Annotated in this window: 49 protein-coding genes (1 of these 49 running past the window's edge); 29 read left to right on the forward strand and 20 right to left on the reverse strand. The window is 70.5% G+C overall.

Annotation, left to right across the window (positions count from 1 at the left end; all coding sequences use genetic code 11):
* Window positions 1–253: 253 nt before the first annotated feature.
* The gene (locus tag ACWIF2_RS18025; RefSeq protein ID WP_454361532.1) at window positions 254–3,568 is read left to right on the forward strand and encodes a S8 family peptidase; all 3,315 of its coding nucleotides are present in this window, start codon (window positions 254–256) and stop codon (window positions 3,566–3,568) included.
* Window positions 3,569–3,660: 92 nt separating this feature from the next.
* On the opposite strand, the gene ACWIF2_RS18030 is transcribed toward ACWIF2_RS18025, so the two are convergent.
* Window positions 3,661–4,587 (reverse strand): helix-turn-helix domain-containing protein, encoded by a 927-nt coding sequence (locus ACWIF2_RS18030; RefSeq protein WP_454361469.1) that lies wholly within the window; start codon window positions 4,585–4,587, stop codon window positions 3,661–3,663.
* A 180-nt stretch (window positions 4,588–4,767) separates the two neighbouring features.
* Between ACWIF2_RS18030 and ACWIF2_RS18035 the strand changes: the two genes are divergently transcribed.
* The 3 genes from ACWIF2_RS18035 (at window position 4,768) to ACWIF2_RS18045 (ending at window position 7,131) form a co-directional block, all read left to right on the forward strand.
* A complete protein-coding gene (locus tag ACWIF2_RS18035) occupies window positions 4,768–5,808 on the forward strand; it encodes an NAD(P)-dependent alcohol dehydrogenase (RefSeq protein ID WP_454361471.1) in 1,041 nt (346 codons plus the stop codon).
* Window positions 5,809–5,892: 84 nt separating this feature from the next.
* The gene (locus tag ACWIF2_RS18040) at window positions 5,893–6,276 is read left to right on the forward strand and encodes a VOC family protein (RefSeq protein WP_454361473.1); all 384 of its coding nucleotides are present in this window, start codon (window positions 5,893–5,895) and stop codon (window positions 6,274–6,276) included.
* Between the two features lie 93 nt (window positions 6,277–6,369).
* Window positions 6,370–7,131 carry an SDR family oxidoreductase gene (locus tag ACWIF2_RS18045; protein ID WP_454361474.1) on the forward strand — a complete coding sequence of 254 codons (762 nt, stop codon included), beginning with the start codon at window positions 6,370–6,372 and terminating at the stop codon, window positions 7,129–7,131.
* 29 nt (window positions 7,132–7,160) lie between these two features.
* Here the strand turns inward: ACWIF2_RS18045 and ACWIF2_RS18050 are convergent, their stop codons facing one another.
* From ACWIF2_RS18050 to ACWIF2_RS18070, 5 genes are all read right to left on the reverse strand, one after another.
* Window positions 7,161–8,102 (reverse strand): DUF5829 family protein, encoded by a 942-nt coding sequence (locus ACWIF2_RS18050; protein WP_454361476.1) that lies wholly within the window; start codon window positions 8,100–8,102, stop codon window positions 7,161–7,163.
* Window positions 8,103–8,182: 80 nt separating this feature from the next.
* Window positions 8,183–8,869, reverse strand: coding sequence for a DUF4389 domain-containing protein (locus ACWIF2_RS18055; RefSeq protein ID WP_454361478.1), 687 nt, complete (start codon window positions 8,867–8,869; stop codon window positions 8,183–8,185).
* 138 nt (window positions 8,870–9,007) lie between these two features.
* The gene (locus ACWIF2_RS18060) at window positions 9,008–10,114 is read right to left on the reverse strand and encodes an AI-2E family transporter (protein WP_454361533.1); all 1,107 of its coding nucleotides are present in this window, start codon (window positions 10,112–10,114) and stop codon (window positions 9,008–9,010) included.
* Between the two features lie 74 nt (window positions 10,115–10,188).
* Window positions 10,189–10,857, reverse strand: a complete 669-nt coding sequence (gene msrA / locus ACWIF2_RS18065) for a peptide-methionine (S)-S-oxide reductase MsrA (protein WP_454361480.1) — start codon at window positions 10,855–10,857, stop codon at window positions 10,189–10,191.
* An 88-nt stretch (window positions 10,858–10,945) separates the two neighbouring features.
* Window positions 10,946–12,064: a hypothetical protein gene (locus ACWIF2_RS18070; RefSeq protein WP_454361482.1), complete on the reverse strand. Its 1,119-nt coding sequence runs from the start codon at window positions 12,062–12,064 to the stop codon at window positions 10,946–10,948.
* Between the two features lie 165 nt (window positions 12,065–12,229).
* Between ACWIF2_RS18070 and ACWIF2_RS18075 the strand changes: the two genes are divergently transcribed.
* The gene (locus tag ACWIF2_RS18075; RefSeq protein WP_454361483.1) at window positions 12,230–13,387 is read left to right on the forward strand and encodes a cystathionine gamma-synthase; all 1,158 of its coding nucleotides are present in this window, start codon (window positions 12,230–12,232) and stop codon (window positions 13,385–13,387) included.
* Window positions 13,388–13,403: 16 nt separating this feature from the next.
* Here ACWIF2_RS18075 and ACWIF2_RS18080 read toward each other — a convergent pair whose 3' ends face one another.
* The 3 genes from ACWIF2_RS18080 to ACWIF2_RS18090 form a co-directional block, all read right to left on the reverse strand.
* Window positions 13,404–13,652 carry a hypothetical protein gene (locus ACWIF2_RS18080; protein ID WP_454361485.1) on the reverse strand — a complete coding sequence of 83 codons (249 nt, stop codon included), beginning with the start codon at window positions 13,650–13,652 and terminating at the stop codon, window positions 13,404–13,406.
* Between the two features lie 60 nt (window positions 13,653–13,712).
* On the reverse strand, window positions 13,713–14,219 hold the full coding sequence (locus ACWIF2_RS18085; protein WP_454361487.1) for a sigma factor-like helix-turn-helix DNA-binding protein: 507 nt from the start codon (window positions 14,217–14,219) through the stop codon (window positions 13,713–13,715).
* A 124-nt stretch (window positions 14,220–14,343) separates the two neighbouring features.
* Window positions 14,344–14,850 (reverse strand): MarR family transcriptional regulator, encoded by a 507-nt coding sequence (locus tag ACWIF2_RS18090; protein WP_382490749.1) that lies wholly within the window; start codon window positions 14,848–14,850, stop codon window positions 14,344–14,346.
* Window positions 14,851–15,014: 164 nt separating this feature from the next.
* Here ACWIF2_RS18090 and ilvA point away from each other — a divergent pair, with 164 nt between their 5' ends.
* From ilvA to ACWIF2_RS18105, 3 genes are all read left to right on the forward strand, one after another.
* Window positions 15,015–16,244, forward strand: a complete 1,230-nt coding sequence (gene ilvA / locus ACWIF2_RS18095; RefSeq protein ID WP_454361488.1) for a threonine ammonia-lyase — start codon at window positions 15,015–15,017, stop codon at window positions 16,242–16,244.
* Window positions 16,245–16,392: 148 nt separating this feature from the next.
* Window positions 16,393–17,394 (forward strand): ATP-binding cassette domain-containing protein, encoded by a 1,002-nt coding sequence (locus ACWIF2_RS18100; RefSeq protein WP_454361490.1) that lies wholly within the window; start codon window positions 16,393–16,395, stop codon window positions 17,392–17,394.
* Window positions 17,391–18,248, forward strand: a complete 858-nt coding sequence (locus tag ACWIF2_RS18105) for an ABC transporter permease (RefSeq protein ID WP_382490088.1) — start codon at window positions 17,391–17,393, stop codon at window positions 18,246–18,248. Before ACWIF2_RS18100 ends, ACWIF2_RS18105 begins: the two co-directional genes overlap by 4 nt.
* A 55-nt stretch (window positions 18,249–18,303) precedes the next feature.
* On the opposite strand, the gene greA is transcribed toward ACWIF2_RS18105, so the two are convergent.
* Window positions 18,304–18,801 (reverse strand): transcription elongation factor GreA, encoded by a 498-nt coding sequence (gene greA / locus ACWIF2_RS18110; RefSeq protein ID WP_382490090.1) that lies wholly within the window; start codon window positions 18,799–18,801, stop codon window positions 18,304–18,306.
* Between the two features lie 179 nt (window positions 18,802–18,980).
* Window positions 18,981–19,379, reverse strand: a complete 399-nt coding sequence (locus ACWIF2_RS18115; protein ID WP_454361493.1) for a DUF4307 domain-containing protein — start codon at window positions 19,377–19,379, stop codon at window positions 18,981–18,983.
* A gap of 147 nt (window positions 19,380–19,526) precedes the next feature.
* Between ACWIF2_RS18115 and mca the strand changes: the two genes are divergently transcribed.
* Together mca and ACWIF2_RS18125 are read left to right on the forward strand one after the other, a co-directional pair.
* The gene (gene mca, locus ACWIF2_RS18120; RefSeq protein ID WP_399026341.1) at window positions 19,527–20,408 is read left to right on the forward strand and encodes a mycothiol conjugate amidase Mca; all 882 of its coding nucleotides are present in this window, start codon (window positions 19,527–19,529) and stop codon (window positions 20,406–20,408) included.
* Window positions 20,401–20,706: a hypothetical protein gene (locus ACWIF2_RS18125; RefSeq protein WP_454361495.1), complete on the forward strand. Its 306-nt coding sequence runs from the start codon at window positions 20,401–20,403 to the stop codon at window positions 20,704–20,706. Before mca ends, ACWIF2_RS18125 begins: the two co-directional genes overlap by 8 nt.
* A gap of 274 nt (window positions 20,707–20,980) precedes the next feature.
* On the opposite strand, the gene ACWIF2_RS18130 is transcribed toward ACWIF2_RS18125, so the two are convergent.
* A complete protein-coding gene (locus ACWIF2_RS18130; RefSeq protein ID WP_454361496.1) occupies window positions 20,981–21,115 on the reverse strand; it encodes a hypothetical protein in 135 nt (44 codons plus the stop codon).
* A 68-nt stretch (window positions 21,116–21,183) separates the two neighbouring features.
* Window positions 21,184–24,384 carry a tetratricopeptide repeat protein gene (locus ACWIF2_RS18135; RefSeq protein ID WP_454361498.1) on the reverse strand — a complete coding sequence of 1,067 codons (3,201 nt, stop codon included), beginning with the start codon at window positions 24,382–24,384 and terminating at the stop codon, window positions 21,184–21,186.
* Between the two features lie 237 nt (window positions 24,385–24,621).
* Here ACWIF2_RS18135 and ACWIF2_RS18140 point away from each other — a divergent pair, with 237 nt between their 5' ends.
* The 5 genes from ACWIF2_RS18140 (at window position 24,622) to ACWIF2_RS18160 (ending at window position 33,368) form a co-directional block, all read left to right on the forward strand.
* Window positions 24,622–26,658, forward strand: coding sequence for a thioredoxin domain-containing protein (locus ACWIF2_RS18140; protein ID WP_454361500.1), 2,037 nt, complete (start codon window positions 24,622–24,624; stop codon window positions 26,656–26,658).
* Between the two features lie 147 nt (window positions 26,659–26,805).
* Window positions 26,806–28,125: a glycosyltransferase gene (locus ACWIF2_RS18145; RefSeq protein ID WP_454361501.1), complete on the forward strand. Its 1,320-nt coding sequence runs from the start codon at window positions 26,806–26,808 to the stop codon at window positions 28,123–28,125.
* Entirely contained in the window at window positions 28,122–29,774 is a 1,653-nt protein-coding gene (locus ACWIF2_RS18150; protein WP_454361503.1) for an ArnT family glycosyltransferase, read from the forward strand. The genes ACWIF2_RS18145 and ACWIF2_RS18150 overlap by 4 nt, the downstream gene beginning before the upstream one ends.
* Window positions 29,771–30,979: a glycosyltransferase gene (locus tag ACWIF2_RS18155; protein ID WP_454361505.1), complete on the forward strand. Its 1,209-nt coding sequence runs from the start codon at window positions 29,771–29,773 to the stop codon at window positions 30,977–30,979. Before ACWIF2_RS18150 ends, ACWIF2_RS18155 begins: the two co-directional genes overlap by 4 nt.
* A complete protein-coding gene (locus tag ACWIF2_RS18160) occupies window positions 30,963–33,368 on the forward strand; it encodes a galactose oxidase-like domain-containing protein (RefSeq protein ID WP_454361507.1) in 2,406 nt (801 codons plus the stop codon). Before ACWIF2_RS18155 ends, ACWIF2_RS18160 begins: the two co-directional genes overlap by 17 nt.
* 75 nt (window positions 33,369–33,443) lie before the next feature.
* On the opposite strand, the gene ACWIF2_RS18165 is transcribed toward ACWIF2_RS18160, so the two are convergent.
* From ACWIF2_RS18165 to trhA, 3 genes are read right to left on the reverse strand one after another with little or no spacing between them, the layout of a single operon-like run.
* Window positions 33,444–34,175 (reverse strand): Mut7-C RNAse domain-containing protein, encoded by a 732-nt coding sequence (locus ACWIF2_RS18165; protein ID WP_454361509.1) that lies wholly within the window; start codon window positions 34,173–34,175, stop codon window positions 33,444–33,446.
* Window positions 34,176–34,208: 33 nt separating this feature from the next.
* Window positions 34,209–34,835, reverse strand: a complete 627-nt coding sequence (locus ACWIF2_RS18170) for a TetR/AcrR family transcriptional regulator (protein ID WP_454361510.1) — start codon at window positions 34,833–34,835, stop codon at window positions 34,209–34,211.
* A 34-nt stretch (window positions 34,836–34,869) separates the two neighbouring features.
* Window positions 34,870–35,583, reverse strand: coding sequence for a PAQR family membrane homeostasis protein TrhA (gene trhA / locus ACWIF2_RS18175; protein ID WP_382490126.1), 714 nt, complete (start codon window positions 35,581–35,583; stop codon window positions 34,870–34,872).
* Window positions 35,584–35,910: 327 nt separating this feature from the next.
* Between trhA and ACWIF2_RS18180 the strand changes: the two genes are divergently transcribed.
* From ACWIF2_RS18180 to ACWIF2_RS18225, 10 genes are all read left to right on the forward strand, one after another.
* Window positions 35,911–37,740, forward strand: coding sequence for a phosphoenolpyruvate carboxykinase (GTP) (locus ACWIF2_RS18180; RefSeq protein WP_454361511.1), 1,830 nt, complete (start codon window positions 35,911–35,913; stop codon window positions 37,738–37,740).
* A gap of 287 nt (window positions 37,741–38,027) precedes the next feature.
* The gene (locus tag ACWIF2_RS18185; RefSeq protein WP_454361512.1) at window positions 38,028–39,713 is read left to right on the forward strand and encodes an Ig-like domain repeat protein; all 1,686 of its coding nucleotides are present in this window, start codon (window positions 38,028–38,030) and stop codon (window positions 39,711–39,713) included.
* Window positions 39,714–40,121: 408 nt separating this feature from the next.
* On the forward strand, window positions 40,122–42,359 hold the full coding sequence (locus ACWIF2_RS18190; protein WP_454361513.1) for a glycoside hydrolase domain-containing protein: 2,238 nt from the start codon (window positions 40,122–40,124) through the stop codon (window positions 42,357–42,359).
* A 10-nt stretch (window positions 42,360–42,369) separates the two neighbouring features.
* The gene (locus tag ACWIF2_RS18195; RefSeq protein WP_454361514.1) at window positions 42,370–42,828 is read left to right on the forward strand and encodes a hypothetical protein; all 459 of its coding nucleotides are present in this window, start codon (window positions 42,370–42,372) and stop codon (window positions 42,826–42,828) included.
* Window positions 42,825–43,592, forward strand: coding sequence for a hypothetical protein (locus tag ACWIF2_RS18200; RefSeq protein ID WP_454361515.1), 768 nt, complete (start codon window positions 42,825–42,827; stop codon window positions 43,590–43,592). The genes ACWIF2_RS18195 and ACWIF2_RS18200 overlap by 4 nt, the downstream gene beginning before the upstream one ends.
* Before the next feature lie 59 nt (window positions 43,593–43,651).
* On the forward strand, window positions 43,652–44,116 hold the full coding sequence (locus ACWIF2_RS18205) for a hypothetical protein (RefSeq protein ID WP_454361516.1): 465 nt from the start codon (window positions 43,652–43,654) through the stop codon (window positions 44,114–44,116).
* Window positions 44,117–44,140: 24 nt separating this feature from the next.
* Window positions 44,141–45,055, forward strand: a complete 915-nt coding sequence (locus ACWIF2_RS18210) for a hypothetical protein (protein WP_454361517.1) — start codon at window positions 44,141–44,143, stop codon at window positions 45,053–45,055.
* A 62-nt stretch (window positions 45,056–45,117) separates the two neighbouring features.
* Window positions 45,118–46,302: an HlyD family efflux transporter periplasmic adaptor subunit gene (locus ACWIF2_RS18215; protein WP_454361518.1), complete on the forward strand. Its 1,185-nt coding sequence runs from the start codon at window positions 45,118–45,120 to the stop codon at window positions 46,300–46,302.
* Window positions 46,299–47,009 (forward strand): ABC transporter ATP-binding protein, encoded by a 711-nt coding sequence (locus ACWIF2_RS18220; RefSeq protein WP_454361519.1) that lies wholly within the window; start codon window positions 46,299–46,301, stop codon window positions 47,007–47,009. The genes ACWIF2_RS18215 and ACWIF2_RS18220 overlap by 4 nt, the downstream gene beginning before the upstream one ends.
* Complete coding sequence (locus tag ACWIF2_RS18225) at window positions 47,006–48,244, forward strand: ABC transporter permease (protein ID WP_454361520.1); 1,239 nt, start codon at window positions 47,006–47,008, stop codon at window positions 48,242–48,244. The genes ACWIF2_RS18220 and ACWIF2_RS18225 overlap by 4 nt, the downstream gene beginning before the upstream one ends.
* A 212-nt stretch (window positions 48,245–48,456) precedes the next feature.
* Here the strand turns inward: ACWIF2_RS18225 and ACWIF2_RS18230 are convergent, their stop codons facing one another.
* On the reverse strand, window positions 48,457–48,873 hold the full coding sequence (locus ACWIF2_RS18230; protein WP_454361521.1) for an SCO4983 family protein: 417 nt from the start codon (window positions 48,871–48,873) through the stop codon (window positions 48,457–48,459).
* 111 nt (window positions 48,874–48,984) lie between these two features.
* Window positions 48,985–50,196 (reverse strand): pyridoxal phosphate-dependent aminotransferase, encoded by a 1,212-nt coding sequence (locus ACWIF2_RS18235; RefSeq protein ID WP_382490149.1) that lies wholly within the window; start codon window positions 50,194–50,196, stop codon window positions 48,985–48,987.
* Between the two features lie 127 nt (window positions 50,197–50,323).
* On the opposite strand from ACWIF2_RS18235, the gene ACWIF2_RS18240 reads away from it, so the two are divergent.
* Window positions 50,324–50,998: a hypothetical protein gene (locus ACWIF2_RS18240; protein ID WP_454361522.1), complete on the forward strand. Its 675-nt coding sequence runs from the start codon at window positions 50,324–50,326 to the stop codon at window positions 50,996–50,998.
* Between the two features lie 162 nt (window positions 50,999–51,160).
* On the forward strand, window positions 51,161–52,087 hold the full coding sequence (locus ACWIF2_RS18245) for a S1 family peptidase (protein ID WP_454361523.1): 927 nt from the start codon (window positions 51,161–51,163) through the stop codon (window positions 52,085–52,087).
* A gap of 22 nt (window positions 52,088–52,109) precedes the next feature.
* Here the strand turns inward: ACWIF2_RS18245 and ACWIF2_RS18250 are convergent, their stop codons facing one another.
* A complete protein-coding gene (locus ACWIF2_RS18250) occupies window positions 52,110–53,723 on the reverse strand; it encodes an N-acyl-D-amino-acid deacylase family protein (RefSeq protein ID WP_454361524.1) in 1,614 nt (537 codons plus the stop codon).
* 11 nt (window positions 53,724–53,734) lie between these two features.
* A complete protein-coding gene (locus tag ACWIF2_RS18255) occupies window positions 53,735–55,012 on the reverse strand; it encodes an amino acid deaminase (protein ID WP_454361525.1) in 1,278 nt (425 codons plus the stop codon).
* Window positions 55,013–55,154: 142 nt separating this feature from the next.
* On the opposite strand from ACWIF2_RS18255, the gene ACWIF2_RS18260 reads away from it, so the two are divergent.
* Both ACWIF2_RS18260 and ACWIF2_RS18265 read left to right on the forward strand, forming a co-directional pair.
* Window positions 55,155–56,189: a sugar kinase gene (locus ACWIF2_RS18260; protein ID WP_454361526.1), complete on the forward strand. Its 1,035-nt coding sequence runs from the start codon at window positions 55,155–55,157 to the stop codon at window positions 56,187–56,189.
* Window positions 56,186–56,765: the 5' portion of an IclR family transcriptional regulator gene (locus ACWIF2_RS18265; protein WP_454361527.1), read on the forward strand. Its footprint extends 182 nt past the window's final position; only the first 580 of its 762 coding nucleotides appear in the window; the start codon lies at window positions 56,186–56,188; its stop codon lies beyond the right edge, outside the window. Before ACWIF2_RS18260 ends, ACWIF2_RS18265 begins: the two co-directional genes overlap by 4 nt.

The following is a 56,765-nucleotide window of genomic DNA, read 5'->3' on the forward strand; positions in this document are numbered from 1 at the left end:
CCCCGCAACAGGGGTCGGGCGGCGGCTTCCGTCGTCCCCGGCCAAACCCCACGGCCCTGTAACGGAGTTCCGGCGACCGTGTAACAGTCAGCCGACGGAATTCTTACCCGCTTCTCACCTATTGAGCACCTGATCACCCCTCGGCATACTTCCTTTTCCGGGGGGTGTACGGCCATGCGTACGAGACCACCCCCGGCCGGGTGAACGGGGAATTCACCTGGTTCTTCTGCAAGGGGGAATCTTGCGCAGACAAGTGAAAAAGGCGTGCGCGGCCACGGTCGCCACAGCGGCGGCCGTGGCCCTGGCGGCGGGAATGACCAGCCCGGCGTCGGCGAACGGCGAGCAGACGGCCGCGGCCTCCAAGCCCACCTCGCTCACGGCCAAGCACCGCATCACGCTGATCACCGGCGACCGGGTCGTCCTGGACGCCAAGGGGCGCGTCGTCGGCCTGGAACGGGCCAAGGGACGCGAGGACATTCCCGTCCAGGTCCGCAAGCTCGACGGCCACACCCTGGTGATCCCCGCCGACGCGGCCCGCCTGGTCGCCACCGGCAAGCTCGACCAGCGGCTCTTCGACATCACCGAGCTCAACAAGTCCACGACCCGCAAGGCCCAGAAGAAGGGCCTGAAGGTCATCGTCGGCTACCAGGGCAGCGCCACGGCCGCCAAGGCCGACGTCCGCGACGCGGGCACGCTGAGCCACTCGCTGAAGTCCGTGAACGCGGACGCGGTGCAGACGCCCAAGGAGGACACGCCCGAACTGTGGGACGCGGTCACCAACGGCGACAAGACCGCCTCCGGTATCGCGCACGTCTGGCTCGACGGTGTCCGCAAGGCCAGCCTCGACAAGTCCGTCGCGCAGATCGGCACCCCCAAGGCGTGGTCGGCGGGGTATGACGGCAAGGGCGTGAAGATCGCCGTCCTGGACACCGGTGTCGACGCCACCCACGCCGACCTCAAGGGCCAGGTGATCGACGCCAAGAACTTCACCACCTCGCCCGACACGACCGACAAGGTCGGCCACGGCACGCACGTCGCCTCGATCGCCGCGGGCACCGGCGCGAAGTCCGGCGGCAAGTACAAGGGCGTCGCGCCCGGTGCGAAGATCCTCAACGGCAAGGTGCTCGACGACGGCGGCTTCGGCAGCGACTCCGAGGTCCTCGCCGGCATCGAGTGGGCCGCCGCCGAGGGCGCCGACGTCGTCAACATGAGCCTGGGCGGCGGCGACACGCCCGCGATCGACCCGCTGGAAGCGGCGGTGAACAAGCTGTCCGAGGAGAAGGGCATCTTGTTCGCCATCGCCGCCGGCAACGAGGGCGACTTCGGCGAGCAGACCATCGGCTCCCCGGGCAGCGCCGCCGCGGCCCTGACCGTCGGCGCGGTCGACGACAAGGACGTGCTGGCCCCCTTCTCCAGCCGCGGCCCCGGCATGGACGGCGCCCTCAAGCCCGATGTGACCGCGCCCGGCGTGGACATCACGGCGGCAGCCGCCCCGGGCAGCCAGATAGCCCAGGAGGTCGGCGAGAACCCGGCCGGGTACATGTCGATCTCCGGTACGTCGATGGCCACCCCGCATGTCGCGGGCGCGGCGGCGATCCTCAAGCAGCAGCACCCGACGTGGAAGTACGCCGAGCTGAAGGGCGCCCTCACCGGCTCCACCAAGGGCGGCAAGTACACCCCGTTCCAGCAGGGTTCGGGCCGTATCCAGGTCGACCAGGCCATCAAGCAGTCCGTGGTGGCCGAGCCGGGCTCGGTGAGCTTCGGCGTCCAGCAGTGGCCGCACACCGACGACAAGCCGGTCACCAAGGAGCTGACGTACCGCAACCTCGGTACGAAGGACGTCACGCTGAAGCTGGCGTCGACCGCCACCAACCCCAAGGGCCAGGCCGTCCCGGCCGGCTTCTTCAAGCTCGGCGCCACCTCGGTGACCGTCCCGGCCGGCGGCAAGGCCTCGGTCCCGTTCACCGTCGACACCAAGCTGGGCGGCACGGTCGACGGCGCGTACTCGGCGTACGTGACGGCGACGGGCGGCGGCCAGACCGTGCGGACGGCGGCGGCGGTGCAGCGCGAGGTGGAGTCGTACGACGTCACGCTGAAGGTCCTCGACCGTGACGGCAAGCCCGCCAAGAACTACTCCGCCGACCTGGCCGGCATGTCCGGCCTGGGCAACGGCAAGTTCTTCACGCCGTACGACGCGGACGGCACCGTCACCGCCCGTCTGCCCAAGGGCGGCTACGTCCTGAACTCGAACGTCTACGTGAGCGACGACCCGGAGAAGTTCGAGGGCGCCGACTGGCTGGCCCAGCCGCAGCTGAACGTCACCAAGAACACGACGATCACGCTGGACGCCCGCAAGGCCAAGCCGGTGAACATCACCGTGCCGGACGCCGCCGCCAAGCCGGAGTTCGCCTCGGCCGACTACATGGTCGAGGCGGGGGACTCCAGCATCGGCTTCGGCTGGTGGCTGGACTCGTACGCCGACCTCCGTACCGCGCACGTCGGCCCGCAGGTCACCGGCGCCACGGTGACCCAGCAGTGGGACGGTCACTGGAGCAAGGGCGACAAGGAGCAGTACGACGTCACCGGCGGCGGTCCCGTCAAGCAGCTCGCCACCGGCTACACCAAGCACTACAAGGCGAGCGAGCTCGCCACGGTGAAGACGGGCCTCGGCGCCGCGGCGAGCGGCAAGAAGGGCTCGATCAACGCCGTGGGCTGGCTGCCGTGGAGCAGCGGCGCCTCCTCGATCGGCTTCGAGCAGGCCCTGCCGGGCACGCGGACACTGCACCTGTCCACCCTGGGCGGCGTGAAGTGGGACTTCGAGTTCGCCCAGAACGGCGGTGTCGACGCCGACGGCTTCCCGATCTTCGAGGCCGGCTACTCGCTGGACGGCCAGAAGTTCACCGGCGGCAAGAGCTACTCGAAGACGTTCAACACCGCCGTCTTCGGGCCGCGCATCAACGCAGACTTCGGTCTGTTCCGTGAGGGCAACCAGATCCACGGCTCCGTGCCGCTGTTCGCCGACGGCAAGGGCGCCCCGGGCTCCTCGGTGTTCACCTCGGCGAACACGACCCTCTACCGCAACGGCACCAAGGTCGGCAGCAACGACGACCCGCTGTCCGGCGGCGAGGCGTTCAAGGTCCCGGCCGGGGACGCCGAGTACAAGCTGACGACGTCGGTCAAGCGCAGTGTCAAGGTCGCTGCGGCCTCCACCCGCATCGACGCGAGCTGGACGTTCCGCTCGAAGAAGACCACGGACCTCAAGCAGCTGCCCGCCTCCACGGCCCGCTTCAACGCGGTCACGGGCCTGGACAGCAAGGTCCCGGCCGGCAAGACGGTCAGCGTCCCGGTCACCGTCGAGGGCGCGGCCAAGGGCAGCAACCTGAAGTCGCTTTCGGTGTACGTGTCGTACGACTACGGCAAGACCTGGAAGAAGCTCACCGTCAAGGACGGCAAGGTCAGCGTCAAGAACCCGGAGAAGGGGAAGGCCATCTCCTTCCACGCCAAGATCGCCGACAAGAAGGGCAACAAGTCGACGATCTCGATCTACAACGCGTACTACGGCAAGTGAGTACCCGTTAGCGGGCGGCCCGTCGGAAGCCTCGGTTTCCGGCGGGCCGTTCGTGTGGGTCAGGCCGGTGTCAGGCCCGTGCCAGGCCCGTGTCAGGCCGGTGGTGCCGAGCTTCCGGCCCCCGCACGGGTCGCGTCCGCCCCCCAGCTCGCCAGCAGGCGCAGGGCCTGGGCCGACGGGGTGTCCGGTTCCGCGTGGAACGTGATCAGGGACTGCTCGGCGTCGTCGACCAGGCGGAACGTCTCGAAGGACAGGGTCAGGTCGCCGACCAGCGGGTGCCGCAGGCGCTTGACGCCGTAGCTCTTCTCCTTGACGTCGTGGGCGGCCCAGAGGCGGCGGAACTCCTCGCTCTTCACCGACAGTTCGCCGATCAGCGCCGACAGCTGCGGGTCGTCCGGGTGGCAGCCCGCGTCCATGCGCAGGTAGCCGACCATGTCCTTGGCCTTCTGGTCCCACTCGACGAACAGGTCGCGGTACCCGGGCCGCAGGAACACCAGCCGCGCCCAGTTCCGCTCCGGCGCCGGCAGCTCCGCCCAGTCGCCGAAGAGAGCCGCGGCCATCCGGTTCCACGCCAGGACGTCCGAGCGGCGCCCCACGATGTACGCCGGGACGGTGTCGATCGAGTCCAGCAGATGCCGCAGCGCCGGCCGCACCTGCTGGGTGCGCGCCACCGGCTTCTTCTTGTGCTGCTTCGGCTTCGCCAGGTGCGTCAGGTGGGCGTGCTCGGCGTCGCTCAGCCGCAGGGCGCGCGCGATCGCGTCCAGCACCTCCGCCGAGACGTTGCGCCCGTTGCCCTGTTCCAGCCGTGTGTAGTACGCCACGGACACCCCGGCCAGCTGTGCCAGCTCCTCGCGGCGCAGCCCCGGCACGCGCCGCCGCCCGAAGTCGGGCAGCCCCACGTCCTCCGGCTTCAGCCGGGCACGCCGGGTGCGCAGGAACTCACTGAGCTCGGCACGCCGGTCCAGGCCCCCGCCGGGCTGCGATGCGGGCTCCTGTACGGGTTCGGGCTGTTCGTCCATGCCCTCCAGTATTCACGGTCGTACGCACACGAGCCTGACCCTGCCAGTGGTACGCACCGTGTGCGTACGCAAAACCGTGGTCTGGGTAGACGCTCGCGTTTTCGGCACGCTGGTGGTCGTGCCCGGTCAGAAGATCCAGAAGGCAGCCGGGCACGCAACCCCCGCTAGGAGAACCCCGGCATGACCACTGTCGCTGCGTACGCCGCACCCGCACCCAAGGCTCCGCTGGAGCGCACCACCATCGACCGCCGCGAGGTCCGCGAGTTCGATGTCCTGATCGACATCAAGTTCGCCGGCATCTGCCACTCCGACATCCACCAGGCCCGCGAGGGCTGGGGCGAGGCGATCTTCCCGATGGTCCCCGGCCACGAGATCGCCGGTGTCGTCACCGAGGTCGGCCCGGGCGTGACGAAGTTCGCCGTCGGCGACCGCGTGGGCGTCGGCTGCATGGTCGACTCCTGCCGCGAGTGCGAGAACTGCAAGGCCGGCCGCGAGCAGTACTGCGCCGAAGGCAACATCCAGACGTACAACGCCGTCGGCCGCGACGGCGAGCCCACCTACGGCGGCTACTCGCAGAAGGTCGTCGTCGACGAGAACTTCGTCGTCCGCATCCCCGACGGCCTCTCCCTCGACGTCGCCGCGCCGCTGCTGTGCGCCGGCATCACCCTCTACTCCCCGCTCAAGCGCTTCGGCGCCGGCCCCGGCAAGAAGGTCGCGATCCTCGGCCTGGGCGGCCTCGGCCACATGGGCGTGAAGATCGCCCACGCTCTCGGTGCCGAGGTGACCGTGCTGTCGCAGTCCCTGCGCAAGCAGGAGGACGGCCTGCGGCTGGGCGCCGACCACTACTACGCCACCAGCGACCCGAAGACCTTCGAGGAGCTGGCCGGCACGTTCGACCTGATCGTGTCCACGGTGTCGGCCCCGCTGGACTTCAACGCCTACCTGGCGCTGCTGAAGCCCGAGGGCACGCTGGCCAACGTCGGCGCGCCCGAGGAGCCGATCTCCCTCAACCTGTTCTCGGTGATCGGCGGCGGCAAGTCGCTCGCCGGTTCCATGATCGGCGGCATCCCGGAGACCCAGGAGATGCTGGACTTCTGCGCCGAGCACGGCCTCGGTGCCGAGATCGAGCTGATCCGCGGTGACCAGATCAACGAGGCGTACGAGCGGGTGCTGGGCAGCGATGTGCGGTACCGGTTCGTGATTGACACGGCGACGATCTGAGCCTGCCATGAGGGCCCCGGCGCACGTTGATCTGCGCCGGGGCCCTCGGCGTTGCGTATCGTGGGCAGGGAGGGGAGGCCCACCATGACCGTGCAGCTGAACCACACCATCGTCGTCGCGCACGACAAGCGCGCCTCGGCCCGGTTCCTCGCCGACATCCTGGGACTCGACGTGAGCCCGCCCTACGGCCCGTTCCTCCCGGTCGAGATCCCCAACGGTGTGACGCTCGACTACATGGACAGCCCCGGCGCCATCACACCGCAGCACTACGCCTTCCTCGTCTCGGAGGACGAGTTCGACGTGATCTTCGGCCGTATCCAGGAGGCCGGCCTGACGTACTGGGCGGACCCGTTCCACAGCCGTCCCGGCGAGATCAACCACAACGACGGCGGCCGGGGCGCGTACTTCGACGACCCCGACGGCCACCGACTGGAGATCATCACGCGGCCGTACGGCAGCGGCGGCTGATCTCCCTCTCGGCCCCCACGTCTGTCACATCTCCCCGCCGCCCTCCGTCATACCGGCGAAGGCGAATCGGAAGCCGACAGTCGGGGAGTAGTCATGACGTCATCCATCCTGGTCACCGGCGGTACGGGCACCCTCGGCGGCCATGTCGTCCCGCTGCTGCGCTCGGCCGGCCACGAGGTGCGGATCCTCAGCCGGAACCCCCGCCCCGCCGCGGACGGCATCGAGTACGTGACCGGCGATCTGCTGAAGGGCGAGGGAGTCGAGGCCGCTCTCGACGGCGCGGAGACCGTGCTGCATCTGGCGGGCGGTCCCAAGGGCGACGACGAGGCCACCCGCACTCTGGTGCGTGCCGCGTCCGGCGCCGGCGTACGGCACCTGGTCTACATCTCGGTCATCGGCGCGGACCGGGTGCCGCTGGCCTGGATGCGGACGAAGCTGGAGTCGGAGCGGGCCGTCGCCGACTCGGGCATCCCGTGGACGACCCTGCGCGCCGCCCAGTTCCACGACCTCGCGCTGACCATGGTCGAGAAGATGGCGAAGCTGCCGGTGTTCCCGGTCCCCGGCGGCCTGCGGCTCCAGCCGGTCGACTCCCGCGAAGTCGCCGCCCGCCTCGCGGAGCTGGCCCTCGGTGCCCCGGCCGGCCTCGTCCCCGACCTGACCGGGCCGCACGTCCACGGCCTCGCCGACCTGGCCCGCCCCTACCTCCGCCTTCGGGGGCGGAGGCGCCCGATGCTGCCGGTGCGCATCCCCGGGAAGGCCGGGCGGGCGTACCGGGCGGGGGCGAATCTCACCCTGCGGGGGGCGGAGGAGGGGAAGAGGACCTGGGAGGAGTTCCTTGCGGAGCGGCTGGGCTAGGGGGTTTCCGTGATTACCGGATTACCGGATTACCGGGACGCCGGCCGGTCCTGGTCGTCGAAGGTCCACACGGCACGTGGCCCCGGGCCGACGGCGAGGGTCGAGTGACCGATGCGCTCCTCGTGCCGGTACGACACCGGCCCGTTCAGAGACATCTCGACCTGCCGCAGGCCCACCTGGTCGAGGGGCACCGCGTCGAAGCGGAGTGTGGTGCCGCCGCCCTTCGCGACGACGCCCCCGTCCGCAACGGAACGCACGGCGAACCCGCCGGCCTTCAGCAGTGGCACGGTGTTGGCGAGGTCGCGTGCGGTCACCGCGAGCCGGATGCCGGTCACGTCCCGCATCAGGTGGTCGCGGTAGGCGTCGGGCAGATAGCGCTCCCGGCCCACGTCACCGGGGTGTGCGGCGGGCTCGGTCTTGCCGCGCGGGTCGGCGAAGTACTCCGGCCGGTACTCCATGCCCCAAGTGCCGAAGAGGTCGTACTGGTCGGTGGTGAAGACCGCGTCGAACCACGGCACGGGGACGCCGTCGCCGAAGTCGCGCGTCTGCCGGAACTCGACGGGGTCGCTGATCCCCTGCTCGCGCAGCCGCGCGAGCACCGTCAGCAGGTCGCCCTTCAGCTCGGTCGAGACGCCCATGCCGGCGGAGCCGAGGGTGCCGTCCTTGCCGGGCAGGTCGCCGACGCCGAACAGTTCGAGGTAGGTCTCGCGCCCCATCAGATAGCGGCCGGTCCAGGTCTGCCCGCCGGAACCGGTCGTGGTGCGCACCTGGAAGTCGGCGAACTCACGCAGATAGGCGGAGTGTTCGATGGCGTCGGCGGTCTCCCGGTCCAGGATGCCGTAGGCGTGGTTGTAGAACAGCAATTGCCGTCCGGCGTCTCCGGTCCGCGCCGAACTCACCCCGCCCTGGACCGCCCCCGCGAGGGCCAGAGTGACGACCATGATCACCTGTAACGCTCGTCTGAGAACCATGCGAAGGAGCGTAGAGCGGGAGGAATCGGTTCCGCTGGGGATTCCGGCGCTGTCCGGGGCGCCTTGTCAGGGACCCTTGGTCAAGGGCTCTTGGTCAAGGGCCCTTGGCCGGGGGACTCCTGCCCGCCCTGGTCGAGCCGGAACGGCGGGTACTGGTCGGTCAGCAGGGCGGCGTAGGCGGTCACCCGCGCGCACCAGCGGGCGAGGCCCAGCAGGAAGTCGAAGAGGTGCCGTGGATAGCGGGCGGTGAACAGCAGGATGACCACCGCGACCAGGGAGAGCCAGGTCATCAGCCCACCGCCCCGCCAGCCGCCCCCGTCGTGCCAGCCCGAGCCCCAGCCACCGCCCACGAACATCGCTACGACGATGTACTGCGGGATCGCCAGCAGCCACCACTTCACCAGGACCAGTCCGCGCGACAGCCGCTCGGGATAGACGACGTCGAAGCGCGCCGGATAGTCGGGCACGTCGGCGAGGGTGAACGGCGGGTAGCGGTCGGTGCCGAGCGCGGTGTGGGCGTAGTAGGTGACCCGCCAGTTCCAGCGCAGCACGCCGACGCTGAAGTCGAAGAGGGACCGGGGGTACCGGGCGGTGAACAGGATGGCGAAGAACGCGATGACCGTCACGACCGCGAACGCGATCCACAGGAAGAACAGCACGATGTAGTGCGGAATGGCGAGCAGCCACTTCACCAGCCACAGCCATCGGGACAGCCGGGGGTCGACAGACGCCTCGATGCGCACGGGCGACGCGGTGACAGGGTGCATGTGGCGGAACTCCTCTCGCCTGCAGATTCGCAAGCGAGGAGGAGCCCCGCGACCTGGGCGGGGCCGTTCGCGCGTCCGGGGCCGTTCGCGCGTCCGGGACCAGTCGCGCGTCCAGGACCGGTCGCGCGCCCGGGGCGGTTACGTCGGCACGGGGGCGGTGGTGTCCGGCTCGTCGGTGCCGTCCGGCTCCCGTGGCGGGTCGCTGAGCTGCTCGCGCACGTAGTTCCACACCACGGCGATCAGCGCGGCGATGGGGACGGCGAGCAGACTGCCCACAATGCCGGCCAGACTGCCGCCCAACGTCACGGCCAGCAGCACCACGGCCGCGTGGAGGCCGAGCCCACGACTCTGGATCATGGGCTGGAAGACGTTCCCCTCGAGCTGCTGCACCACCACGATGATGGCCAGCACGATCAGCGCGTCCGTCAGGCCGTTGGAGACCAGCGCGATGAGGACCGCGACGAAACCGGCGAACAGGGCGCCGATGATCGGCACGAACGCGGAGACGAAGGTCAGCACCGCCAGCGGGAGCACCAGCGGCACGCCCAGGATCCACAGGCCCAGCCCGATCAGGACCGCGTCGAGCATGCCGACGGCCGCCTGGGACCGTACGAAGGAACCCAGGGTGGCCCAGCCGCGCGCGAACACGACCGGGACGTCGGTGGCGAACCGGCCCGGGAGCTGCCGGGACAGCCACGGGAGGAACTTCGGCCCGTCCTTGAGGAAGAAGAACATCAGGAACAGCGCGAGGACGGCGGTGACCACTCCGCTCACCACGGTGCTGACACCGGTGACGACCGTGCCGACCATGCTGCCCACGCCCTCCTGGGCACGGGCGACCGCGGTGTCGAACGCCTTGTTGATCTGGGCGTCACCGATGTTCAACGGCGGCCCGGCGGCCCACTCGCGCAGCCTCTGTATGCCCTCGACCACGCCGTCCGTCAGCTCACCGGACTGCGAGGCCACCGGCACCGCGATCAGCGCCACGACGCCCCCGGCGACCAGCAGGAACAGCACGGTCACCAGCGACGCGGCGAGCGCGGGCGGCCATCCACGACGACGCAGGGCACGGGCCGCGGGCCAGGTCAGCGTGGTCAGCAGCAGTCCGACGACGAGCGGCCACACCACCGACCACATCCGGCCGAGCAGCCACAGAGACACGGCCAGCATCACGAAGACCAGCAGCAACTCCGCGGACACCCGCGCGGACAGCCGCAGCGCGTGACGGGCTTTCGCCGAACTCAGGGTCGAACTCAAGGGGGCAGTCACGGAGGCACCCTATTGCCAGGGAGCCTCCGTGTATTCAGTGGTACCGGGGTTCAGCCCTCGGCCTTGGCCACACCGATCGGGCAGGACACGCCCGTGCCGCCGATGCCGCAGTATCCCGCCGGGTTCTTGTCCAGGTACTGCTGGTGGTAGCCCTCGGCCGGGTAGAAGGGGCGGTCCTGGGCGGGGGCGATCTCCGTGGTGATCTCGCCGTGGCCGGAGGACGTGAGGACCTTCTGGTACGACTCCCGGGAGGACTTGGCGGTCGCCGCCTGCTCGGGGGTGTGGGTGTAGACCGCCGAGCGGTACTGCGTGCCCACGTCGTTGCCCTGGCGGAAGCCCTGCGTCGGGTCGTGGGCCTCCCAGAACGTCTTCAGCAGGCGCTCGTACGAGATCAGCTTCGGGTCGAAGACCACGCGCACGACCTCCGTGTGGCCGGTCAGGCCCGAGCAGACCTCCTCGTACGTGGGGTTCTCCGTGTGGCCGCCCTGGTAGCCGGCCAGGGTCGTCCACACGCCCGCCGGGAGCTGCCAGAACTTGCGCTCGGCGCCCCAGAAGCAGCCCAGGCCGAAGTCGGCGACCTCCAGGCCCTCCGGGTAGGGGTCGAGCAGGGGGTTGCCGAGGACGGTGTGGCGGTCGGGGACCGTGAACGCCGGGACCGGGCGGCCGGGCAGTGCCTGCTCGGCGGACGGCAGCTGGGGCGTACGGCTGTGCAGGAACATGCGGTCTCCAATCGGGGCGACGCCGCGCCGGGGCGACGCTCCCTACAACGTGCGGCGGCCGGGGGGAATTCCGGCCGGTGCCCGGGCCTCAGTGCGGCAGGGTCGCCGGGCTGCCGCCGTTCGCCTCGTAGCCCGCCACCGCCAGCGCCCGGTACACCGCGAACTCCGCCGCCGGGTCCTCGGACAGGGTCCAGGGCAGGGCGCCGACGTGGCCGTCGATGTGTATCAGCTGGCTCATGGCCTCCGCCCAGCGCTCGCTGCGGACCAGGAAGAAGACCAGCAGGTGCCGGGCGTGCGCCAGCATCGGGTCGTCGGGGCGGGCCGAGTGCACCGCGTGCAGGGCGCCGTGCACCGCCTTCGTGACGACCTCGGACTGCCAGAAGCTGCTGACCAGGGTCACCTCGGGGAGGTGCTCGAACACCGCGAAGAGGGGCATCGCCGCCAGCAGGGAGCCCTGGGGCGCGCGGGCCGCGGCGGCCTCGGCGAACGAGTACGCCAGCTCACGCGAGCCGTGCCACTTCTCGCACCAGTAGTGCAGCGCGGCCAGATGCGCTCCCATGTGCGCCGGGTCGCGGTCCAGGATCTTCAGCCAGAGCTGCTCGAAGTCCTTCCGGGAGTAGCCGAGCCCGCGGGCCACCGACAGCTCGACGATGTACGGAATCGGATCGCCGGGGGAGAGCAGCGCCGCGTCGCCGCACGCCGACCTGGCCTCCTCCATGATGATCCGGAACTCGTCCGTCCCCGGCGTCGCCGTCCGCCACGCCTGCTGCACCAGGAACTCGGCCTGCACCGCCGCGCCGCCCGCGTCCTTGGGCGCCTCGGCCCGCCATACCCGCAGCCACTGCCCGCCCGGCGCCTCGCCGACCCCGCCGGGCCGCCGCGCGAGCTCCAGCGAGGCGGCACCCGCGAAGGCCTGGACGCGCTGCCAGCGCCGCTCGCCCTCCGTCTCCGTGCCCGCGAGGAGCTGCTGCGCCGCGCGGTAGTCCTGCGAGCGCTGCACCACGTCCAGGACGTCCAGCAGGTCCTGGTCGGGGCCGGGCATGCGGATGTCGAGCTCCTCCTCGCGGACGAAGCCGTAGTTCGCCGGGTCCGCGGCGTCCGGGTGGTCCGGCGAGACGAGTCCGACCGCGCCGCGCCTGCGCCGCAGGAAGGGGAGCAGCACGAAGCCCAGCATGACCAGCGCGATCAGGACCCAGAGAATCTCCATGCGACAAGCGAACCAGACCGCGCCGACAATTGGCCAACCTGCTCCCGGAACCTGTGGAAAACCCGGCCGAGCAGCCCTCCGCGGCCGTGTGGAAAAGGGCGGCGCCGGGCGCGCTTCGACTCGTACTCCGGCACTCTGCGCCTCGGCGCACTACCCTCGGTCCTCATGAGCGACAGGCACATCAGTCAGCACTTCGAGACGCTCGCGATCCACGCGGGCAATACCGCCGACCCCCTGACGGGCGCGGTCGTCCCGCCGATCTACCAGGTCTCGACCTACAAGCAGGACGGCGTCGGCGGCCTGCGCGGCGGCTACGAGTACAGCCGCAGCGCCAACCCCACCAGGACCGCGCTGGAGGAGAACCTCGCCGCCCTGGAGGGCGGCCGCCGCGGACTCGCGTTCGCGTCCGGGCTGGCGGCCGAGGACTGCCTGCTGCGTACGCTGCTCAGCCCCGGCGACCACGTGGTCATCCCCAACGACGCCTACGGCGGCACGTTCCGGCTGTTCGCCAAGGTCGTCGCCCGCTGGGGAGTGGAGTGGTCGGTCGCCGACACCAGCGACCCGGCGGCCGTACGGGCGGCCCTCACCCCGAAGACCAAGGTCGTGTGGGTGGAGACCCCCTCCAACCCGCTGCTCGGCATCACCGACATCGCCGCCGTCGCTCAGATCGCCCGGGACGCCGGCGCCCGCCTCGTCGTCGACAACACCTTCGCCACGCCCTACCTCCAGCAGCCGCTGGCGCTCGGCGCGGACGTCGTCGTGCACTCGCTGACCAAGTACATGGGCGGCCACTCGGACGTCGTCGGCGGCGCGCTGATCACCAGCGACGCGGACCTGGGCGAGGAGCTGACCTTCCACCAGAACGCGATGGGCGCTGTCGCCGGGCCCTTCGACTCCTGGCTGGTGCTGCGCGGCACCAAGACGCTCTCGGTCCGCATGGACCGGCACAGCGAGAACGCCGTCAAGGTCGCCGACATGCTCACCCGGCACGCGCGCGTGACGAGCGTGCTGTACCCGGGCCTGCCGGAGCACCCCGGCCACGAGATCGCCGCCAAGCAGATGAAGTCGTTCGGCGGCATGGTCTCGTTCCGTGTGGAGGGCGGCGAGGAGGCGGCCGTCGAGGTCTGCAACCGTGCCAAGGTGTTCACGCTGGGCGAGTCCCTGGGCGGCGTCGAGTCGCTCATCGAGCACCCCGGCCGTATGACGCACGCGTCCGCCGCCGGCTCGGCCCTCGAGGTCCCGGCCGACCTGGTCCGCCTGTCCGTCGGCATCGAGAACGCCGACGACCTGCTGGAGGACCTTCAGCAGGCGCTCGGCCGGTAATCCCCGGCCCTCAGGGTCACCAGCCGGTGAGGGGTGGAGTCGTGTCCGACGGCGGCTCCACCCACGGCTGGGCCGTCAGCGCCCAGACCGTGAACGCCACGGCCGCCGTGAGCAGCAGCAGCCACAGCAGCCTGCGGGCCAGCGTCCTGCGCCGCAGCATCCGGCCGCCCCGGCGCACCGCCTCCGAGTGGATCTCGGGCGGCACGGGCCGCGGCGCCTGCTCCATCAGCCGCCGCGCGGTCGCCTCGCGGTCGTTCCCGCTCATGACGGTCTCCGCTCGCCGGAACGGCTCATGACCATGACGGTCTCCGCTCGCCGGAAGGGCTCATGACGGCACCGCCTTCGCGGTCGTCACCGCCGGTGCGGGCCCCCGCGGCCGGTGCAGCAGGGTCGACGTCGCCCTGTGGCAGATGGCCCGTACGCGTTCCACGGACAGGCCGAGCAGGGCCGCCGTCTGCTCCTCGGCGACGCCCTCGTAGAGCCTGAGGACCAGGATCAGGCGTTCCTGCGGGGTGAGCGGAGCCAAAGGGCCGGCGGGGTGCGGCCGGGCGCGGCCGAGGCCGCCGTACCGGTGGTGCCAGGTGCCGCGCGCGAAGCGGGTGGCGAGGTACTGACGGGTGCGGTCGTACGGATCCTCGCCGCGCAGCCGGTCCCAGCACGCGTACGTGTGCGCCAGGGACAGGGTCAGCAGACGCCGCGCGCGCGGGTTGTCGTCCGGGGCCTCGGCGGTGAGCAGGGTGGCGGCCTGCAGCAGCCGCCCCGCCGCGCCCGCGACGAACGCCTCGAACTCCCGGGCTCGACGGGTCGCCTGGGACGCATGCCGTTGTCGCATCGCGCCTCCCGCCCGCCGGCGATCCTGAGGATGCGGGCCCGGCCGCGTACGCCTGTACGACAGGACCCGGTCTCATATCAGGCCAGGGCCGGCCCCGCGGTCAAGAGCCGCGCACGGTCCGCGCTCAGGACTGCGGCTGGGTCTCCGGCCCCGGCACCCCCGGCACCGCCATCCGGGCGGACAGCGCGCTGTTGAAGCGCGTGAGCAGCGAGCAGAACGCCTCGCGCTCCTCCGGCTCCCACTCCTCGGTCAGCTCGGCCATCAACTGCCGCCGCGACGAGCGCACTTCCTCCAGCCGGGCCTGCCCGCGCGGGGACAGCTGGAGCACCACCGCACGTCCGTCCTCGGGGTGCGAGGTGCGCTTGACCAGGCCGGTGTCGACCAGCGGAGCCACCTGCCGGGTGACCGTCGACGAGTCGATCCCCATGCTCGCGGCGAGCGCCTTGACGCCCATCGGGCCTTCCTTGTCGAGACGGTTGAGCAGCAGGTACGCGGCGCGGTCCATGGAGTTGCGCACCTGCCCGACTCCGCCGAGCCGGGTCTGTTCGGCACGGCGGGCGAACAGCGCCACCTCGTGCTGCAGCGTGTCGAGAAGACCGGTGTCACCGACGGTCGTCATGTCCATCGACATTTCAGGTGTTGTGGGCATGGCCGGGGGCTCACTTCGTGGAGGGCTGGCTGATTGGGGGACAGGGTACGCGGCTGGGGGGCGGGTCGTACCGGCGCTTCACAAAGCGGGTCTCGGAGGTTGGTCACAACCGTCGTTCCCGCCTGTGAACTGCGATGCTGGGTGTCATGAGCTACAGCACGGCTGACTCCTTGCGCCCCGTCACCCTCGACGATGTGCGCGGCGCCCAGAAGATGCTCTCGGGTGTGGCGCGGGTGACCGCGATGGAAGGCAGCAGGCATCTGTCCCAGATGGTCGGCGCGCCGGTGCACCTCAAGTGCGAGAACCTCCAGCGGACCGGTTCCTTCAAGCTGCGCGGCGCATACGTCCGGATCGCCGGTCTGCTGCCCGAGGAGCGCGCCGCCGGTGTCGTCGCCGCGAGCGCCGGCAACCACGCGCAGGGCGTCGCCCTGGCGTCCTCGCTGCTCGGTGTGCGCTCCACGGTGTTCATGCCGAAGGGCGCCCCGCTGCCCAAGGTCAGCGCCACCCGGGACTACGGGGCCGAGGTGCGGCTGCACGGTCAGGTGGTCGACGAGACGCTGGCCGCCGCGCAGGAGTACGCGGCCGAGACGGGCGCGGTGTTCATCCACCCCTTCGACCACCCCGACATCATCGCGGGCCAGGGCACGGTGGGCCTGGAGATCCTCGAGCAGTGCCCCGAGGCGGGCACGATCGTCGTCGGCATCGGCGGGGGCGGTCTCGCCGCCGGGATCGCGGTGGCGGTGAAGGCCCTGCGGCCCGACCTCAGGATCGTGGGCGTCCAGGCGGAGGGCGCGGCGGCCTACCCGCCCTCACTGGCGGCGGGGCGGCCCGTGTCGGTCGAGAACCCGGCGACGATGGCCGACGGCATCAAGGTCGGACGGCCCGGCGACGTGCCGTTCGGGCTGGTGGGCGAGCTGGTCGACGAGGTGCGCACGGTCAGCGAGGACGAGCTGTCCGCCGCGCTGCTGCTGTGCCTGGAGCGGGCCAAGCTGGTCGTGGAGCCCGCCGGGGCGAGCCCGGTCGCGGCGCTGCTGAGCGAGCCCGGAGCCTTCGAGGGGCCGGTCGTCGCGGTGCTCTCGGGCGGCAACGTCGACCCGGTGCTGATGGAGCGGGTGCTGCGGCACGGCATGGCCGCGCAGGGCCGCTACCTGGCCGTCCGGCTGCGGCTGACCGACCGTCCCGGCGCTCTCGCCACACTTCTGGGCGCGTTGTCAGTGGTGGACGCTAACGTCCTCGATGTGAGCCATGTACGGACCGACCCACGGCTCGGGCTCACGGAGGCGGAGGTCGAGCTGCACCTGGAGACGAAGGGCCCGGCGCACTGCGTCGAGGTCGGCCAGGCGCTCCGCGAGGCGGGCTACACGGTCATGAACTGATCCGCCGCCGGAGCCGGCCAAGATCCCTTTTTCTCACGGAACGCGACACCGACGAAACCTATTGTGAGACGCGATACATCGCGTTATGGTGTGTTCGTGCGAAGCATCAGCCATCTGTCCGGCGATCCCCGAAGACGTGGAGACTCATATGCCAGGCGCCATCTATGCCGAAGGTCTGGTCAAGACCTTCGGTGACGTCAAAGCCTTGGACGGTGTCGACCTCGATGTGCCCGAGGGCACGGTCCTGGGTCTGCTCGGGCCGAACGGCGCGGGCAAGACGACCACCGTCCGCTGCCTGACCACCCTGCTGCGCCCCGACAGCGGACGGGCGGTCGTCGCGGGCATCGACGTGCTCAAGCAGCCCGACGCCGTCCGCCGCTCGATCGGCCTGTCCGGCCAGTTCGCGGCTGTCGACGAGTACCTGACCGGCCGCGAGAACCTCCAGATGGTCGGCCAGCTCTACCAGATGAGGGCGAAGGCGGCGAAGGAGCGCGCGGTCGAGCTGCTGGAGCAGTTCCACCTCACGGACGCCGCCGACCGGCCCACCAAGACCTACTCCGGAGGCATGCGCCGCCGGCTCGACCTCGCGGCGGCCCTGGTCGTCTCGCCGCCCGTGATGTTCATGGACGAGCCGACGACCGGCCTCGACCCCCGCAACCGCCAGCAGCTGTGGGAGGTCATCAAGCAACTGGTCTCCGGCGGTACGACGCTGCTGCTGACCACCCAGTACCTGGAAGAGGCCGACCACCTGGCGCACGACATCGCGGTCGTCGACCAGGGCCGGGTCATCGCCCAGGGCACCTCCGACCAGCTCAAGGCCCGCACCGGCGGCGAGCGCGTCGAGGTCGTGGTGCACGAGCACGAACACATCCAGGCAGCCGTCGAGGTCCTCGCCGGCTTCGGCAAGGGCGAGACCACGGTCGAGGAGCACATGCGCAAGCTGACCGCGCCCGTGACCGGCGGCGCCAAGCTCCTCGCCGAGGTCATCCGCGAACTGGACACCCGCGGCATCGAGATCGACGACATCGGCCTGCGCCGGCCGACCCTCGACGACGTCTTCCTGTCCCTGACGGGACACGTGGCCGAGGCCAAGGACGAGGAGAGCGACGAAGCGATCGACAACAAGACCGACAAGGAGGCCGCCAAGTGAGCGCCGTCACCGACACCGTGCGGGTCGCGCCGGCCGCGAACCCGGTCAGCCAGTCGATCCGGGACTCGATGGTCGTTGCGAAACGCAATTTGATCAGAATGTCCCGCATTCCCGAGATGATTATCTACGGGCTGATCCAGCCCATCATGTTTGTGGTGCTGTTCACCTATGTCTTCGGCGGCTCCATGCAGATCGGCAGCAGCACCAGCGCTGTCGACTACAAGAACTTCCTGATGGCCGGTATCTTCGCGCAGACCGTCACGTTCGCCACGGCCAGCTCGGGCGCGGGCATCGCCGACGACATGCACAAGGGCCTCATCGACCGCTTCCGCTCCCTGCCCATGGCGCGCGGCGCGGTGCTCACCGGGCGCACCCTCGCCGACTCGGTGCAGACGGCCCTGACCCTGGTGGTGCTCGCGGTGGTGGCCCTCCTGGTGGGCTGGCGCGTCGGGTCGGACGGCAGCACTAACGCGGGCAAGGTGCTCGGCGCCTTCGGCCTGCTGCTCCTGCTGGGCTACGCGTTCACCTGGATCGGCGCCTTGATCGGCATGTCCGTCAGAACCCCCGAGGCGGCCACGTCCAGCGGGCTCATCTGGCTCTTCCCGGTCACGTTCATCTCGAACGCGTTCGTGGACACCAGCCACATGACCCCATGGCTGCGCCACATCGCCGAGTGGAACCCCTTCAGTGCCACGGTCCAGGCCTGCCGTGTGCTGTTCGCCAACCCGGGCCAGTCGCCGTCGGACGCCTGGCCCATGCAGCACCCCGTCTGGGCCTCGCTGATCTACTCGATCCTCATCCTGGTCGTCTTCCGGACGCTGGCGGTGCGCAAGTACCGCTCCGCGACGGCATGACAATGCCCCCGGCGCCGCAGCGACGCCGGGGGCAGGACAAGGCTCGACGGTTGGTTCAGCCGTCGTACGGCTCGGCCTTGATGATCTTCACCGAGGCCTTCTTGCCGTTCGGCAGCTCGTACTCGGCGTCCTCACCGACCTTGTGGCCGAGCACGCCGGTGCCCAGCGGGGACTGCGGCGAGTACGTCTCGATGTCGGAGCTCGCGTATTCGCGCGAGGCGAGCAGGAACGTCAGCGTGTCGTCCTCGTCGCCGTCGAACGCGATCGTCACGACCATGCCGGGCGCCACCGCACCGTCCGCCGCGGGCGCCTCACCGACCTTCGCGCTCTCGAGGAGCTGGGTGAGCTGGCGCACACGGAGTTCCTGCTTGCCCTGTTCCTCCTTGGCCGCGTGGTACCCGCCGTTCTCACGCAGGTCGCCCTCCTCGCGCGCAGCGGCGATCTTCGCGGAGATCTCCGTTCGCGCGGGACCAGTAAGGTGCGCAAGCTCAGCCTTGAGCTTGTTGTACGCCTCCTGGGTCAGCCAGGTGACGTTCTCGCTGGTCTGGGTCACAGGTGCTCCTCGTAGGTACTGGGAATACAAAGCATCGCCCTACCCAGAAGAATGTTCCTTCACGGATGGGCGAAACCACGAGCCTAACAATTCAGGAGCAGAAGGGGGAGGACATAAGCCACCAGATTCACGTCAACGCAGGTCAGGCGCTACGTATTGCAGGTGACGTCCGTGCGGCCTCAGTCGGCCTGGCAGCCCTGGAGCTCGGCGGTCGTCCCGGGCGCGGTCGTGCGCAGCGTGAAGACCTTGTCGATGACGGTGGCGTCACTGTCGAAGCGCACCTCGGCCCGGCCCACCACGGAACCGTCCTCGGCCTGGGAGCGCACGGTGCAGTAGCCGGTGGCACCGGCGTCCTTGCGGACCTCCAGATGCACCTTCACGGATTCCTTGCCGGGCTCGAAGGTGATCACTTCGGCGCTGATCTCGTTCTGGACGACGTAGTGGTAGCCGAACCAGCCGACCAGGCCCAGCAGAGCCACCGAGAGGACAGCGCCGATGATCTTGAGCTTGCGGTCCGCGCGCTCGTCCGAGGTACGGCCGTAACGGCCCTCGGGCGGTCGCGTGCTCGCCGTACTCATGATCGTCCTCCAGACAAGGCCCGGGCGAGGGTCCCGGCGGGGGCCCTGTGGCCCGGTCCCGGAATTATTCGCCCCCCGGTTCGGTCACTATAGAAGCCGCTGATTGCGCCGACGCACACAGGGCGCCGACTTACTGAGGATTGAGTCTTGACTGACCAGTTGCGACTGATGGCCGTGCACGCCCACCCCGACGACGAGTCGAGCAAGGGCGCGGCGACCATGGCGAAGTACGTGTCCGAGGGGGTGGACGTGCTGGTCGTGACCTGCACGGGCGGGGAGCGCGGCTCCATCCTCAATCCCAAGCTTCAGGGCGACAAGTACATCGAGGAGCACATCCACGAGGTACGCAAGAAGGAGATGGACGAGGCCCGGGAGATCCTCGGGGTCAAGCAGGAGTGGCTCGGCTTCGTCGACTCGGGGCTGCCCGAGGGGGACCCGCTGCCGCCGCTGCCGGAGGGCTGCTTCGCACTGGAGGACGTCGATGTGGCGGCCGGTGAGCTGGTGCGGAAGATCCGCGCCTTCCGCCCCCAGGTGATCACCACCTACGACGAGAACGGCGGCTACCCGCACCCCGACCACATCATGACCCACAAGATCTCGATGGTCGCGTTCGAGGGGGCGGCGGACACCGAGAAGTACCCGGAGGACGAGTACGGCCCGGCGTACCAGCCGCTGAAGATGTACTACAACCAGGGCTTCAACCGCCCCCGCACCGAGGCGCTGCACCAGGCGATGCTGGACCGGGGCCTGGAGTCGCCGTACGGGGACTGGCTCAAGCGCTGGGACGAGTTCGGTATGAAGCAGCGCACACTCACCACGCATGTGCCCTGCGCCGACTTCTATGAGATCCGCGACAAGGCGCTGATCGCGCACGCCACGCAGATCGACCCGGACGGGGGCTGGTTCCGGGTGCCGATGGACATCCAGAAGGAGGTCTGGCCGACGGAGGAGTACGAGCTGGCGAAGTCTCTCGCCGATACCTCCCTCCCCGAGGACGACCTCTTCGCGGGCGTCCGCGACAATGCCTGACATGAGCGCAAGCGCAAGCCTGGCAATGACGCACCTCGTCTCCTTCGCCAAGGAGGTCGACGAGGACAAGGTCACCCCCGGCGTTCTCGGCTTCATCGTCTTCGCGGCGATGGCCCTGGCGGTGTGGGCCTTGATGAAGTCCATGAGCCGGCACATGAACAGGGTCGACTTCACCCAGGTTCCGGACCCCAAGGCCGAGCAGGCGGAGGTGGCCGCGGAGCCGGACTCGGAGTCCGGGTCGAAGGAGTCCGCCGAGAGCGCCGCCGGGTCCGCGAAGAAGCCGTCCGCGAACGGCTGACCACCCGGCGGCCGCCCGTCGGCAGCGCGCTGTCACCGGCTGCGGGCGGCCAGTGACAGCGGTAGGTGCGCCGTCTCCGGCCGCAGATGGTCGGAGTGGGCGCCCGCCGGGCCGTGCCCCCGGACGAAGCGTCGCTCGCGTCCACGCTGACGAAGCGGTGGTCGAGCGCGGCGAGGGGACAGGGCCCGGCGGGCGGCAGCATCCGGACCGCCGAGACGGGGGCGGGCGCGGTTCCGATTGCCCGCGTGGCCGACACCCGCCCGCATTTCGGCCCTCAGATGCCGGAAGCCGGTGGCGCGGTCGTGCCGGGAGTACGTCGCGACCACGGGCCGCGCATGGGCGCCTCGGAGAGGGCCGGGAAGCCGGTCGCGAAGGCGTCACGCGGAGCCGCCGTCTGCAACAGCAGCATCGAGTCCACGCTGAAGGGCCGGCCGGGCGGCTCCGGTGTGCAGATACTGGCCCTCGCGGTTGGCAGTCTCACCCCCGTTCCGCCGAAACCACCACCCCCATCACCTCCCGCGCATGCCGGCTCGGTGTCATCCCCAGGCCCCACGCCTGCCACCCCGCCTCCAGGCTCGCGCCGCGTTCCAGCAGCAGTCCCCACGCGTCGATGTACTCGTCGAGCTTCTCGTCCCGCAGGGGATGGCCCGCGCGGGACAGCTCGGACAGTTCCTCCTGGGCGACGGCCGTGCCGACCTCCGCGCCGCCCGGGGCCGCGTACGGCAGGAGGGTGCAGCGCAGGAAGCGGGCCCAGTCCTCGCCCCGGCGGTCGCCGTAGGACGTGAAGAGGTCCGCCGCCTCGTCGCACAGGGCGAGCGCCTGCTGGGTGCGGGCGTTGCCCGCGTCCACGACCGCCAGTTCCAGGCAGGTCCATGCCTCGCCGTGGGCGACGCCGATGCGCTGGAAGTCGGCGCGGGCGTCCACCAGGAGCTGGCGGGCGAAGCCGGAGTTACGCAGGGAGCCCGTCTGGGCGGCGCGCTGGTCGCGGGTGACGCGGGCCGAGTGGTGGCGGGCGCAGGCCAGGCCGTAGACGTCGCGCATACGGGAGAACATCGTGCGGGAGCGTTCGAGTTCGCGGACCGCCTGGTCCAGGGCGCCCGTCTCCTCCAGGGCCTGGCCCAGGTAGTAGAGGGTCCAGGCCTCGCCGCGCGCGTCCTCGTTGTCGCGGTGCCGGGCCGCCGCGCCGCGCAGTTCCTCCACGGCCGGGGACGCGTCGCCCGCGACCAGCAGGGCCCGGGCCAGCTGGGTCAGGGCCCAGGCCTCGCCGCGGGCGTCGCGGGTACGGCCGTAGAGGTCGAGGGCCGCGCGCAGTTCGGACTCGGCGCGCGGGACGTCGCCCATCCGCAGGCCCAGCTGGCCGAGCTGGAAGTGGGCCCACGCCTGGCCGTGCACGGACTCGCCGGCGCGGTGCAGGACCAGGGACTCGGTCAGCAGGTCCAGCGCCTCCGACACCCGGGCCCGGTCCCGCTCCACCGCCGCCAGGGCGTGCATCGTCCACGCCCGGTCCGTCGCCAGCTCGGCGGACGACTGCAGGGCCAGGGCCTCGCGGAGCTTCGCCGCCGCCTCCGTCAGATTGCCCTGGTGGTGCAGGGTGATGCCGAGGGAGCACAGGGCGCGGGCGGCCCCCGCGTCGTGGTGGGCCTCCCGGTACAGGTCGACGACCGAGGTGAGGGTGGTGCGGGCCTTGTCGAGTTCGCCCAGCTGCCGCGCCGCGATGCCGGTGCGCCACTGCACCGAGCGGACCAGCAGCCCCTCGTCCACCGCCTGCGCCAGCTCGCTGATCTCGCCCAGGCGGTACAGGTCGCCGCGCAGCAGGCAGTAGTCGCACAGGGCGCCCAGCAGGTTCAGGACCGCCGCCTGGTTCACGCCCTCGGCGTGCCGCAGTGCCGCCGTGATGAAGCTCGACTCGTCGTCCAGCCAGCGCAGCGCCTCGTCGAGGGAGGTGAAGCCATAGGGGCTGAAACGGTTGGTGCGGGTCGACATGTTGCCGTCGACCATGCGCAGCACCGAGTCGGCCAGCTCGGCGTAGTTCACGATCAGCCGCTCCTGCGCCGCCGTGCGCTCGGCCGGTTCCTCCTCGTCGAGGAGCCGGGCCTGGGCGAAGGCGCGGACCAGGTCGTGCAGCCGGTAGCGGTCGCCCCGGACGTGGTCGATCAGGCCCGCGCGGGTCAGGGCCTGCAGATGCCGCTTGGCTTCCGCCTCGTCGGTGGCCAGCAGCGCGGCGGCAGCGGCGGCGCCGAGCGAGGCCCGCCCGGCCAGGGCCAGCCGGCGCAGCAGCCGCCGTGCGGTGTCCGGCTGGTCGGTGTAGCGCAGCCACAGGGCGCGCTCGACCGGCTCGACCGGGCCGTATGCGCCGAGGTCCGTGGCCAGCGCGCGTGGGGAGCGCGGGCCGAGGCACGAACCGACGATGCGCAGCGCCAGCGGCAGCCCGCCGCACAGCTCCCGGACCCGGTCGGCGGACTCGGCGTCGTACGGCCCGGAACGGTCCTGCGCCGCGGCGCCCAGCAGTTCCTCCGCACCGGCCGCGTCCAGCGGCTCCACCGCCAGCTGATGGACCCGCGCGGGCAGGTCGTCCAGCTCCAGCGGGCCCCGCGCGGTCACCAGCACCAGGCTGTCGGACCGCTCCGGGACCAGGGCGCGGACCTGCTCGGCGTCCGAGGCGTCGTCGAGGACGATCGTGACGGGCAGGCCGGTCAGGTGCTGGTGGTACAGCTCGCTCAGCCGCTTGACCTGCTGGTCGGGGGAGGAGCGCTCACGGAACAGCAGTTGCTCACGGGGCGCGCCGAGCCGGTTGAGCAGATGCAGCAGGGCGTCACGGGTGGACAGCGGGGACCCGGCCGGGCCCTCGGCGCGCAGATCGACGACGCAGGCGCCGCGGAAGTAGTCCCGCAGATCGTGCGTGGCCCGCACCGCGAGCGTCGTGCGGCCGCTGCCGGGCGTGCCGTGCAGGACGACCACCGTCGGCCGGCTCTCCGTGCTCGCGCGGGCCGCCTGCACCCACTGCCGGATCTGCGCCAGCTCCGGCCGTCGTCCCGCGAACGGCTCCGCCGGGTCCGGGAGCTGCGCGAAGGACTGCTCCAGCACATTGCGCCCGCGCGCCGCCGCGCTCTTGTCGGCGCCGCGCAGCCGCGGCCCGGTCTTCTTCGGCCCGGTGGAGGCGGCGAGCACCCGCTGCTGGTCCAGGAACGGCCGGATGCCCCGCACCTCCAGCGCCGTCAGCCACTGCAGCCGCAGCTGTTCCGGGCCGCCCGGCTGGCTGACCGCCCCGGCGCGGTGGTGCGCGGCCGGCAGATGGGAGCCGACCACCTTCACGACCGTCGCCGCGGCGCCCACGAACCCGACGGCCACGCCCGCGCCCAGCGCTGTCCCGGTGTCCGTACCGAGGGCCATGTCGGCGACGACGGCCGCGACCGCGGCGACCCCGGCCACCAGCAGGGGAGTCCCGGCGCCCTCACGGGCGTACCGCTGCCCGAAGGTGAGCTGTCCGGCCGCCGCCTCGTCCAGGGCGCGCGTGTAGGCCTCGTACTCCTCGGCCGCGCTCTGCGCCATCCCGTCGAGCCCCCCGCGCGCCCGCGCGAGCAGCACCTTTCCGTCGCTGCGCCCGCCCGTCCGCCGCACCTCCTCCTCCACGGCCCGCGCCAACAGCCCCTCGGCCTCCGCCCGATGACTGTCCCGCATGTCACGTCCCCCTCCGGCGGCAACGGCGTTCTCCGCGGTCACCTCGGTCGTGTGCTCGGTCGTTTCTTGGTCAAGTGTGCTGCGGACGGCGCATCGTTGCGAGGGGGCGTGCCCCGCCCGATTGTGTGAAGAACCGGGCCCGGCGGCGCGCCGGGTGACCGGCGGGCGTGCGGCGGGAGCGTCGCCGGGGCGGCGCCTGACGCGTGCCCGGCCGGGTACTGCGGCAGGATGGACACCATGCCGAACCGACTGGCGCACGAGACGTCCCCCTACCTCCTTCAGCACGCCGACAACCCCGTCGACTGGTGGCCCTGGTCGGCGGAGGCCTTCGAGGAGGCCCGCAAGCGGAACGTGCCCGTACTGCTCAGCATCGGATACAGCAGCTGCCACTGGTGCCACGTCATGGCCCACGAGTCCTTCGAGGACCAGCAGACCGCCGACGACCTCAACGCGCACTACGTGAGCGTCAAGGTCGACCGCGAAGAGCGCCCCGACGTGGACGCCGTCTACATGGAGGCCGTGCAGGCGGCGACCGGGCAGGGCGGCTGGCCCATGACCGTGTTCCTCACGCCGGACGCCGAGCCCTTCTACTTCGGCACCTACTTCCCGCCCGCCCCCCGTCAGGGCATGCCCTCCTTCCGTCAGGTGCTCCAGGGCGTGCACCAGGCGTGGGAGGAGCGGCGCGACGAGGTCACCGAGGTCGCCGGGAAGATCGTCCGGGATCTGGCGGCCCGGGAGATCTCCTACGGCGACGCGCAGACCCCCGGTGAGGAGGAGCTCGCGCAGGCGCTGCTCGGGCTCACCCGGGAGTACGACCCGCAGCGCGGCGGATTCGGCGGGGCGCCGAAGTTCCCGCCGTCCATGGTGCTGGAGTTCCTGCTGCGGCATCACGCCCGGACCGGCGCCGAAGGTGCCCTGCAGATGGCGTCCGACACCTGCGAGCGCATGGCCCGGGGCGGTATCTACGACCAGCTCGGCGGCGGCTTCGCCCGCTACTCCGTCGACCGTGACTGGGTCGTGCCGCACTTCGAGAAGATGCTGTACGACAACGCCCTGCTGTGCCGGGTGTACGCCCACCTCTGGCGCGCCACCGGCTCGGAACTCGCGCGGCGCGTCGCCCTGGAGACAGCCGACTTCATGGTGCGCGAACTGCGCACGAACGAGGGTGGGTTCGCCTCCGCGCTGGACGCCGACAGCGACGACGGGACCGGCAAGCACGTCGAGGGCGCGTACTACGCGTGGACGCCCGAGCAGCTGCGTGAGGTGCTCGGGGAGCAGGACGCCGAGCTCGCCGCGCAGTACTTCGGCGTGACCGAGGAGGGCACCTTCGAGGAGGGCGCCTCCGTCCTCCAGCTGCCACAGCAGCAGGAAGGGCTGGTCGACGCCGGGAAGATCGCCTCGATCCGGGAGCGGCTGCTCGCGGCGAGGTCGGAGCGTCCCGCGCCCGGCCGGGACGACAAGGTCGTGGCCGCCTGGAACGGGCTGGCGATCGCCGCGCTCGCCGAGACCGGCGCCTACTTCGACCGGCCCGACCTCGTAGAGGCCGCCGTCGCCGCCGCCGATCTTCTGGTGCGGCTGCACCTCGACGAGCAGGCCCGGCTCACCCGCACCAGCAAGGACGGCCACGCCGGCGCCAACGCGGGCGTACTGGAGGACTACGCCGACGTGGCCGAGGGCTTCCTCGCGCTGGCGTCCGTCACCGGTGAGGGCGTCTGGCTGGAGTTCGCCGGGTTCCTCCTCGACCACGTCCTGGTCCGCTTCACCGACCCGGAGTCGGGCTCCCTGTACGACACCGCCGCCGACGCCGAGCAGCTCATCCGCCGCCCGCAGGACCCGACCGACAACGCCGCCCCGTCCGGCTGGACCGCGGCGGCGAACGCCCTGCTCGGCTATGCCGCGCACACCGGGTCCGAGCCCCACCGCACCGCCGCCGAGAAGGCCCTCGGCGTCGTCAAGGCGCTCGGGCCGCGGGTGCCCCGCTTCATCGGCTGGGGGCTCGCCGCCGCGGAGGCCGCGCTGGACGGGCCGCGCGAGGTCGCGATCGTGGGGCCGTCGCTCGATCACGAGGGCACGAAGACCTTGCACCGCACGGCACTTCTGGGCACCGCGCCGGGCGCGGTCGTCGCCGTCGGCGCTCCGGAGAGCGACGAGTTCCCGCTGCTCACGGGCCGTCCGCTGGTCGGTGGTGAACCAACCGCGTATGTCTGCCGTAACTTCACATGTGACGCGCCGACAACGGAAGTTGGCCGGTTGCGTGCGGTGCTGAACGACTGAAGTCGGGAATCAACGGAAACACGCTCTTTATCTGAACAGCCCCCAGGCTTCACAGTTCCCCCCTAATCTCTCCACGGTGACGTGACGGATGGGGCCGCACCGGCACACCGTCACGCCTGGGGGTTTAGGGGATCTGGGGGGATCTGTTTGCTGACGTCTGTCTTCATCGCTGCGGTTTCACTTGCCTTGTTCTGGATGGCGGCGTTCACCTTGTGGTGGCAGATGCACGCCTGGCGTACGCCGGAAGTGCTCGCCTCCACGCGGTTCAGCAGTCCGGACGGGGACGAGCACGTCTCCTTCTCGCTGCTGCTGCCCGCCCGGCACGAACAGGCGGTGCTGGACCACACGATCCAGCGGCTGCTGGAGTCGAGCCACACCGACTTCGAGATCATCGTGATCGTCGGGCACGACGACCCGGAGACCACAGCGGTGGCCGAGCAGGCCGCCGCGCGTGACACACGGGTCCGGGTCGTCGTCGACACGCACGAGAAGAAGAACAAGCCGAAGGCCATGAACACGGCCCTGCCGCACTGCCGCGGCGACGTCGTCGGGGTCTTCGACGCGGAGGACCAGGTCCACCCCGCGCTCCTCGCGCACGTCGACCACGCCTTCCGCACCACCGGGGCGGACGTCGTCCAGGGCGGTGTGCAGCTGATCAACTTCCACTCCAGCTGGTACAGCCTGCGCAACTGTCTGGAGTACTTCTTCTGGTTCCGCTCGCGGCTCCATCTGCACGCGCAGAAAGGTTTCATTCCGCTCGGCGGCAACACCGTCTTCGTCCGCACGGACGTCCTCAGGGAGGCCGAAGGCTGGGATCCCGACTGCCTCGCCGAGGACTGCGACCTGGGCGTCAGGCTCTCCAGCGTCGGCAAGAAGGTCGTGGTCGCCTACGACTCCGACATGGTGACCCGGGAGGAGACCCCGGGCTCGCTGATGTCCCTGCTGAAGCAGCGCACCCGCTGGAACCAGGGGTTCCTCCAGGTGTACCGGAAGAAGGACTGGAAGCAACTGCCCACCCTCGGGCAGCGGCTGCTCGCCCGCTACACCCTGATGACGCCGTTCATGCAGGCCTTCACCGGTCTGATCATCCCGCTGAACGTGGCGATCGCGCTCTTCCTCGACGTGCCCGTCGGCATCGCCTTCATCACCTTCCTGCCGGCCGTCACCGCCCTGGTCACCTTCGTCTTCGAGATCGTCGGACTGCACGACTTCGGCAAGCAGTACGGGCTGCGCGTCCGCTTCGCGCACTATCTGAAGCTGGTCCTGGGCGGCCCCTTCTACCAGGTCCTGCTCGCCGGGGCGGCCGTGCGCGCCGTCTGGCGTGAGCAGCGCGGCCGCAACGACTGGGAGCTGACGACCCATGTCGGCGCGCATCTCGACGAGACGGCCGCGACCCGGGCGGGCGCCCCGCACACCCGTGAGGACGTCGAGGACGTACCCGTGACCCGAGAGGACGTCCCCGCGTGACCTCCACCCTTCCCGCGGCGACCACCCCGAAGGTCCCCGCGCAGCGGCAGCCTGTGCCGGACGCCGGTCCGGCCCGTCGAACGCCCGAGCCGCCGAGTCGGCTGCGCTCCTCCCGGCCCGACCTGATCCTGTGCGGTGTCCTGCTGGTCGCGATCCTCACCGTGCAGGGCTGGAACATCGCCGACTACCCGGCCCTCAGCGACGACGAGGGCACCTACCTCGCCCAGGCCTGGTCGGTCCAGCAGGGCAACGGCCTCGCCCACTACACCTACTGGTACGACCATCCGCCCCTCGGCTGGATCCAGATCGCCCTGCTGACCTGGATCCCCGCACTGATCAGCCCCGAGTCGATGACGGTGGGCACCATGCGCGCCGCGATGCTGCTGATCAGCGGCATCAGCGCGGTCCTGGTCTTCGTGCTGGGCCGCCGTCTGGCGCTGCCCCGCTGGGCGGCCGGGCTCGGCATGGTGTTCTTCGGGCTCTCCCCGCTGTCCGTGGTCCTCCAGCGGGAGATCTTCCTCGACAACCTCGCGGTGATGTGGACGCTGCTGGCCTTCACCCTCGCCGCGTCCCCGAGCCGCCACCTCTGGCACCACTTCGGCGCGGGCATCGCGGCCGCCACGGCCGTCCTCACCAAGGAGACGATGCTCGTCGTCCTGCCCGCGCTGTTCCTCACCATGTGGCGGCACAGCCACAGGGACACCCGCAAGTTCGCCCTCACCGGAGCCGTCACGGCCTGCGCGCTGATCGGCTTCTCATACCCTCTGTTCGCCCTGCTCAAGGGCGAGTTGCTGCCGGGCGCCGGGCACGTCTCCCTCTGGGACGGCGTCAAGTACCAGATGACCAGACCCGGTTCGGGCTTCATCCTCGACCAGGGTTCCGGCTCCTGGGGCGTCCTCCAGTCGTGGCTGTACTACGACCGCGTCCTGCCCCTCGGCGGTCTCGCGGGCGCCCTGCTGCTGCTCGTCACCTGGCGCTGGTCGGTCACCGCCCGGGCCCTGGCCGGACCGGCCCTGGCCGTCGCGATCTTCGCCGCGCTGGCCCTGCGCCCGAACGGCTACCTGCCCGCGATGTACGTCATCCAGGCCCTGCCGTTCCTCGCGCTCGTCCTGGCGGGCGGCACCGCTTCCGTCGCCCACGCGGTGCTGAGCCGGTGGCGCTCCGAGGCGGAGAAACGGTACGTCAGTCTGGGCCGGTACGCGCTCGCCGCGGTCCTGGCCCTCTCCGCCGGCGCCTACGTCGTCCCGCGCTGGTACGACGGCGCCCGTATCGCCGTCACCACCGACGCCAACGCCCCCTACAAGGCCGCCTCCCGGTGGCTGGCCACGGAGGTCGAGGACCCGGAGCGCACCCGGGTGCTGGTGGACGACGCCCTCTGGCTGGACCTGGTGCACCAGGGCTACCGGCCCGGGCTGGGCGTCATCTGGTTCTACAAGGCCGACCTCGACCCGGCGGTGACGAAGACGATGCCGCGCGGCTGGAAGGACCTCGACTACGTCGTCGCCTCGCCGACCGTCCGGCGTGACGCGGCCGACCTGCCCAACGTCAAGGCCGCCATGGAGCACTCGGACCCGGTCGCCACCTTCGGCACCGGCGAGGACCGCATCGAGATCCGCCAGATCCAGACGTCCGCCGGAGGCGCGCGATGAGCCAGGAGTCCACCGTCCCCGCAGAGGTCGTAGAGACCACCGAGATCCCCGAACCGGGCGCCGTCACCATCGTCGTACCGACGTTCAACGAGTCGGCGAACGTACGGCAGTTGCTGCGCCAGATCACCGAGGCCGTCCCGGCCCGGCTGCCCTGCGAGGTCGTCTTCGTGGACGACTCCACCGACGACACGCCCGAGGTCATCCAGAAGGCGGCGCAGGACTGCCCGTTCCCGGTGACCGTGCTGCACCGGGACGAGCCGGTGGGCGGGCTCGGCGGCGCGGTCGTCGAGGGCATGAAGGCGGCGACCTCCGACTGGATCGTCGTCATGGACGGCGACTGCCAGCACCCGCCCTCGCTCGTGCCCGACCTGGTCGCCACCGGCGAGCGGGCGGGCGCCGGGCTCGTCGTCGCCTCCAGGTACATCAAGGGCGGCAGCCGGGCCGGGCTCGCGGGCAGCTACCGGGTGTTCGTCTCGCGCGGGGCGACCTGGCTGACCAAGGCGCTGTTCCCGCGCCGGCTGCGTGGCATCAGCGACCCGATGAGCGGTTTCTTCGCCATCCGCCGCAGCGCCGTCACGGCCGAGGTGCTCCAGCCGCTCGGCTACAAGATCCTCCTCGAACTCGCCGTCCGCAGCCGCCCGCGCACGGTCACCGAGGTGCCCTTCGTCTTCCAGGACCGGTTCGCCGGGGAGTCCAAGTCGACCGCCCAGGAGGGCCTGCGCTTCCTGCGCCACCTGGCCGGGCTGCGCACCGCCTCGCCGGGCGCGCGCATGGTCGGCTTCGGCCTGATCGGGCTCACCGGCTTCCTGCCGAACCTGGTCGGCCTGTGGGCGCTGACCGCGCTCGGCATGCACTACGTACCGGCGGAGATCCTCGCCAACCAGCTCGGCGTCGCCTGGAACTTCCTGCTCATCGAGCATCTGCTGTTCCGCGAGCGGCGCCGGCACCGCCGCTGGTGGGACAGGGCCGGGCGGTTCGCGCTGCTCGCCAACGCCGATCTGGTGCTGCGCATCCCGCTGATCGCCCTGTTCGTGCACCAGTTCCATCTGGGTGTGCTGTCCGCCACCGCGCTCGCGCTGGTGACGACCTTCGTCCTGCGCTTCGCGGGGACCGAAGCGCTGGTCTATCTGCCGCGCCGGGGACGTGAGAAGCCCGCGCGCGGGAGCTCCGCACAGCAAGGAGAGCCGTGTGAAAAGACGTCGTAGAAGTACCGCACTCCTGGCCGTGGCGGGCCTCACCGCTGGCCTGCTGCTGACCTCTCCGCAGACCGCCTCCGCCGCCAACCTCATCAAGAACCCCGGCTTCGAGACCGCCGGCACCGGCGACATGCCGTACTGCTGGGAGAAGTCCGGCTGGGGCGACAACGACTTCACCTTCACCACGACGGCCGACGCGCACTCCGGCGGCAAGGCCATGAAGGTCGAGCTGACCCGCCGCGCCGACGGCGACCGCAAGGCGCTGATCACCGAGTCCGCCGAGTGCGCGCCGGTGGTGACGCCGGGCAAGCAGTACGACCTGGGCCTCTGGTACAAGACGACCACCCCGGACGCGGCGATCACGCTGTTCCGGCACGACGCGACGGCCGGCTGGCAGTACTGGACCGACCTCAAGACGCTGGACCTCGCCGGGAACTGGACCCGGGCCACGGTCCGCACCCCCGAGGTCCCGGCCGGCACCGACCGCATCTCCTGGGGTGTCTCCGTCTACGGCACCGGCTCCGCCACCACCGACGACTACACGATGGACCAGGTCCCCGACCCGGTCCTGCCGCCGCGGTGCACCGGCACCGCCGAGCAGTGCGCGAACGGCAAGTGGGACGTGCTGCCCACGAAGAACCCAGTGCGCTCGATGCACTCTGTCGTCCTGCACAACGGCAAGGTCCTCCTCATCGCGGGCTCGGGCAACGACGAGTCGATGTTCGAGGCCGGCACCTTCACCTCCGCGGTCTACGACCCGGCGAACGGCTCCTACAAGATCGTCCCCACGCCGAAGGACATGTTCTGCGCCGGGCATGTGCAGCTCCAGGACGGGCGCGTGCTGGTGATGAGCGGCAACAAGGGCTATCCCTCGGCGGACGGCCGCGTCGGCTACCAGGGCTACAAGGACTCGTACGTCTTCGACCCGGAGACCGAGACGTACTCCAAGACCAACGACATGAACGACGGCCACTGGTACCCGTCGGCCACGATCCTCGGCAACGGCGACGTCATCTCCTTCGGCGGACTGCGCGAGGACTCCACCGGCTCGGTCACCGCCGAGCTGTTCTCCGAGGCCGAGCAGCAGTGGCAGCCGCTGTGGAAGGTCAACCAGACCTGGTCGTACTGGGGCCTGTACCCGTCGATGATCCTCATGCAGGACGGGCGCCTCTTCTACTCCGGCAGCCATGTCTTCGGCAACAACATCCCGGGCACCGGCTCGGCGCTCTACGACTACGACGCCAACACGGTCACCCAGGTGCCGGGCCTGCAGAAGAAGGACGAGCGCGACCAGTCGGCGAGCGTGCTGCTGCCCCCGGCGCAGGACCAGAAGGTCCTCACCCTCGGCGGCGGCAACATCGACTCCAACCCGGAGGCGAACCGCCTGACCGACATCATCGACCTCAAGCAGCCGAACCCCTCGTACGTGGCCGGGCCGCCGATCCCGCAGGGCACGGTCGACCTGGGCAACGGGCCCGTCCCGCAGACCGGGAACCAGGGCAAGATGTACGTCTCCGCCGTGCTCCTGCCCGACGGCAAGGTGCTGGAGACCGGAGGCGCCCTGCACAACCGCGCCAACCCGGTCTACGAGACGTCGATCTTCGACCCCGAGTCGGAGACCTTCGACCCGGTGGCCGTCGACCCCGAGGCGCGCGGCTACCACTCCTCGGCGTTCCTGCTCCCCGACGGCCGTGTGATGACCACCGGCGACAACCCGGGCAACGGCACCTGGAACCACGACGTGTCGGTTTACAGCCCGCCCTACCTGTTCAAGGGCCCCCGCCCGCAGATCACCTCCGTCATCGACACCGAGTGGAACTACGGCGACACCCAGCGGATCACCGTCGACCGGCCCATCGCCAAGGCCGAGCTGATCCGCCCGGCCGCCGTCACGCACTCCTCCGACCCGAACCAGCGGTTCGTGGACCTGCCGCTGTCCGTGGACGGCAACAACGTCGACCTGAACGTCACGAGCAACCGCAACCTGGCCCCGCCCGGCTGGTACATGCTCTTCGCGGTCGACGCCAACGGGGTGCCCTCGGTGGCGAAGTGGGTGCACCTCCAGGGCCCGCAGGCGCTCAAGGCGACGGACGCGTCAGCGCATGTCCACGACTTCGCCGACGCGCCCGAGGGCAAGGTGGTGAAGCCCGGCAAGAAGCGGGTCTCGCAGAAGGTCAGCCCGACGATCTCCGGCTGCGACCGCCACTACGGCTCGATCAACGTCTGCGTGCCGACGGACTTCCCGGCGGAGGTGAAGAAGACGACGGCAGCCCGCTGCGAGTGGCTCAAGACCAACGACTACGGCCGCCTGAAGATCAACGGCAGGGACGACCCGCTGGGCCTTGACAGGAACAAGGACGGAATCGCCTGCGGCAGGGGAGACCTGACCAGACGCTAGAAGCGCCCCGTCAGGGGCGCGGGGAACTGCGCGCTCAGCCCCAACGGCCGCGCGGTTCCCCCCGATGCTCAACCATCAACGGCGCTCGGACCGAAGTTCCATCGCCTGCTCCACGATCGCCTCCAACTGGTCGTGATGCGCACCCTTCCAGTAGGCCCGCCCACACGCACCACACTGCGCGAACACGTCATACGTCGCATGCGTACCGCGCTTCAGCTGATCGGCGACCTCGTCCTTGGTCGCCTTGCGGAGCACCCCGTTGCAGGCGGTGCAGCGCGTCCAGGGAAGCAGCTCGGGACGGAACCGGTCCAGGACGTCCCGCAGCTGCTCCTCGGGCCGCGTGCTGTACACGAACGCCCCCGCCCACAGCTCACGCCTACGCAGCAGCCCCCGGTCCCGGCTCAGCATGACCCGCTGCTCGGCCGCCGAACGAGACGCCAGCGCCGGGTCCCCGATGTCGGTCGACTCATAGGCCGTGTCCACGCCGAGCAGCCGCAGCCGGCGGGCCAGCGTCCCGAGATGCACGTCGAGGAGGAAGCGCAGGGGAGCGCCCGGGATCTTCTGGGGGCGTGCGACGGCCCGTACGGTCACGGACTCGCCGGCCGCAGGGACGTGTGAGAAGGGCACCTCGCGGCCGTCCACGACCAGGGCGCCCACCTCGGTCAGTGGCACGCCCAGCGACTCGACGACATGGCCGAGGCCGGCGACGCCGTCGGTGGCGGCCCGTACGGTGCCCGCACGCCGGGCCCGGGGGGCGAACACATGCAGCTCGGGAGCGAACTCGACGTGGATCTCGGGACCGTTCACCTGGTCAGGATGACACGGCGACAAGCCGCCGCCTCAGGTTTTTCCGGTCGGCAGGCCGTGTTCCAGGACGTCGAGGGCGCGGTCGACGAGGTCACGGATGTCGTCCCGGTGGCCGGTCTCGGCCCAGTAGTGGGAGACCTCCATCAGCCCGCAAATCACGGACGTGGCGAAGACCCTTAGCTCCAGGCTGTCCGGATCGAGCCCGGAGCGGTCGGCGAGGACCTCGCGGAGCAGCGGGCCGGTGGCGGCCGTGCTCTCGATCATGCGGGCCCGGACCGCGGGCACCTCGACCCCGAGCCGCGACCGCAGCCGGGTCACCTCGGGTTCCTCGGCGAGGCTCAGGTCGAGTGCCTTGCGCATCACGTGCCTGAGGACGTCGGCCCACGACTCGTCCTCCGGCCGGGCCCGCAGCTCCGCCGTCATCACCGGCTCCCACTCGTCGGTGATGACGATGTCCTCCTTGGTCGGGAAGTAGCGGAAGACGGTCGACGGCGACACCTCGGCACGGTCGGCGATCTGCTCGATCGTCGTGGCGTCGTAGCCCTGCTCCTCGATCAGCGCGTAGGTCGCGGCGCGGATCGCCTGGCGGGTCTTGATCTTCTTCCGCTCCCGGAGTCCCAGCGGGGGGCACTCGGCGGGGGTGGTGCGTGGGACCGTCATGACATGACAGTAACTGTCAAAAGGCAGGCACTGCCTACGCGTGCTGGTACGCCACCAGGGAGATCCCCACGTAGTGCGTGATGAAGGCGGCCAGGGTGAAGGAGTGGAACACCTCGTGGAAGCCGAACCAGCGCGGTGACGGGTTGGGCTTCTTGATCCCGTAGACCACGCCGCCCGCGCTGTAGAGCAGCCCGCCGACGATGACCAGGACGAGGACGGCGATCCCGCCGGTCCGCATGAAGTCCGGCAGATAGAAGACGGCCGCCCAGCCCATCGCGATGTAGCACGGCGTGTAGAGCCAGCGCGGGGCGCCGACCCAGAAGACGCGGAAGACGATCCCGGCCGCCGCCGCGGCCCAGACGCCCCACAGCAGCCACTGCCCCTTCGCGCCCGGCAGGAGCAGCATGGTCAGCGGCGTGTAGGTGCCCGCGATGATCAGGAAGATATTGGCGTGATCCAGACGGCGCAGCACGCCGTCCATGCGCGGACTCCAGTTGCCCCGGTGGTACAGCGCGCTCACGCCGAACAGCAGGCACGCCGTCAGTACGTAGATACCGCAGGCGAGGCGCCCTCTGGACGAGTCGGCGAGGGCGGTCAACACCAGGCCCGCGACGAGAACGGCCGGAAACATGCCGAGGTGCAGCCAGCCGCGCAGCTTGGGCTTCACCGGGTGCGGCAGGGAGAGCGCCACCGGGCCACGGCCGTCGGCCGGCGTATCCGAGGGCGCGTCGGGGACGAACGCAGTCATGGCCGAATGGTAGCTACGGAACCGTAAGTGACCTATCAGTCCAGCTGATTGGCCGACGAAGAGTGGCCATCCTCTCACTGTCGCCGAACGATGGTTACGCAAACGGACGGTCATATGAACCCAACGTGCACGTAAAGCGTCGTGAGAAACCGTGGCGATCCTCACGTTGCTCACCTGTGCGCTCCTCTGGACAGATGGGCGCGGACGTCGGATGATCAAATGAGTGCGGTCGGCACCGGATGAGCGCCAAGTTTCACCGTGAAGCATCCGGGTCGCAGCCCCCACGGGGCCTCCACATCACAAAAAATCCCTCATTTAGGAGCAATCGTGGCGCGCGATATCGCGGCTCCCACCGTCCCCACCACCCATCAGGGGCTGATCTCGTGGGTCAACGAGATCGCCGAGCTGACCCAGCCGGACAACGTGGTCTGGTGTGACGGATCCGAGGCCGAGTACGAGCGCCTGTGCGGGGAGCTCGTCGAGAAGGGCACCTTCCGGAAACTCGACCCGATCAAGCGCCCTCACTCCTACTACGCGGCCTCCGACCCCACCGACGTCGCCCGCGTGGAGGACCGGACGTTCATCTGCTCCGAGAAGGAGGAGGACGCGGGTCCGACAAACCACTGGAAGGCCCCCGCCGAGATGCGGGAGATCTTCCAGGGCGCCGGGGGCCAGGGCGGCCTGTTCCGCGGCTCGATGCGCGGCCGGACCATGTACGTCGTGCCCTTCTGCATGGGCCCGCTCGGTTCGCCGCTGTCCGCGCTCGGCGTCGAGATCACCGACTCGGCGTACGTCGCCGTCGCCATGCGCACGATGACGCGCATGGGCCAGGCGGTCCTGGACGAGCTCGGCTCCGACGGCTTCTTCGTCAAGGCCGTGCACACCCTGGGCGCCCCGCTGGAGCCCGGCCAGGAGGACGTCCCCTGGCCCTGCAACACGACCAAGTACATCTCGCACTTCCCCGAGGACCGCGAGATCTGGTCCTACGGCTCCGGCTACGGCGGCAACGCCCTGCTCGGCAAGAAGTGCTACGCCCTGCGCATCGCCTCCGTCATGGCGCGTGACGAGGGCTGGCTGGCCGAGCACATGCTGGTCCTCAAGCTCACCCCGCCGCGCGGCGAGGCCAAGTACGTCGCCGCGGCCTTCCCGAGCGCCTGCGGCAAGACCAACCTCGCCATGCTGGAGCCGACCGTCCCCGGCTGGACGGTCGAGACCATCGGCGACGACATCGCCTGGATGCGCTTCGGCGAGGACGGCCGGCTCTACGCCATCAACCCCGAGGCCGGCTTCTTCGGAGTCGCGCCCGGCACCGGCGAGCACACCAACGCCAACGCGATGAAGACGCTCTGGGGCAACTCCGTCTTCACCAACGTCGCCCTCACCGACGACAACGACATCTGGTGGGAGGGCATGACGGAGGAGACTCCGGCCCACCTGACGGACTGGAAGGGCAACGACTGGACGCCCGAGTCCGGCGTCCCGGCCGCCCACCCCAACGCCCGCTTCACCGTCCCGGCCTCGCAGTGCCCGATCATCGCGCCGGAGTGGGAGGACCCCAAGGGCGTGCCGATCTCGGCGATCCTCTTCGGCGGCCGCCGCGCCACCGCCGTACCGCTGGTGACGGAGTCCTTCGACTGGAACCACGGCGTCTTCCTCGGCGCCAACGTGGCCTCCGAGAAGACCGCCGCCGCCGAGGGCAAGGTCGGCGAGCTGCGCCGCGACCCGTTCGCGATGCTGCCGTTCTGCGGCTACAACATGGGCGACTACATGGCCCACTGGATCGACGTGGCCAAGGACAAGGACCAGTCCAAGCTGCCGAAGATCTACTACGTCAACTGGTTCCGCAAGGACGACCAGGGCAAGTTCGTGTGGCCCGGCTTCGGCGAGAACTCCCGTGTCCTGAAGTGGATCGTGGGACGCCTGGAGGGCACGGCCGAGGGCGTCGAGTCGCCGATCGGCGTCCTGCCGGCGAAGGGCTCCCTCGACACGGACGGCCTCGAACTGTCCGAAGCCGACCTGGACTTCCTGCTCACGGTCGACAAGGAGGTCTGGCGCGAGGAGGCCGCCCTGGTCCCCGAGCACCTCAACACCTTCGGCGACCACACCCCGAAGGAACTGTGGGACGAGTACCGCGCGCTGGTGCAGCGCCTGGGCTGAGACCCGCACCCAAGACTCCGCGGCCGGTCTACCGAGAGTGCCCTGACCAGCAACATCGTCACGGCCGGCCGCGGTGACAGCAGTACCGGAGGCAGGGGTTCGCACAACGGCGTGCGAGCCCCTGCCTTCGTCGTCCCCGTCGCGCCCCCTTGCTCACCGAATCTTCACACCTGTTTCATGCTCTGCAGGCGCCCCACCGGTCCCGGTGGGGCTCTCAAAACAGCCTGTGGGGGGCACAGTTGAATACCGCACACCGTTCCAGACGAATCGCGGCCACCCTGTCCGCCGTGTTACTCGCGGGGACCGGCCTGACCGTCGCCGCCGCGCCCGCGGCACACGCGGCGGCCTCCGACGCCGTGGCCAAGCTGCCGATCTCGTCGTACTCGGCGCTGGCCGTCGACAACGTCCACCAGCGCGTCTTCGTGGCGGACAGCAACGTCGGCTACTACCTCAACTCCGGCACCATCGCCGTCTACAGCTTCGAGGGCGAGCGCCTCACGACGCTCACCACCAATCAGGCCCATGTCTCCGGCCTGGCGGTCAGCGCCGACGGCAACACGCTGTACGCGGGCCTGCGCGACCGTATCGAGGCCTTCGACACCACCACCTACCAGCGCACCACCGTCGCCTCGGTCAACACCGACACGTGCGGCCGTGAGGTCGCCCAGTCCGGCGGCCAGACCTGGTTCACGACGCCGAACGCGTCCTCGACCTCCCAGTGCGCCACCTCCGAGACCCATCTCGACGGGATCGTGAACGGCACGCACACCCGCACCGGCTGGAACGACTACGGCGATCTGCTGCTGGAGGCCGGCGCCGGGGACCGCATGCTCATGGGCCAGCCGCGGGGCGCGAAGGCGGCCGACCCCTTCCTCGCCGTGTACGACACCAGTGACGGCTCCCTCGTGCGCAACGCCGCACGGCGTTTCGCCGACGGCCAGGGCAACGGCGCCCTGAACCTCAAGGACCTGGCGTTCTCCGCCGACGGCACCAAGGTCGCCCTCGCCGACGCCACCGCCGGCACCAGGCTGCTGAACACCGGCGACCTGTCGGACGCGGCGACCGGCTACCGGGCCCTGCCCGACGGGGCCAGCGCCAGCGCGGTCGCCTTCAGCGGCGACGGCAAGTACATCGCGCGCGGCGCCTCCGCCACCGGCGCCGTCCCCGACCTGCTGGTGCAGCCCGCCGACCCGGGCGACTCCACCACCCCGCTGGAGTTCGTCTTCGAGGGCAGCCTCGACGGTGACCGGGTCGTGCCGCGCGGCATGGAGTGGGCGGCGGACGGATCCCGGCTGTTCGCGGTCACCACCAACGCGGCCGGCGGCCAGTACTGGCTGCACATCATCAAGCCGCCCGCCGTCCAGTACGACAGCCGCTTCACCGGCGGCCTCATCCACAGCCCCGGCCAGGCCGTGGCGGGCGAGCCGCTCGCCGTGCGCGGCCGGCTGGAGCACGACGGGCCGGCGCCCGCCGAGCCGCTGAAGGTCAAGGCGACCCGCACCGACGCGAGCGGCACCCACGACCTGGGCGCCGCCACCGTCAAGGCGGACGGCACCTTCACGGTCCTCGACGAGCCCGACCGGATCGGCGAGGCCACCTACACCGTCTCCTACCTCGGCGACCTGACCCACCGTCCGGCCACGGACATCACCCACACGGTGACGGTGGGCAAGGCCTCGAGCGCGATCGCCCTCACCGCCCCCGACGAGGCGACCATGTCCGGCGGCATCGAGATCACCGGCAAGTTCACCGCCCAGGGCAAGCCCTTGGCGGACCGGGCGGTGCTCAAGGTCGTCCGCGAGGACCGCCTCGGCACCGGCACGCTCTCGTCGGTGACCGTCGCAGCGGACGGCACCTTCACCATCAACGACATCCCCCGCACCCACCGCGATGTGACCTACACGGTCAGCTGGCCGGGCGACGCCCTGCACGAGGGAACGACGGCGTCGGCGGAGGTCTACGTAAGGCGCTAGGGGCCCGCGGCCGCCGATGTGACGGTGCCACACATTCCGTATGTGTCCACGCAGTTGGGACGCTTGAGCGCACGAAAGGTTGTGCGCACATTCGGCCTCACCTTGGGCACGGGTCCATCACAACTGGTCGCTCGCCGGGTCCGATCTGGGTGCTATTGCTGGGATCAATCCAAGATCGTCTGATGCCCCGGCTATGAAATGGTCAAGCGAAAGACTTCACAAGGGCGTTGAGCCCACCCGCTCCTTTCGCTCCGCCCTTCGCTCGGACCCTCCGGCCGCCGGTGCCCACCGCGGCCGGAGGCGTCCGGTGCCCGAACGGCGGGACCTCACCCGCCCAGTGCCGCTCCACCCACCAAGTGCCGCCCGGTCCAGGCGCGGCCCCGCATCCCCCAGCTGAGAGGGCCCCTCATGGCCGACGAGATGGTGCGTCAAGCCCAGGTCTTCATCAACCGCGTGTACGGCAGCCGCATCGGCATGACCGTCGAGGAGAACGGGCAGACCGGCTGGCCCACCATGTACGCCCTGACGCGCGCGCTCCAGTACGAGCTGGGCATCACCAACCTGTCGAACAGCTTCGGGCCGGCCACCCTGGCAGCCATCGCGGAGAAGTACGGCAAGATCGACGCCAACAACGTGCCGCACGCGGACTTCTGCCGGATCCTCCAGTCCGCCCTGTACTGCAAGGGCTACGACGGCAGCGCCATCGACGGTACCTACAGCGCCCGCGTCCAGCAGTCCGTCACCCAGCTCAACGCCGACATGGGGCTGAGCGCGGTCTACCCGGGCAGCGCACTGTGGCCGAAGGTCATCAAGGGCCTGTTCAACATGGACGCGTACGTCACCGTCAGCGGCGGCTCCAGCGCGGTCCGCGCGGTGCAGCAGTGGCTCAACGGCCAGTACGTCCTGCGCAAGGACTACTACGTCATCCCCTGCGACGGCCACCACTCACGCGACGTCGCCAAGTCGATGCTCTTCGCCGTCCAGTACGAGATCGGGATGGCGGACGGGGTCGCCAACGGCGTCTTCGGGCCCGGCACCCAGTCCGGCCTCAAGTCGCACACCCTGTCGGTGGGCAGCTCCGGCAACTGGGCACGGCTCTTCACCGGCGCGATGATCCTCAATCAGCGGTCGGTGGCCTTCGGCAACTTCACCAGCACGGTCTCCACCGCCGTCTCGAGCTTCCAGTCCTTCGCGAAGCTCCCGGTGACCGGCAAGGGCGACTTCTCCACCTGGGCCTCTCTCCTCGTCTCCTACGGCGACCAGAGCCGTAGCGGCGAGGCCTGTGACGGCGTCACCAAGATCACTGACGCGCGTGCGGCCACCCTCAAGGCGGCTGGCGTGAAGTACATAGGCCGCTATCTCACCAACCCCAGCGCCACCTCGCTCCCCGAGAAGGCCATCCAGCCCGGCGAGCTGGCCACCATCGCCTCGAACGGCCTGCGCTGCTTCCCGATCTACCAGACGTACGGCAGGGACGCCGACGGCTTCAACTACGGCGCCGGACGGGCCGCGGGCCAGGCGGCCGCCAACGCCGCCCTCGACCACGGCTTCAAGCCCGGCACCCGGATCTTCTTCGCCGTCGACTTCGACGCGCTCGACCACGAGGTGACGTCGAACGTCCTGCCGCACTTCAAGGGCATCGTGGACGCGCTGGCCGTCGACGGCGCGGAGTTCAAGGTCGGTGTGTACGGGCCGCGCAACGTCTGCACCCGGGTCGGCGAGGCCGGGCACTCCACCGCCTCCTTCGTCTCCGACATGTCCTCCGGCTTCTCCGGGAACTTCGGCTACCCGCTGCCCGCCGACTGGGCGTACGACCAGATCGTCACCCGCACCGTCGGCTCCGGCGCCGGCTCCATCGAGATCGACGTCAACATCGCCTCCGGACGCGACACCGGCCAGGCCTCCTTCAACGCGCCCCGGCCCCCGCGCCCCGACGTCGCCTTCGACGGCTCCTTCCTCAACGCCCTGCACGCGGACCTCAGCCGCTACATGCGCAGCATCGGCTACGAGGACGACGGCGGCACCGGCACCGAAGCGCGGCTCTTCACACACACCCAGTGCTTCGAGACGATCATGTCGCACGACGCACAGACCACCCAGCTGTCCCGTGCGTACAACATGCGCAAGGCGATGATCCAGACCTCCGCCTACTGGGAGATGCGGCACTACGACCTCATCGACCAGACCGTGGACCACGCGGTCGCCCAGTACCACCTCAACGGCGTCGGCATCAAAAAGGACTCCTCGACCGGCATCGGGCAGATCAGCGGCGAGAACGGCATCCGCGCCTGGAACCACTGCATCGACAACGGCTTCGTCACCGGCACCCGTCTGGATCCGACCAAGGACGCCGACATCTGGACGATGTGGCAGAAGGTCAACAAGGACAACGCCTTCACCATGCGGACCGTGCCGCTGATCCACCTCTGGGGAGTCGCGGGCAAGCCCGGCGGCCAGAACCCCCCGGCCGGCGAGACCAAGCTGCGCGCCATGAGCCTGAACTACACCGAGGGCGAGATCTTCGAGATCATCCGCCGCTACCAGGGCTGGGGCGACGAGGCCGAGGCTCATGCCGCCAAGCGCATGGGGCTGTACCACATCTTCGAGAAGTACAACAACCTTGTCCGGCAGCTCGCCGGCGGGTGAGGTGGTCGCCATGACCACCTCGTACCCCGCCGCCCTGCCCCTGCTGCTCTGCGTCGTCGTCGCCGCCGTGACCGCCTTCGGTCTCGTCGGCTACGGCCTCCCGGCCATCGGCAGGGGCGGCCCGGGGGCCGTGGCACGCGGCGGCGCCGCGCTCGCCGGGGCCCTCGCCGCGATCGCCTGGGTCTGGGGCCTGGTGTCGCTCTTCCTCGACGAGAGCGGCACCGCCCAGGCCTGCCAGAACGCGAACCCTTCGCTGTACGGGCAGGTGAGCGGCTACAGCGTGTCCTACCTGCCGCCCGCCCTCGACTGCCGCATGTCGTCCGGTGGTTCGTACGCGGCGGCCGTCCCCGGCTTCATCGCGCCCGTGATGACGGTCTGTGCGGTGATCGCGGTGACGCTCGCTCTGATCGCCCTCGCCGAACACCGCCGCACCACCACACCCGAGCACCCCGAGAAGAGGACCACGTGAGCGACGCTCCCGCCCCGCTGTCCCGCAGAGGCTTCCTGCTGCGTGCCGCCGCCGTCACCGCCGCCGCGGCGGTCCCGTACTCGCAGGCGCTGGCTTCTCCCGCGTACGCCGCCGAGCCGCGGGACTACACCTTCCCCAAGGCCGTCCGCCAGGGCGTCGCACGGGCCGAGGCCCGTAACAAGCGACTCCTCGCCGGGGCCGACTCGGCCAACGGGTGGGACATGGAGACCGCCGCCGACCAGGGCGGATCCATCGCCACGCGGCCCGTGCCCGGCACCCCGGTGACGGACCTCCAGATCCGGCTCGGCGCTCCCGAGACGGTCCTGGTCCACCTCGTCCGCCGCTTCCACTACGAGATCGCCGAGCTCCAGCCCGGCGAGGCCGTCGGCTGGACCGCTCCGAAGGGGCTGCGCGGGCCCGCCCGCAACCTGGCCTCCGGCACCGCCGTCCGTATCCGGCCCGGCCACTACCCGCCCGGCGCCAAGGGCGGCTACTTCCCCCTGGAACTCGCGGTGCTGCGCGACATCCTCGCCGAACTCGACGGCGTGGTCCGCTGGGGCGGCGACGACCATGCCGTCGACGAGGCGCTCTTCTACCTCGCCGTCGGACCCGACGACAAGCGCCTGACCGCGGTCGCCGAACGCCTCCGCGCCGGCGTCGAGGGGACCGCGGGCGAGAGCGCCGGCACCCTCGTGGACGTCCACGAGAAGGGCCGCCGCTCGGCCGCCGAGGCCCTCGCCCGCCGCCAGCGGAAGGCGGCCTGACGCCGCTTCGCGCGCGGTCCGGTTTTCCCAGTTCGCAGTCGACCATCAAGGAGAAGGCAGTGAAGAGACAGTTCACCCTCGTGGCAGCGGTGGCCGTGGCGATGGGGGCTTTTGTGACCCCTTCCGCCCATGCCAACACCGGGTTCGAGAATCAGATGAGCCCCGAAGCCTGCCAGAAGTCTCAGGCGGCGTCCGATTTCAAGTACGCGATCTACTACAACTCGAACTACGGCGGCGCTTACCGCAACATCGGCTACAGCGTCTGGGATTTCGCTGACGAGCGGATCGGTGGGGCTCCCCAGGGCGGCACCCAGCCGCTGAACTTCTGCCACGGCGGAAACGGGAACGGGCAGGGCATCAAGAACAACGCCGCGTCGGTGAAGAACAAGCACTCGACGTATTACGCCGTGACCTATTACAACAGCGGCTACAAGGGCTCCGCGGACTGGTCCAGCCCGCGTTCTCAGACCAACCTCTCGGTGACCAAGAACGAGAACGCCTCGTTCGCCTGGCAGACGCTCTAAATTCCAACGGCAGGTACCCTCCCCATGCGCATGAAGGCCACGCGAGCAGGCATCGGTTCGCTGTTGATCGCGGCAACTCTGGTATCAGTCGCCGGTTGTTCGGGCGACGCGACCACGGCGAATCCATCGGTGGCGACACCGAAGCCCACGGTTCCTTTCGACGCGGCCGATCCTGCGACATGGGTGCTCCCGATCGAGGGCTACCTGCCGTCGGAGGCCGAGCGAAAGCAGATTTCGCAGGCCCGGAAGATACTCGTCGGCGATTGCATGAAGGGCTACGGCTTTTCCTGGCAGCCGGCTGCCGACCTGCCGCGTCTGGGCGGCAAGACCCTGGTCGACTGGCGCTACGGGATTCACGACATGGCGCTCGCCGAGGAGCGGGGATACAAGCCGGCGGCCGAGGAGCAGGAAGCCTACGACCGGGCCGTCGAAAAGGGTGCCCTGGACGGTACGTCGGGCAACGGCCCGGATACGCGTGCCCTGGAGGGCGGCGTCAAGGAGATAGGGGGCAAGCCCGTCCCGGAGGGCGGCTGCCTCGGCGAGGCCGACCGGAAGATCTCCGCCGGTGGTGCGAACACCACGATCGCCCAGACGATCAGCAATGAGACCTTCGCGCAGTCCCAGCAGATCCCCGAGGTCGTCGAAGCGTTCCAGGCCTGGTCCGCCTGCATGAAGAAGAGCGGTTTCGACTACGCGCGGCCGCTCGACGCCAGCGACGACCCGCAGTTCGGCTCGCAGAGCGTCACGCCGCTCGAGATCAGGACCGCGACCGCCGACATCTCCTGCCGGGACAAGACCAAGGTCGCCAAGGTCTGGTTCGACGCCGAGGTGGCGATGCAGAAAGAAGAGATCGAGTCGGGAGCCGAGCGGCTGAACGGGGAGAGGAAATCCCTGAATTCGGCCGTGAAGAAGGCCGCCGACGTCATAGCGGGCTCCTGATGCGTTCTCGCGGCCTCGCTCAGCGTCGAAAAGCTCTCGGTTTCCTGGTCCTGGCATGTCTCGTGTGCACCGGAGCGGGCGCGGGCGCTGCCCTGCTCATCAAGTCCCCGGCGCAGGTCGCCGCGGACACGGCACCCCCGCCACCGGACATCCTCACGGCGGAAGTGGAGGACCGGGTGATCTCCCAGGCCTTGATCACACGTGGGAAGGTCACCTCTTCCCAGCGCACCGACATCTCCTCCGGGCCCCGAGCGGGCGAAGACGCCGGCCGTTCGGTGGTGACGAAGGTCAAGTCCGCTCCCGGCCGGAAGCTCACCGCCGGTCAGGTGCTTCTCGAAGTCTCGGGCCGTCCGCTGTTCGTCCTCGAGGGCGCCGTACCCGCCTACCGTGACCTCGTGCCCGGCAAGCGCGGCGAAGACGTCGCCCAGCTCCAGGCGGCGCTTCGGGGCTCCGGCCACCCCACGGGCAACGACCTTTCAGGAGTCTTCGGCCCGGGCACCGAACAGGCCCTGACGTCCTTCTACCGCTCCATCGGCTACGAAGTGCCGGTCACCGAGGCTCCCGTGAGCCCGGCCGAGGCGCCACAACCCGACGCATCGGCTTCCCCGGCGGCGAAGCCCGAGGCGGCCCCGCCTCGCTCCCTTCCCACCTTTCCGATGTCGGAAGTGGTCTTCGTCCGGTCCTTCCCCGCGTACGTCGAGGAAGTGCACACCACAGTGGGGGACGAGGCCGGGGAGAACCTGCTGTCCCTGTCCTCCGGAGCGCTCACCGTCGAGGGTTCCGTGACACCGCAGGAGAAGGGGATGATTCGCGCAGGCCAGAAGGTGCGGATCTACTCCGATACGGCGGGCCGCGAGTACAGCGGAAAAGTGGAGTCCGTCGCCTTGGAACGCGCGTCCGCGAAAGACGGTGGCGAGGAGTCGGGCGAGCAGAAGTACACGGTCAAGGTGACACCGTCCCGGCCCTTGCCCATGAAGATGAACGGCGAGAATGTGCAGCTGACCGTTGTGGCGGCCTCGTCCCGGGGGAAGGTCCTCGCCGTGCCCTCGTCGGCCGTCTCGACCGGCGCCGACGGTCTGACCAGCGTCACCGAGAGGACAGGGCGGAAGGAGCGCCGGATCCCCGTCACCGTCGGGGTGTCGGGGGACGGATACGTGGAGATCGTCCCCCGGAAGGGCGCCCGCCTCGAGGCCGGTGCCCGGGTGGTCGTAGGCGTGCAGACGAGAGCGACTGCGGGCCGCCCGTGACCACGACCACCAAGGACGGCGCGGTCATCGAGTTCCGTGGCGTCGGACTCAGATACCCAGGTCCTCCGGCCGTCGACGCCCTGCGTCCCTGCGATCTGCGCATCGCCGACGGGGAGTTCGTCACCGTGGTGGGGCCGTCGGGCTCGGGCAAGTCCACCCTGCTGAACATCGCGGGGCTCCTGGACGCCCCCACGCAGGGCCAGTACCTGCTGAACGGGATCGACACGGCGGCCTTGAGCGCCTCCCGTCTGGCTGCTCTGCGCGGCGAACGGATCGGGTTCGTCTTCCAGGCCTTCCATCTCCTGCCCCATCGCAGTGCGCTGGAGAACGTCGAACTCGCCCTGGTCTACCGGGCTGTTCCCCGGCGGGAGCGCCGTGCGCGCGCTGCCGCGGTCCTGGAGCGCGTGGGCCTGGCACACCGTGCTACCGCGCTCCCCACCCAGATGTCGGGCGGCGAACGCCAGCGCGTCGCGGTCGCGCGCGCCCTGGTGGGGGAGCCCTCACTCCTGCTGTGTGACGAGCCGACAGGGAATCTGGACTCCGCCACGTCCGCATCCCTGCTGGAGCTGCTGGACGCCCTGCATCGGGACGGCATGACCATCGTCGTGATCACCCACGATCCTCAGGTCGCGGAGCACGGACAACGCACCGTCACGATCCGCGACGGCGTTCTCCATGACTCCGGCCCCCGGTCGGGGGCGGCATGACGACGCACCGGCGAAGCGCCCCGGAGCGGTCCCGGCTGGCCGTTCGGGATCTGCTGTCCGAAGCCGTGGCCGGCATGCTTCAGCGACCGGCCCGGTCGGTACTCACCGCCCTCGGGACCGTTCTCGGTGTCGGCGCCTTCATCGCGGTCCTCGGTCTCACCGGGACAGCCACTTCGCAGATCGACAACCGGTTCAACTCGCTGACGGCCACCGAGGTCAGCGTCACGGACATCGGTGCCGGTAACGCCGCGGCTCGCGATCTGTCGTTCCCGCAGGACGCCGATGCCCGCATCGCCCGACTGAACGGCGCGCTCGCCGCGGGTGTCTCCTGGAGTGTCCGGCTGGGGCCGGAAGAAGCGGTGCGAGCCGCCCCCGTCGGCTCGGCCAACAGCGTCGACGCCCAGACGCAGGTGATCGCCGCCTCTCCCGGTATCTGGCAGGCGTCACAGGCCCAGTTCGTCGAAGGCAGGGCGTTCGACGGCTTCCACGACACGCATCACCAGGCGGTCGCCGTGATCGGCCAGGCCACCGCGGCACGTCTCGGTATCACCACGCTGCGCACGCGTCCTGCCGTCTTCATCGGCAACACCGCCTTCACCGTGATCGGCATCCTGAAGGACGTCGAGCGCAAGCCGGAGCTTCTGATGTCCATCACGGTGCCGCGTTCGGTGGCCGAACGGACGTGGGGAGCCCCCACGGACGAGGGGGCGCAGATGCTGATCTCGACTCGGCTCGGTGCCGCCGGCCAGATCGCGGACGAGGCGGCCCTCGCCCTGCGTCCGGACCACCCCGAGTACTTCAAGGTGACACCGCCTCCGGACCCGCGGTCCCTGCGCACCGCGGTCAGCGACGACCTGGGCCAGCTGTTCCTGCTCCTCGCAGGGGTGTGCCTCATCATCGGGGCCGTCGGAATCGCGAACACCACGCTGGTGGCGGTGCTGGAACGAACCGGAGAGATCGGCTTGCGACGCGCTCTGGGCGCACGCGGCGTTCACATCACCCTGCAGTTCCTGACCGAGTCCGCGGCGCTCGGCCTCCTCGGAGGCCTCGTCGGCACCTCGATCGGCACGGTGGTCGTGGTCACCGTCGCCGCGGCGAAGCAGTGGACACCGGTGATCGACCCCACCACCTTGGCCACCGCCCCGACACTGGGCCTGGTCGCCGGTCTCCTTGCCGGCCTGTACCCGGCATGGAGAGCGTCCCGAATCCCACCGGTCGAAGCATTGCGCCGCTGAGCGGTACAGCGCCCTTAAGGGGCGCGAGGCTGTATCGATTTGCGGCTCCGCCGCGTGGGCGCGACAAGCCACACTCAACCCGCACCCGCCCACGGGCGACACCCAGACGGCGATACACGGCTCAAGCCAACGCAGTGCTGTGGCACCCGGTCCGCGCGTCGCTGCGGGTGCGCGCGGACCGGGGCCGTTCGAGGGAGCCCGTGTAACCGGGCTCAGTGGGACGCGAGGGTGCGCGGCTCCAGAGCCGCCGAGTGGGCATCCATGCACTCGGCGGCAAGGATGGCGGCGGCCGTATCGGCACGGGACGCGGCGACGACCAGCGCACGGCCCGCCAGGGCATGTGCCCGCCGGTGGAGCGCCACGGCGCTCCGCTCGCGCCGGCCCCTGGGCGCGCGGACGGGCGTACGCCCGCCCCGCAGCCGGGCCACCTGCTCCGTGAGCCGCTCCGCCGCGGTGTCAAGGTCGGCCGACGGTGCCGCGGTGCGCAGTTCGTCCGTGACGGCGAGCAGCGCGGCGAGATGGCCCGCGAGCTGGATGTCCAGCTCTTCCTCACGCGATCGGTGGGGGAAGTCGGCGGTGGTGCCGGCCATCGTGCTGTGGACCGACTTGGCGCGGATCGGTTCGTACATGGGACGGCCTCCTGAGTGCTTCAGGAAGCCATCCTAGCTTAGATTTCGTCTAAAGTTGAGTTGTTCACAAACCCGGACCGGCTGCACACACAGTGTGAGTGCGGTCTCCGGTCAGGGCTGGCTGTAGCCGTCCAGGAAGTGCCCGATCCGGCCCATCGCGTCCCGCAGATCACCGACCGACGGCAGGGTCACCACCCGGAAGTGATCCGGCTCAGGCCAGTTGAAGCCGGTGCCCTGGACGACCATGATCTTCTCGCGCCGGAGCAGGTCCAGGACCATGCGCCGGTCGTCCTTGATCTTGAAGACCTTGGGGTCGAGCCGCGGGAAGAGGTACAGCGCGCCCTTCGGCTTCACACAGGTCACGCCCGGGATCTGGGTCAGCAGCTCGTACGCCACGTCCCGCTGCTCGCGCAGCCGGCCGCCCGGCAGGACCAGGTCGTTGATCGTCTGGCGTCCGCTGAGCGCCGCGACCACGCCGTGCTGGCCCGGCATGTTCGCGCACAGCCGCATGTTCGCGAGGATCGTCAGGCCCTCGATGTAGGAGTCCGCGTGAGCGCGCGGCCCGGAGATCGACATCCAGCCGACGCGGTAGCCGGCGACCCGGTACGCCTTCGACATGCCGTTGAAGGTGAGGGTGAGCAGGTCGGGGGCGACGGCGGCGGTCGGGGTGTGGGTGGCCTCGTCGTAGAGGATCTTGTCGTAGATCTCGTCCGAGCAGACCAGCAGGTTGTGGCGGCGGGCGATGTCGGTGAGCCCCTTGATCATCGCCTCGTCGTAGACGGCCCCGGTCGGGTTGTTCGGGTTGATGATCACGATCGCCTTGGTGCGGTCGGTGACCTTGCGCTCGATGTCGGCCAGGTCCGGCATCCAGTCGGCCTGCTCGTCGCACCGGTAGTGCACGGCGGTGCCGCCGGACAGGGAGACGGCGGCGGTCCACAGCGGGTAGTCGGGCGCGGGGACGAGGACCTCGTCGCCGTCGTCGAGCAGCCCCTGCATCGCCATCACGATCAGCTCGGAGACGCCGTTGCCGATGAAGACGTGCTCGACGTCCGTCTCGATGCCGAGGGTCTGGTTGTGCATGACGACCGCGCGGCGTGCGGCCAGCAGCCCCTTGGCGTCGCCGTACCCGTGTGCCGAGGACACGTTCCGGAGGACGTCCTCCAGGATCTCGGGCGGACATTCGAAGCCGAACGCCGCCGGGTTGCCGGTGTTGAGCTTGAGGATGCGGTGACCGGCGGCTTCCAGCCGCATCGCCTCCTCGAGCACCGGGCCCCGGATCTCGTAACAGACGTTGGCGAGCTTGGTCGACTGGATCACCTGCATGTCAGGGAGCTTACGGCCCGGTAATGCCCCGCGGCTCGTGTTTTCCGCCACGTGAGACATGACGATGTGGGCCCGATATCACCGCTCGCTGTCCCACCAGCACCTTCGATGCCTAGAATTCGCCGCCATGTCCAGGCCATCCGAATACTCCGAAGGGGCTACGAGCGGCGAGCCCCCGGCGCAGTCGCACGTGTATCTGCCGCGGGCCGCCCCGCCCCCGGCGTACGACGCGTACGCCGATCCGGCGGCGGCGCACGGATGGCGGGACGTCTACGACCCAAGCGACCCGCGGGGCGGCACGGACGACACGCGCGAGCTGCCGCCGGTGCCGGCGCGTGGCCGGTCCGGTGCGGGCCACCGCTCCCGGCGCCGGCCGGGGCCGTGGCGTGCGCGCCGCGTGGCGGTCGCCGCCGGAGCCGTGGGCGCCGTTTCGGTGGCCGCGCTGATCGCCGGTCTCTCCTTCTCGAACGCGCCCTCCGGCGGGGAGCGCGGTGGCAAGGGCGGCCGTACGGGTCCGGCGGCGGGGGAGCCGACGGTGCCGCCCGCCGGCTCTGGCCCTGCCGCGACCCCCGGGGCTCCGCTCGCCGACCGGCCGGCGGATGGTGACGAGCCGTCCGGCGCCGCGTCCGCGAGCCCCTCCACCGCGGCGAGCCGCACCCCGTCCGAGTCGGGGACGGAGGCCACGAGTCCTTCGGCCGGCGGCACGGCCGGCACCTCCACGCCCTCGGCCGCCACGTCGGCCCCGGGCAGGTCCGGGGAAAAACCCGGACGCGGCCCCGGCGGCACCAAGGGCCCCAAGTAGCCCGTCTGTCGGAACCGTTGAGTAGGGTCAGGCCGAACGGGCCGGGTTCGTGCGGAGAACAACTCCTTGCCCTGCCCGCCTTGCGACGATCACAATGTGCATGACAACACTGCGGGCGGCCGGAAGTTTTCCGGCCGCCTCCGTCGCAAGAGGGGACCCCCCATGAGAAAACCTCTCGCCGCCGCGTTCTTCGCCCTGGCGATAGCCGGGGCCGGCGCGGCTCCCGCGACCGCTGCCGATGCCGCCCCCCAGGGCGTCGGCAAGGCCGCGGACGCGGGCAAGGTCACGTCCGCCGTCTCGGATGTGGTCACGTCCGCAACGGAGACCCTTTCCGGGCTCCGTGGCCCGTCGGCCAAGGCTGTGAACTTCGCCGGCACCGTCGCGCTCAGCAACTGCTCCGGCTCCGTCGTCCGCATGCCGGACTCCGAGGACAACGACCCGGCGCTGGTGATGACCAACGGACACTGTCTGGACGGCGGCATGCCCGGGCCCGGCGAGGTCCGCGTCGACCAGGCTTCCAGCCGTACCTTCGGCCTGCTCAACTCCTCCGGCTCCCGCGTGGCCACCCTGCGCGCCGCCAAACTCGCTTACGGCACGATGACCGACACGGACGCCGCGTTCTACCAGCTCACCACCACGTACGGGCAGATCAAGAGCTCGTACGGCATCAACGCGCTGACGCTGAACGACTCCCGCCCGGCCGCCGGCACCGCCATCAGCGTCGTCTCGGGCTACTGGAAGCGGATCTACAGCTGCGACATCGACGGGTTCGCGCACACCCTGAAGGAGGGCGACTGGACCTTCAAGGACTCGGTCCGCTACACCTCCGCCTGCAACACCATCGGCGGCACGTCCGGCTCGCCCGTCGTCGACCAGGCCACCGGCAAGGTCGTCGCCATCAACAACACCGGCAACGAGGACGGCGAGCGCTGCACGGTGAACAACCCCTGTGAGGTCGACGCGAACGGTGAGGTGACCGTCCGCAAGGGCATCAACTACGCCCAGCAGACCTACCAGGTCCCGGCCTGCTTCGGCACCGACAGCAAGCTCGACCTGCACGCGAGCGGCTGCACCCTGCCCAAGCCGTAAGGCAGGGTGCCGGGCCGGGCGGTCACGCCCGAGCGGTTCCGCGCACCGCCCGGCCCGCCAGCACGTCCGTGCGACGGCCGTCCTCGATCACGAAGCGGCCGTCGACCAGGACGTACGGGATGCCCGTCGGGAGCGTGCGGGGTTCGGCGAAAGAGGACCCCGCCGCTACCGTCGCCGGATCGAAGAGGACCAGGTCCGCGACGTACCCCTCGCGCACCAGGCCCCGGTCCGGCAGCCGCAGCCGGGCCGCCGGGCGCGAGGTGAGGTGCGCGACGCACTCCTCCAGTGACAGCACCCCCAACTCCCGCACGTAGTGCCCGAGGTAGTGCGGGAAGGTGCCGTAGGCGCGCGGGTGCGGCTTGGCGCCCTGGAGGATGCCGTCCGAGCCGCCGGTGTGCACACGGTGGCGCATGATCGCCCGGACGTTCTCCTCGTGGCCGACGTGCTGGAGGATCGTCGGTGCCAGCCGGTCGGCCAGCAGCAGCCCCCGCGCGGTCGTCCAGGGGTCCTCGCCCCGCACGTCCGCCGACTCCCGGACCGTCCGGCCGACGAACCCGGCCAGGGCCGGATCGCCGACACCCGAGATCTCGATCGTGTCCCACTCGATGGGCACGCCGTGACAGCCGTCCGAGCCCGTGACCTCCAGGTCGTGGCGGATCCGAGCAGCGGTCTCCTCGTCCGCCAGCCGCTTCAGGGCCTGCTCGGGGCCGCCCTCGTTCGCCCAGCTAGGCAGCATGGCCGCCAGCGTCGTGCAGCCCGGAGTGTAGGGGTAGGTGTCGAGGCTGATGTCGGCCCCGGCCGCCAGCGCCTCGTCCAGCAGGGACAGCAGCTCCGGCGCCCGGCCCTTGTTCACACCGAAGTTCATGGTGGCGTGGGCGAGATGCAGGGAGCAGCCCGCCTGACGGGTCAGGTCGACCATCTCCCGGTACGCCTCCAGGGCGCCCGCGCCGTAGGAGCGGTGGTGCGGGCAGTAGTAGCCGCCGTACGACGCCACCACCCGGCACAGCTCGGTCAGTTCGGCGTCCTGCGCGTACATGCCGGGCGTGTACGTCAGCCCGGACGACATGCCGACGGCGCCCTGCTCCATGCCCTCGGCGACCAACCGTCGCATCCTGTCGAGCTCTTCGGGGGTCGCCTCGCGGTCCTCCCAGCCGACGGCGAGCGCGCGGACCGTGCCCTGCGGGATCAGATAGGCCGCGTTGACCGCGATCCCCCGGTCCAGCCGGTCCAGGTACTCGCCCACCGACCGCCAGTCGAAGTCGATGTCCTCACCGGAGCCGTTCCACCCGGCGATCGCCCGGCGCACCTCGCCGAGCGTACGGTCGTCGACCGGCGCGTACGACAGTCCGTCCTGGCCGATGACCTCCAGGGTGACGCCCTGCGCGGCCTTGGCGCTGTGGTCGGGGTCGCGCAGCAGGGCCAGGTCGCTGTGGGCGTGCATGTCGACGAAGCCGGGGGAGAGGACCAGCCCCTCCGCGTCCAGCTCCCGCCGCGCCTTCGGCCGCTGGCAGCCGGCCGCCGCGGCCTCCTTGACGATCTGGACGATCCGGCCGTCGTCGACCACGACATCGGCCCGGTACGAGGGTCCGCCGGAGCCGTCCACGACCTCCGCGTCCCGGATGACGAGCTCTTCCATCGCGGGCCTCCTCAGAAGAACGTACGGACGTAGTCGACGACCGTGCCATCGGCCGCCACGACCGGGATGAGCTGCCACTTGTCGAACGACGTGCACGGATGGGACAGCCCCAGACCGACCCAGTCACCCACCTCCAGATCCGCCTCCGGCGTGGTGCTCAGCCAGGCGTGCTGGTCGGACAGGCCGGTCACCGACACCCCGGTGGCCGGGCGCTCGGCGCCGTCCCGGCGGATCGCCTGCGCGAAGGGCAGATCGAGGTCGTAGGCCGCGTCCCGCTTGCCCGCGTTGACGAAGGCCTGCTCGGCGGAGGGCCGCGACACCACCTGCGTCCACAGCCGGAACGCCGGCTCCAGGGCGCCCTCCTCGGGGACCCGGTTGAACGGGGTCAGCTTGCGGTAGTGGCCGTCGTCGTGCGAGACGTAGGCGCCCGAGCGCAGCAACTTCAGCACGGGACGGGAGAGTCCGGGGATCTCCGCGAAGACCTCGGCGACCGCGTCGAACCAGGCGCTGCCGCCCGCGCTGACGACGATCTCGTCCAGGCCCTCGAAGCGCCCGGCCCCGTCGAAGCCGGCGGCGAGCGCGACCAGCCGCCGCAGCCACGCCGTCACCCGCTCCTGGTCGGCCTTCGGCACCTCGCCCTCGTAGCCCGCGACACCGACGAGCCGCAGGGTCCGCGTGCGCGCCACCGCGTCCGCGACCGCCGCGCACTCCGCCTCCGTACGGACCCCGGTCCGGGCGCCCTCACCGGCGGCGAGTTCGACGACGACGTCCACCGGCCGCACGGAACCGCTCAGGGCCGCGTCCATCAGCTCCACCCCGCGCACGGAGTCGACGTAGCAGACGAAGCGGAAGTCCGGGTCGGCGTCCAGCTGCGCGGAGACCCAGCGCAGGGCCGCGGGGTCGACCAGCTCGTTCGCGAGGAACACCCGCCGGGTCCCGAAGGCGCGCGCCACCCGCACCTGGTGGGGGACCGCCAGCGTGATGCCCCACGCCCCGTGCTCGATCTGCCGCTGGAACAGCTGCGGCGCCATGGAGGTCTTGCCGTGCGGCGCGAAGGCCAGGCCGTGCCGGGCCGCGTACGTCTCCATGAGCTTCAGGTTGTGCTCCAGACGCTCGGCGGACAGCGCGAGCACAGGCGTGGCGAAGCCGCCGGTGAAGAGGTTGCGGCGCTGGGCGGCCAGCTCGCCCACGGTCAGGCCGTCGGCGTCCGGCGGGAGGCCCTTGAAGCGGTGGTCGACGCGCTCTGCGGCGAGCCGGGCGAGGGACTCGGCGGCGGTGTCGGCTGTCATGGAGCCTCCTGATCAGCTGTGTTGCATTCTCTGCAACCTTCATTGCGTATGTCGCTGAACGCTGTCTAACATCTCGGCCACCCCCGGTCAATGACACCGTCACCGGCCGACCCGACGCCTTCGCAGAGGAGCTACGAGCATCGTGACCCCCACCGGACCCTGCAACGCCCCCGACGTCGTGGACGTCGTCGCGCTCGGCGAGTCCATGGTCACGTTCCTGCCCTCCCGGCCGGGGCGGCTCGCCGACGTGCCCTCCTTCGACCGGGGTATCGGTGGAGCGGAGTCGAATGTCGCGTGCGTGCTGGCCGCCGCCGGGCATTCCGTGCGGTGGGTGAGCCGGGTCGGGGACGACGCGTTCGGTGATCACCTGGTCGAGACGATCGGCGGGTACGGGGTCGACGTGGCCCACGTCCGGCGCGATCCCGGCCGCCCCACCGGCATCTACTTCCGCACCGCCGGGGACCGGGCCACCGACGCGCACGAGGTGGCCTACTACCGGGCCGGTTCCGCGGCGTCCGCCATGAGCGTGACGGACCCCGACCCGGCGGCGGTGCGCGCCGGGCGCGTGCTGCACCTCTCCGGGATCACGCCCGCGCTGTCCGCGAGCTGTCTGGAGCTGATGCGCGAGCTGACCGCACGCCGGCCCTGCCGCCCCCTGGTCTCCTTCGACGTCAACCACCGGCCCGGACTGTGGGGCGACACGGACGCGCCCCGCGTGCTGCGGGACCTCGCCCGGGGCGCCGACCTCGTCTTCGTCGGGCAGGACGAGGCGTGGGGGCTGCACAGCCCCGAGGCCGTCCGCGCCGCCCTCCCCGAACCCGAGGTGCTGGTCGTCAAGCAGGGCGCCGAGGGAGCCACCGTCTTCGAGAAGCGGGACGTCACCTTCGTTCCCGCCCCCCGGGTCGATGTCGTCGCCGAGGTCGGGGCCGGCGACGCCTTCGCTGCCGGGTTCCTCTCCGCCACCCTGCGCGGCCTGCCTGTCCGGGACCGGCTGCGGCACGGGCATCTGATGGCCGCCGCCGCGCTCACCGTCCCCGGCGACCACGCCACACCCCCCTCCCGGGACCACGCCGACCGGCTCGCCGCCCTGGACGACGCCGCATGGGGGAGACTGCGACTCGGCCCGGGCTGGACCGAGGAGGCACAGCGGGCCGACGAGGAGGTACGTACGCCATGAGCCAGACCGTCGACCGCGCGCTGAGCATCCTGCCGCTGCTCGCCGAGGGCCCCGCCGACCTGGGGCAGGTCGCCGACCGCCTCGGCGTGCACAAGTCCACGGCCCTGCGCCTGCTGCGCACCCTGCACGAGCACGGTCTCGTCTACCGCCAGTCCGACCAGCGCTACCGCCTCGGCGCCCGCCTCTTCGCGCTCGCCCAGGAGGCGATGGAGAACCTCGACGTCCGCGAGATCGCCCATCCCCACCTGGTCCGCCTCAACGAGAGCTGCGGCCACACCGTGCACCTCGCCGTGTACGAGGAGAACGAGGTCCTCTACATCGACAAGGTCGAGAGCCGCTACCCCGTGCGGATGTACTCCCGGATCGGCAAGCCCGTCGCCATCACCGTCGCCGCGGTCGCGAAGCTGCTGCTCGCCGATCTGCCCGAACACGAGCGGCGGGCCGTCACGGAGAAGCTCGACTACCCCACGTACACGTCCCGTTCGACACCCAACGCCGGCGCGTTCCTGCGCGAGCTGGACAAGGTGCGCGAACAGGGCTGGGCCACCGACCTCGGCGGCCACGAGGAGTCCATCA

The organism is Streptomyces sp. NPDC055506, from assembly GCF_053643595.1.

Excerpts from the sequence above, each read along its gene's own strand:
- ACWIF2_RS18030 (WP_454361469.1), bottom strand. The coding sequence starts at position 4,587 with ATGGACGAACAGCCCGAACCCGTACAGGAGCCCGCATCGCAGCCCGGC.
- ACWIF2_RS18035 (WP_454361471.1), top strand. The coding sequence starts at position 4,768 with ATGACCACTGTCGCTGCGTACGCCGCACCCGCACCCAAGGCTCCGCTG.
- ACWIF2_RS18040 (WP_454361473.1), top strand. The coding sequence starts at position 5,893 with ATGACCGTGCAGCTGAACCACACCATCGTCGTCGCGCACGACAAGCGC.
- ACWIF2_RS18045 (WP_454361474.1), top strand. The coding sequence starts at position 6,370 with ATGACGTCATCCATCCTGGTCACCGGCGGTACGGGCACCCTCGGCGGC.
- ACWIF2_RS18050 (WP_454361476.1), bottom strand. The coding sequence starts at position 8,102 with ATGGTTCTCAGACGAGCGTTACAGGTGATCATGGTCGTCACTCTGGCC.
- ACWIF2_RS18055 (WP_454361478.1), bottom strand. The coding sequence starts at position 8,869 with ATGCACCCTGTCACCGCGTCGCCCGTGCGCATCGAGGCGTCTGTCGAC.
- msrA (WP_454361480.1), bottom strand. The coding sequence starts at position 10,857 with ATGTTCCTGCACAGCCGTACGCCCCAGCTGCCGTCCGCCGAGCAGGCA.
- ACWIF2_RS18070 (WP_454361482.1), bottom strand. The coding sequence starts at position 12,064 with ATGGAGATTCTCTGGGTCCTGATCGCGCTGGTCATGCTGGGCTTCGTG.
- ACWIF2_RS18075 (WP_454361483.1), top strand. The coding sequence starts at position 12,230 with ATGAGCGACAGGCACATCAGTCAGCACTTCGAGACGCTCGCGATCCAC.
- ACWIF2_RS18080 (WP_454361485.1), bottom strand. The coding sequence starts at position 13,652 with ATGAGCGGGAACGACCGCGAGGCGACCGCGCGGCGGCTGATGGAGCAG.
- ACWIF2_RS18085 (WP_454361487.1), bottom strand. The coding sequence starts at position 14,219 with ATGCGACAACGGCATGCGTCCCAGGCGACCCGTCGAGCCCGGGAGTTC.
- ACWIF2_RS18090 (WP_382490749.1), bottom strand. The coding sequence starts at position 14,850 with ATGTCGATGGACATGACGACCGTCGGTGACACCGGTCTTCTCGACACG.
- ilvA (WP_454361488.1), top strand. The coding sequence starts at position 15,015 with ATGAGCTACAGCACGGCTGACTCCTTGCGCCCCGTCACCCTCGACGAT.
- ACWIF2_RS18100 (WP_454361490.1), top strand. The coding sequence starts at position 16,393 with ATGCCAGGCGCCATCTATGCCGAAGGTCTGGTCAAGACCTTCGGTGAC.
- ACWIF2_RS18115 (WP_454361493.1), bottom strand. The coding sequence starts at position 19,379 with ATGAGTACGGCGAGCACGCGACCGCCCGAGGGCCGTTACGGCCGTACC.
- ACWIF2_RS18125 (WP_454361495.1), top strand. The coding sequence starts at position 20,401 with ATGCCTGACATGAGCGCAAGCGCAAGCCTGGCAATGACGCACCTCGTC.
- ACWIF2_RS18130 (WP_454361496.1), bottom strand. The coding sequence starts at position 21,115 with ATGCTGCTGTTGCAGACGGCGGCTCCGCGTGACGCCTTCGCGACCGGC.
- ACWIF2_RS18135 (WP_454361498.1), bottom strand. The coding sequence starts at position 24,384 with ATGCGGGACAGTCATCGGGCGGAGGCCGAGGGGCTGTTGGCGCGGGCC.
- ACWIF2_RS18140 (WP_454361500.1), top strand. The coding sequence starts at position 24,622 with ATGCCGAACCGACTGGCGCACGAGACGTCCCCCTACCTCCTTCAGCAC.
- ACWIF2_RS18155 (WP_454361505.1), top strand. The coding sequence starts at position 29,771 with ATGAGCCAGGAGTCCACCGTCCCCGCAGAGGTCGTAGAGACCACCGAG.
- ACWIF2_RS18170 (WP_454361510.1), bottom strand. The coding sequence starts at position 34,835 with ATGACGGTCCCACGCACCACCCCCGCCGAGTGCCCCCCGCTGGGACTC.
- trhA (WP_382490126.1), bottom strand. The coding sequence starts at position 35,583 with ATGACTGCGTTCGTCCCCGACGCGCCCTCGGATACGCCGGCCGACGGC.
- ACWIF2_RS18190 (WP_454361513.1), top strand. The coding sequence starts at position 40,122 with ATGGCCGACGAGATGGTGCGTCAAGCCCAGGTCTTCATCAACCGCGTG.
- ACWIF2_RS18195 (WP_454361514.1), top strand. The coding sequence starts at position 42,370 with ATGACCACCTCGTACCCCGCCGCCCTGCCCCTGCTGCTCTGCGTCGTC.
- ACWIF2_RS18210 (WP_454361517.1), top strand. The coding sequence starts at position 44,141 with ATGCGCATGAAGGCCACGCGAGCAGGCATCGGTTCGCTGTTGATCGCG.
- ACWIF2_RS18225 (WP_454361520.1), top strand. The coding sequence starts at position 47,006 with ATGACGACGCACCGGCGAAGCGCCCCGGAGCGGTCCCGGCTGGCCGTT.
- ACWIF2_RS18230 (WP_454361521.1), bottom strand. The coding sequence starts at position 48,873 with ATGTACGAACCGATCCGCGCCAAGTCGGTCCACAGCACGATGGCCGGC.
- ACWIF2_RS18235 (WP_382490149.1), bottom strand. The coding sequence starts at position 50,196 with ATGCAGGTGATCCAGTCGACCAAGCTCGCCAACGTCTGTTACGAGATC.
- ACWIF2_RS18240 (WP_454361522.1), top strand. The coding sequence starts at position 50,324 with ATGTCCAGGCCATCCGAATACTCCGAAGGGGCTACGAGCGGCGAGCCC.
- ACWIF2_RS18245 (WP_454361523.1), top strand. The coding sequence starts at position 51,161 with ATGAGAAAACCTCTCGCCGCCGCGTTCTTCGCCCTGGCGATAGCCGGG.
- ACWIF2_RS18250 (WP_454361524.1), bottom strand. The coding sequence starts at position 53,723 with ATGGAAGAGCTCGTCATCCGGGACGCGGAGGTCGTGGACGGCTCCGGC.
- ACWIF2_RS18255 (WP_454361525.1), bottom strand. The coding sequence starts at position 55,012 with ATGACAGCCGACACCGCCGCCGAGTCCCTCGCCCGGCTCGCCGCAGAG.